This is a genomic window from Mycobacteroides saopaulense (assembly GCF_001456355.1).
GTDB lineage: Bacteria > Actinomycetota > Actinomycetes > Mycobacteriales > Mycobacteriaceae > Mycobacterium > Mycobacterium saopaulense.
The window spans coordinates 1,244,838-1,301,407 of record NZ_CP010271.1; the positions used below are offsets into that span (position 1 = coordinate 1,244,838).

Genomic DNA, 56,570 nt, shown 5'->3' on the forward strand with positions numbered 1-56,570 from the left:
GGGGGCAGCAGGGCGATGGCCGACACGACGGCCGGGTCCTTCAAGTTCACCGCGCAGTCGTCCGTGGTCGACGGAGGCGGTTTGGGCTTGGTGGTCGATCCCGGTAGCACGGGAGACGGTGACGGGGACGCGATGGTGTTGGTGGGGGTCTTGGACACCGTGCTGTCGCCGCCGGTGCACGCGCAGGCGAGCATCAGCACAGTCGCCGAGGCCGACAGTGTTCTCGCCAGAACCATCCTTCGCACGGCCCAGCACACTACCGATATTTATGCGCTGCGCCATGGAGGCGGGAGTCCTGCCTATATGCGCCTACACTTCATACCGTCATGACCTCTACAGATGCTTCGCCGAACAACACAGCGCCGGACACGGACGAGTCGCCCGTGCAAACAGCCGACACCACGGTCACCTTCGCCGACCTGCAGATCGCCCCGGCGGTGCTGCGTGCGGTGTCCGATGTCGGGTACGAGACGCCCTCGGCGATCCAGGCTGCCACCATCCCACCGCTGCTGGCGGGCTCGGATGTGGTGGGTCTCGCTCAGACCGGAACCGGAAAGACCGCGGCGTTCGCCATCCCGGTGCTGTCGAAAATCGATCTGACCTCTAAGAACACCCAGGCGTTGGTGCTGGCTCCGACGCGCGAGCTGGCCCTGCAGGTAGCCGAGGCGTTCGGTCGGTACGGGGCACACATGCCCAAACTGAACGTGCTGCCGATCTACGGCGGCCAGTCCTACGTGGTGCAGCTGGCCGGCCTCAAGCGCGGCGCGCAGGTGGTGGTCGGCACGCCGGGGCGCGTCATCGACCACCTGGAGCGCGGGACCCTCGACCTGTCACACCTGGATTACCTGGTTCTGGACGAGGCCGACGAGATGCTCACCATGGGGTTCGCCGAGGATGTCGAGCGCATCCTGGCCGACACCCCCGAGTACAAGCAGGTCGCGCTGTTCTCGGCCACCATGCCCACCACCATCCGGCGGCTCACCAAGAAGTATCTGCACGATCCCGTCGAGATCGCCGTGGAGGCCAAAACCAAGACGGCCGAGAATATTTCGCAGCGATTCATCCAGGTCGCCGGTCCACGCAAGATGGACGCGCTGACCCGGATCCTGGAGGTCGAGCCCTTCGAGGCGATGATCGTGTTCGTCAGGACCAAGCAGGCCACCGAGGAGGTGGCCGAAAAACTCAAGGCGCGAGGGTTCGCGGCGGCCGCCATCAACGGCGACATCAATCAGTCGGTGCGTGAGCGCACGGTCAACGCCCTCAAGTCCGGCACCATCGACATCCTGGTGGCCACGGACGTGGCGGCACGCGGTCTGGATGTGGAACGCATCTCCCATGTGCTCAATTACGACATCCCGCACGACACCGAGTCCTACGTGCACCGCATCGGCCGGACGGGTCGCGCGGGACGGTCGGGTACCGCGGTGTTGTTCGTTTCTCCGCGTGAACGGCATCTGCTCAAGGCCATCGAGAAGGCCACCGGAGCCAAGCTCGCCGAGGAGCCGCTGCCGTCGGTCGAGGACGTCAACGCCCAGCGTGTGACGAAGTTCCGTGATGCGATCACCGCGGCGCTGTCGGCGCCCGAGATCGACGTGTTCCGCGGGATCGTCGCGGACTACGAACGCGAGAATGACGTGCCCATGGCCGATATCGCGGCCGCGCTGGCGGTGCAGTCGCGTGACGGCGAACAGTTCTTGTTGCAGCCCGATCCGCCGCGTGAACCGCGTCAGGAGCGCGGTGAGCGTCCTGAGCGGGGGCCCCGCGAGGCGCGACCCCGGACCCCTGGGTTGGCGACGTATCGCATCGCCGTCGGCAAGCGGCACAAGGTGGGACCGGGTGCCATCGTGGGAGCGATCGCCAACGAGGGCGGCTTGCACCGCAGTGATTTCGGGCACATCACCATCCGCCCCGATCACTCGCTTGTCGAGTTGCCCGCCAAGCTGTCGCCCAAGACGCTCAAGGCGCTGGAGAGCACGCGAATTTCGGGTGTACTCATCGAGCTGCGCCCCGCGGGCAGGCCCGATGGTGCGCGCCCCGAGCGCAAGTACCCGGACCGCAAGCGTCCCCATAAGGCAAACACCGAGTACAAACATACGGACCACAAACGTTCGGAGGCGAAGCGTCCCAAGCGGTCCCCGAAGAAGCCATGACGGCTGTCTCCCCAGCTGAAAGTGCCCCTGTCGTACACGCTTCCGGGCGGGTGGCTGCGCTCACCGGAGTGAGGGCGGTCGCCGCGACCCTGGTGGTGGCCACCCATGCGGCCTACAGCACGGGGAACTACGTGGTGGACGGGGTTTCTCCCTGGAAGGCCTATCTCCACTTGTTGCAGTCCCGCCTGGAGATCGGCGTGCCGATCTTCTTCGTGCTGTCCGGGTTTCTGCTGTTCCTGCCGTGGGTGCGGGCGGCCGCCGACGGCACCGCCTCACCCTCGGTGAAACGTTATGCCTGGCATAGGTTTCGGCGCATCATGCCTGCCTACTGGATTCTGGTCGCCATCGCGTACATCTGGTATCACATCCGTGACCAGTACCCGAACCCCGGACACACCTGGTTGGGGCTGCTACGTAACCTCACGCTCACCCAGATCTACACCTCCAATTACGGATATCGCTACATCCACCAGGGCATGACCCAGATCTGGAGCCTTGCCGTGGAAGCGGCGTTCTACGTGGCGCTGCCGGTGCTGGCGTGGCTGCTCGTCCAGAAACTGTGTGGTGGGCAGTGGCATCCGGTGCGGCTGCTGGTCGGCCTGGGTGGCCTGGCGTTGGTGACCCCGGTGTGGATGACGTTGGTGTACACCATCAGCGCTTTTCCGGACGGCGCGAAGCTGTGGCTTCCCGCCTACCTGTCGTGGTTCGTGGGCGGCATGATTCTGTCGGTGTTGGCCGTCATGGGTGTGCGCTGCTACGCGTTGGTGACGGTGCCGCTGGCGACCATCTGCTACTTGATCGTGTCGACGCGGATTGCGGGAGACCCCACGACCTCACCGTGGGCGCTGCCGCAGGCACTGACAAAGTCGATTTTCTATGTGGTGATCGCGACGCTGCTGGTAGCTCCCGCCGGACTGGGTGACACCGGTTGGTATGTCCGGTTTCTGTCTTCGCGGCCCATGGTGTGGTTGGGCGAGATCTCCTACGAGCTGTTCCTCATCCACATGATCCTGATGGAGATCGTGATGGTCGATCTGCTGCACTACCACGTCTACACGGGGTCGGTGGTGATCGTGTTCCTAGTGACGATGGTGGTCAGTGTGCCGGCCTCGTGGCTGATCCACCGGACTGTGCAGGTGCTGCTGGCGTGGGGCTCACGTCTGCGGAAATCATGGGCGCCACGAACTCGGTGATCAGCGTCCGCTCATCCTCGGGATTGTCCTCGGGGTAAGACAGGAGCGAGATGATCACCCGGACATACCATTTGGCCCGCAGCTGAGTGAGCGCGGTGACGTCGTCCGCGGCCACGAACGCCGACACCATGGCGTTGAGGACCTCTGAATGCAGCGCGAGTGAGCCACCGACGTACTCCCCGGGCCGGAACCACGCCGACAACGCGGGATTGTCGCGGACCAGTCTGAGGCTGGTGAGCACGGCGCTCACCAGACGCTCCGCAGGATCGTCGATGCCGGCGACCGCCGCGGTGACCTGTCCGGTGATGGTTCTGGCCTCGCGGTGCACATAGGCGATATGCAGCGCCTCGCGATTCTCGAAGTACCGGTACAGGGTTGCCCGGGAACAGCCGGCGGCCTTGGCGATTTCATTCATGCCGACGGCGGCGACACCGTCACGCACGAACAGCTCGGCGGCCGCGTCGAGGATCTTCTCCGCGGCTACCGATGTCCGAGCGTCGGCCAACCAACTCATGCTGGTTCACGCTCTTCGCGCTGGCGCCTCATCGCAAGATCATCCCACGCTGATGGGCACCGTCAGGGGCCTTCGCACATACGAGCCGTCCGCCCAGGTGACCCCGTCGAGGTCGACCTCGAAATTCGGTATGCGGGTGAGCAGTTCCTCAAGTGCGACCCGCGATTGCATGCGTGCCGCTGCGGCTCCCAGGCAGTGGTGATTGCCATGGCTGAAGGTGAGAATGTTGCGCGGTTGCCGAAGGACATCCAATTCGCCTGCGTCATCTCCGTATTCGCGCTCGTCCCGGTTCGCGCTGCCGTACATCAATAGTGCACGGCGGCCGGCGGGGATGGTGGTGTCGCCGATGGTCACGTCTCGGGTCGCGGTGCGCGCCAATCCCTGCACGGGAGAGGTGAGGCGCAAGAATTCCTCCACGGCGCCGGTGAGCAGTGATGGATCGTCAAGGAGCCGCTGTCGCTGATCGGGGTTGGAGTGGAGCAGTTGAACTGCACCGCCCAGCAACCCGGTACTGGTGTCATTGCCGCCCGCGACCATGGTGAATGCGAAGCCGAGAATCTGGAGTGTCCCGCTGATGTCGCCGTCGGCGCCGACTCCGGCGGCGACCAGATGGGAAATGGTGTCGTCCTCCGGTTCCACGCGCCGGCGCTCGATGAGCTGGGTGAAATACATCATCAGTTCGCCGATGGTTTGGGCGATATCGGCGCTCACGCTCGTAAGGTCGATGGCGCCACCGGATGCGGAGGCGACGATGCTGTCGGTCCACGTGTCGAACTGGGCCCGATCCTGCTCTGGCACACCCAGATAATGCGCGACCACCATCGACGGCAAGGGCTTGAACAGTTCGATCACGATGTCGCCTTCGCCGCGTTCCTTGAGGCGTTCAAGACGCTCTACGACGAACTCACGCACCTTCGGTTCGACGGCGGTGACTTGCCGTGGTGTGAAGCCTCTGGACACCAGCTTGCGGAAGTCGATATGGCTCGGCGGATCCTGCATCACGAAGGGCGGGTTATCGGCCATGCCGGTTTTTTCCAAGTCACCGTAGGTGACGGTGAGGCCCTTCGCCGAGGAGAACGTCTCCCAGTCGCGGGCGGCGGCGTACACATCGGCGTGCCGGGTCAGCACGTAGTAGTCGTCGTGAGGTGCCCCCTCCGGCACCACATGGTGCACCGGGTCGTGGTCCCGAAGTGCCGTGTACATCGGCCATGGATTGATCCAGTTGTCCGAGGCGCCGGGGATGTAGCGGGGCACAACAGGAGTGTGAGACACATCAACTGACATGTCTTATGTGTAAGGCATGTCAGTTGATGTGTCAATATCTGGTGCTAAGCCGACGGAATCAGATCAGCGTGCCCGGGTTCAGGATGCCGTCGGGGTCGAGAGCCAGCTTGATCCGCCGATTCACCTCGAGCACCTCAGGTCCGACCTGATCACCCAGCCATGGCTTCTTGAGACGCCCCACCCCATGCTCGCCGGTGATGGTGCCGCCGAGAGAGATCGCCAGATCCATGATTTCGCCGAACGCCGTGTGGGCGCGCTGCGATTCATCGGGGTTGTTGGGGTCATGCACGATGAGCGGATGGGTATTGCCGTCGCCCGCGTGCGCGATTACCGAGATCAGCAAGCGGTGCCGTACGGCAATGGCTTCGACTCCTTCCACCAGCTGGGCCAGCTGCGGCAGTGCAACGCCCACGTCTTCGAGCAGCAGTGGGCCCTTTGCCTCCACTGCGGGGATCGCGAACCTTCGTGCCGCGACGAACGCCTCACCCTCCTCCTGGTTATCGGTGGAAAAGACTTCGGCGGCATGGTGATCGGTGAAGATGCGAGAGATGAGCTCGGCGTCCTCCGCGGAGGTTGAGCCGCGTTCGTCCGACCGGGCCACCAGCATGGCGGCGGCCTTGCGGTCCAACCCCATCCGAAGCTTGTCCTCCACGGCGTTGATCGCCACCGAGTCCATGAACTCCAGCATCGAGGGCCGGATCTGCGCGGTGATCGCGAGGACGGCATTGGTCGCATCGTGCACCGATGAGAAGCTCGCCACCACGGTGCACGGAGGCGGCTGCGCGGGGAGCAGCCGCAGGGTGACTTCGGTGATCACGCCCAGGGTGCCCTCGCTGCCGATGAAGAGCTTGGTAAGACTCAGTCCGGCAACATCTTTGAGACGCGGTCCACCCAGCCTGAGGATGGTGCCGTCGGCCAGGACTACGTGCATTCCCAGCACGTAGTCGGTGGTCACGCCGTATTTGACACAGCACAACCCGCCGGCATTGGTGGCGATGTTGCCGCCGATGCTGCAGATCTCGAAGGACGACGGGTCTGGTGGGTACCAGAGGCCGTGTTCGGACGCGGCTGCCTTCACCTCCGCGTTGAGGACGCCGGGCTGAGTGATCGCGACGCGCGTGGCGGTGTCGATAGTGATGGCGCGCATCCGTTCGGTCGACAGCACGATGGCGCCGTCCTGGGCGGTGGATCCACCGGACAGGCCGGTGCCCGCGCCACGGGGCACCACGGGAATGCGATGTGCACTGGCCCATGTGAGGGCGGTGGACACCTCTTCGGTGCTGTTGGGCCGCACCACCGCCAGTGGTGTTCCGGCGTCCGGATCGAAGGCCCGGTCTTGTCGATACGAGGCGGTGATGTCGGGGTCGGTGATGACCGCGCCGTCGCCGAGGGCGGCGACCAATTCAGAAAGCACCGCGAGGGCGTCCTGGCTCATATCATTCGTGCCGTCGCACCGGCGTCGATCGGCAGTACGGTCCCGGTGATGTGCGAGCTGGCCTCGTGGACCAGGAACAACACCGCGCGGGTGACTTCTTCGGGCTTGAGGAAGGGGGCGTACTGCAGGTGCAGGGAGGCGAAGACGGATTCGACGTCCTTGAGTGTCGGCTTCTCCAGGTCGGGGCGCATGGTGCCGAAAACGAAATCGTTTTGGGTCATGGGCGTTTCGATGTTGCCCGGAGCAACGGCGTTCACGGTGATGCCGTAGCCGACGAGGTCGTGGGCGGCACATTTGGTCAATCCGATGACGCCCCACTTCGACGAGACATAAGAGGCTTGAGCGAAGTTCGCGCTGTGTCCGAGCATCGACGACACGGTGACGATGCGGCCGTAGTTCCGCTTGATCATGCCCGGTGCCACTGCCGAAATGGTGTTGAAGGTCCCGGTGAGGTTGGTGCCGATGACCTCGTCCCACTGCGCGGACTCGACCTCGGGCAGCATTGCGATGGTGCTGATGCCGGCGTTGGTGATGGCGATGTCGATTCCGCCGAGCAAGTCCTCGGTTTCGGCGACAAACGATTCCAGTGCGGCCCTGTCCTTCACGTCCACCTTGGCCGAGATGCATCGGCGGCCGGTCTTTTCGACCAGGGCGACTGTCTCGGCGAGGTCATCCTCGGTCGCCAGCGGATATCCCACGACGTCGCTGTTCTCGCAGCGATCGCAGATCGCGACGTCGGCGCCCGCCTCGGCCAGCGCCAGGGCGTGTGAACGGCCCATGCCGCGCGCGCCGCCGGTGATCAGTGCAGTTTTTCCCTCGAAGTCAGCCACGGAGCCGACCCTACCGATTTGGATCCTCGTGAGGCTGAGGATCGTCCCGGTCCAACTCACGCAGCACGGGCATCCGGGTGCTCGCGATCGCGATCAGGAGCATGGGCACACCGATGATCGTCAACGTCACGGCGACGCCGAACTTATCGGCGATGGGACCGGCAAGCATAAAGCCAAGGGGTCCGGCGCAGTATGCGGTGGATGTCATGACGCCGACTACCCGGCCGCGCAGGTGCTCGGGGGAGCGGGTCTGCATGACGTAGTTGGCGATGGGTGCCACCGGTCCGTAGATGAAGCCCAGGCATGCGGCCAGCACCAGCAGCACCCCGATGGGCGGCAGCAGCGACATACCGAGTGTGGTGATGCCGGCTGTGAAGCTGGCGCACAGCATGATGGTGCGGCGCTTGACGTAACGAACCATGGTGGCGTAGCCGAGGGCGCCGAGTAGCCCACCGACGGAGATCGCCATGAGCATCCAGCCCAGCTGTTGCGGGGCTCCGGTGTCGCTGAAATGCTTAGGCAGCAACACACTTTCGATCGGCAAGTACAGCGCAGTGATGGCCATGTCGACCAGTGCCAGGGTCCGCAGGATCTTGACGTTCCAGACGAATTTCAGCCCCTCGAGCACGCCGCTGACGACACCGGTGGGCCTGGTTTCGGCCGCGGGCTTCCCGGCGCCGTCGACCGTGAGGAAAGTGATGGCCCCGATCGAGATGAGGAACGTCGTCGCGGTGGCCCACATGGTGTTGACGCCGCCGACGGTGGCGATCAAGAGTCCGCCCAGACCGGGTCCCACGATGTATGCGACGTTGAAGGTGGCCTCGTAGACGCTGTTCATCCGGTCGAGTGACCAGCCCGCAGCCTTCGCGGCGGCCGGGAGCATCGATTCTCGGGCGGTGATGCCGGCCGGGTCGAAGACGGCGCCGAGTGCAGCGAGGGCAGCGAGCAGGGGGACGCTGAGTCCGGTGGTCATCGCGAGAATCGGTATGGCAGAGACCGATAGCAGCGAGAGGACATCGGAGATGATCGACATCTTGCGGCGGCCGAAGAAGTCGACCGCGGTTCCCGAGATCAATGTCGAGAACACCAGCGGGAGCGTGCCGGCGGCGGCGACCACCGCGGCATCCGCCGCGGAGCCGGTCCGCTGCAGTACGAGCCAGGGCAGTGCGACGATCGACACGCCGTTGCCGATGGCGGCGACGACGGATGCGAAGAGCAGCAGGAGAACCGGCCGGCGATTCACCTGATCGATTGTCGGCGAATCCGCCGTCGGAGTGGACATGTCGCCCGAAAACGTAGCAGCGGGTTACGTGAGCGGGCGACTGATTTTTCGGCTAGGTGGCCTGCACCGCTTCTCGGATGATGCAGGCGGTCGCCTCCAGGTTGGGGTCGCGACGGACGACGAATCCCTTTGCGAAGGCAAGCTTGTCCCCGCCGCGGCGGGGGACCACATGGAGGTGCGCGTGCATGACGGTTTGGAATGCGACACGGCCATCGTTGAGCGCCAAGTTAGTGCCGTCGCTGTGCAGTTCCGAATCGCGCATGGCGTTGGCGATGCGCTGGCCCACCGTCATGATGGCCGCGGCGTCATCGGGCTTCAGGTCCGTGAGATCCTGCGCGTGGGCCTTCGGAATGACCAGTGTGTGTCCGCGGGTGATGGGGCGGATGTCGAGGAAGGCGAGCGTTGTCTCGTCCTCGTAGACGCGGAAGGACGGTGACTCGCCGGCGACGATGGCGCAGAAGACACAGGGCATGTGGACACCGTAATCGCAGATAAGGTCTTGCCTACTTGTCGGTGGGGGTCGTTAGTATTCGAACATGGGTTCGATCGAGGTGTTGGAGGCGGCGGTTGATGCCTTCTGCGCGGGGTCTTTTGACGAACTCACCGCCGCCGAGGCGTTGGCGGTTTTGGCGCGTTTGGAGGTGGGGCAGCGGCGGTTAGCTTCGCGGGGGCTGGGTTTGATCCCCGCCGTGACCGGGCAAGCATCGCCGGTGCAGTTAGGTGGCACCTCGTATGCGGACGTGGTCTCCCGGCGGCTGCATATCAGCAAGGGTGCGGCGCGACGGCGGATCACCGATGCCGAACTGTTGGCGCCGCGCCGGGCGTTGACCGGCGAGGTGTTGGCGCCGGTATTGCCGAACGTGGCTGGCGCCCTTGAACGCGGTGATGCCGGCGAGGAACACGTGCGGATCATCCGGCAGTTCTTCGACCGGCTCCCGGCAGTGGTCGATACCCCCACTCGCGAGGCGGCCGAGGCACAACTTGCCGTCATGGCCACCCAGTTTCGGCCTGAGCAACTACGCACCGGCGCCGAACGCTTGATGGCGCTATTGAACCCCGACGGGCAGTTTTCTGATGCCGATCGGGCCCGGCGCCGCGGAATAGTGATCGGGCAGCAAGGCTTTGACGGCATGTCGGCGATCTCGGGACTACTCGACCCACAGACGCGTGCCTATCTGGATGCCGTGTTCTCGAAACTGGCCGCACCCGGCATGTGCAACCCGACCGATCACACCCCACTCGTGGACGGCGAACCGGCAGACGATGCCGCTGAGCGCGATACCCGCACCGTGGCGCAGCGCCACCATGACGCCCTACGCGCCGCCCTGCGCGCCACCCTGGCCTGCGCAGAGCTGGGCTCACACCACGGACTACCGGTCACCGTCATCGTCACCACCACATTGACCGAATTGGAGGACACCGCAGGCATCGCCACCACCGACCAGCGAATCGTGCTGCACGCCAAAGACCGCGGCTGCACTCACCCCGGCTACCCAGTACCCGGATATCTGTGCGAAGTCCACCACATCGACGAATGGACCCACGACGGCCCCACCGACATCGACAACCTCACCTTCGCCTGCGGACCACACCACCGCCTCCTCAACCAAGGCTGGGTTACTTGAAAACATAAGGACGGCACCAGCGAATGGATACCCCCACCACAACAAGAGATGGGCGAGGTGCCCGCGGAGATCTGCCGACAATCGGACGCGTACCTTTCGCCGCATTGAGTTCCGCACGGGGCAAATAGTTTTCGGGCGGCACGGGGGTAGCGCGGTGTCTTTGCCGCTCGCGAGACTGCCGCCAATGGGTACCCTCGGGGTGGTGTCTGACTTAGCAATCCAACTGTCCGAGTCCGGCCGGGATTGGCTGATCCATAAGCCGGTCGACATCGCGATCTACCTGATCCTGGGGCTCGCGGTGAGATTCCTGTTTCACCGGGCTATCGATCGCCTGGTCCAAGGCGCGAAGCGGACCGACCAGGCGGAGAGTCGCCGCCGGTCCTTCTTCCTGCGCCGTACACCGGATCCGGTGGAGACCGAGGACGGCCTTGGCGAGAGAGAGCGACGATCCTCGGCCGTGCGCACGCTGCGGGGGCGCGCTCAGGACCCGGCCCGTGACGCGCGCAGGCGTAAGCGTAGGGCTCAGCGGGCGCAGACCCTCGGCTCCGTCCTCAAGTCCCCTGTCTCTTTTCTCGTGCTTGTCTGGGTGGCCCTGCAGTCGCTCGCAATCCTGGGAGTGAACGTAGCGCCCTTCATCGCCTCCGCAGGAATAGTCGGGGTGGCGCTCGGTTTCGGTGCGCAGAACCTGGTGCGGGACTTCATCACGGGCATCTTCATGTTGTTTGAAGACCAATATGGCGTGGGCGACGTAGTCGACGTCGGAGATGCGGTCGGCACCGTCGAGAGCGTCGGTCTGCGGATCACCACAGTGCGTGACCTGCAAGGCACGCTCTGGTATGTGCGCAACGGGGGGATAGCCAGGGTCGGCAACTTCAGCCAGGATTATGCGGTCGCGTTTCTACAGATCCCGGTGGCCTATAGCGCCGATGTTGATCTGGCCTGCCGGGTGGCGCTGGAGGCCGCGCAAGAGACGGTGGCTGACGACGCACTGCGCAACGAGATCATCGGAGCACCCGAGATGCTAGGAGTGGACGGCATCACCGCGGATGCCATCAGCCTGCGGTTGACGGTGGCGGTTCGTGCCAACGCGCAGTGGGCCGTCGAGCGCGAGTTGCGGCGCCGCATCATCATCGCGTTCGACGAGAACGGCATCCGCCCGCTCTACCTGGATGGACTGTCGTGTCCGGCCGACGAGCTTCTCGAGAAGTCGAGCCGGTGATCGCCGCTGATGCGCAGTACGCTGGTGAGATGGCTGGTAAGGAAATCGACAAGCAGCGAGCAAATGCCGCACTGGCGGTGATCCGTCAGCATCCCGGGATGGCGCTGTTCCTGGCCGCGCCGGTACTGGCTGCCCTCGGAGCCGTATGGTGGCTCGCCGGTTTGGGATGGGCGCTGGTTCTCGCGGTGGTCATCGTGCTTGCCGGCGGTGCCGCAATCGTCATGCGTCGGAGCTGACGCCTCTTTTCGATGCTCCCTGGTTGTTCGCTGTAGGCGAACACCCTTCGCTTTTTAACCATGTAATTTTGTAATCATGAAGCGAGATCAACAATCCGACGCCTCCGACGCCGCGGATTGGTTCGCCGGGCGCCTGCCCGACGGCTGGTTCAGTGGCGATCCTGAAGTCGTCGTCGACCGTGAAGAGATCACCGTCATCGGCCGGCTGTCCGCCGACGACGCAGACAAGGACAGCGAGGCGCGTGCGGCAGGCCGAGCCTCTCGCTTCCGGGAAGAGACGCGCTCCCACCGGATGCACATCGCCGACGAGGCGCAGGCCCGGTACGGGCGCAAGGTTTCCTGGGGAGTGGACGTCGGCACTGCCGAATCCTCCGAGCGAATCTTGTTCACGCACATCGCTGTTCCGGTGATGACCCGGCTGCGTCAGCCGGAGCGCCAGGTGCTGGACACCTTGGTCGAGGCCGGCGTGGCCCGATCACGCTCGGACGCACTGGCGTGGGCAGTCCGGCTGGTCGGCGAACACACGGAGGACTGGCTGGAGCAGCTACGCGCCGCGATGGCCGAAGTTCGCGATCTACGGACGCAGGGGCCTCGGCTCTAGGTCTGCGTCATCGCGAAGTAGGCGCCGCGACGGGCCAGCAGCTCGGCATGAGTGCCGCTCTCGACGACGCTGCCGCCGTCCATCACCACGATGCGGTCCGCATCGCGAATGGTGGAAAGCCGGTGGGCGATAATGAAACTCGTCCGGTCCCGGCGCAGCTCGGCCATGGCTCGCTGAATTCGTAGCTCGGTGCGGGTGTCCACCGAACTTGTCGCCTCGTCGAGTATCAGCAGCTGCGGGCGTGCCAGGAAAGCGCGTGCGATGGTGATCAACTGCTTTTCGCCGGCGCTGATGTTCCCGCCGTCGTCGGCGATCCTGGTGTCGTATCCGTCGGGAAGCGTGCGCACGAATCGGTCGACATACGCCGCGCGTGCTGCCTCCCGAACCTGCTCTTCGGATGCCCCGGGCCTTCCGTAGGCGATGTTCTCGGCGATGGTGCCGCCGAACAGCCACGTGTCCTGGAGCACCATTCCTATCCGGGATCGCAGATCGCGCCGGCTCATCGTCGAGATATCAACGCCGTCAAGCAGTATTCGTCCGGAGTCGACGTCGTAGAAGCGCATCAACAGATTTACCAGGGTGGTCTTTCCCGCACCGGTCGGACCGACGATCGCCACCGTGTGTCCCGGCTCGACGCTGAGTGACAGGCCCTCGATCACCGGCGCCTCGGGGGAGTACCCGAAGTGGATGTCCTCGAAGTCGACGCGCGCGGACCCATCGGGCACAGTCGCCGGCGATACCGGATCCGGCGTTTCCTCATCGGCATCCAGCAGCTCGAAAACCCTTTCGGCGCTGGCGAGCCCGGATTGCAGGGTGTTGTACATCGCGGCCACCTGCGTCAGCGGCTGGTTGAACTGCCGCACGTATTGGGTGAATGCCTGGATGCCGCCCAACGTCAGGTCGCCCGAGGCAACTTTGAGGCCGCCCACCACTGCCACCGCCACGTAGCTCAGATTTCCGATGAATGCCGTCGCCGGTGAGACCAGGCCCGAGAAGAACTGGGCGCCAAATGCGCTGCCGTAGACCTTGGCATTTCGGTCCGCGAAGATCGCTTCTGCCTCCGCCCGATGCCCGTACGTCTTGACGATGGTGAAACCGCTGTAGGTCTCTTCGATGTGCGCGTTCAGCTTCCCCGTGTTGGCCCACTGCGCCACGAACAGTCTTTGTGACCGACGGGCGATCGCGCGCGTCACCCACAGTGACAGGGGCACTGTCGTGAGTGTGATCACCGCCAGCAGGGGCGAGATGCTGAGCATCATCGCGAGTACGGCCGCCAGGGTCAGCATCGAGCTCAGTAGTTGGTTGATGCTCATCTGCAGGGACGTCTGGATATTGTCCACGTCGTTGGTTACGCGGCTGAGAATCTCCCCGCGCTGACGGGAGTCGAAGTATGACAACGGAAGTCGATGCAGTTTGTCTTCCACGTCCGTGCGCAGGGTCACCACGGTGCGCTGCACCGTCACGTTGAGAAGTCGCGCCTGCACCCATGCCAGCAGCCCGGCGGCCAGGTACAGGCCCAGCGCCAAAGCCAATGTCATGCCGATTGCCCGGAAGTCGACACCAACCCCGGGAGTGACGTTCATGCCCGAAAGCATCTGGGCGAACTGCCCGTCCCCGCGAGCGTGAGCGGCATCGACGGCCTGCTGCTTGCTCAGCCCGGCAGGAAGCTCCCGGCCGATCACTCCGTTGAACAACAGGTCGGTGGCGTGGCCGAGAATCCGTGGCCCGATCACCCCGATCGCAATGCCGGTCATCGACAGGATGATGACCATTGCGGTCAGGAAACGTTGTGGGGCAAGACGCCTGACCACGCGCACCGCCGTGCCACGGAAATCCCGGGAGCGCTCCGCAGGCCCTTGCTGCACTCCCCGAAAGCCAATCGCCCGCGTCATGCCGAGAACACCGCCTGTGAATCGCAGATCTCCCGGTACATCCCGCAGCATTCCGCGAGTTCGGCATGGGTGCCCGCCGCGGCCACGCGGCCGTCCTCCAGCACCACGATCTGGTCGGCATCGATCACCGTCGAGATCCGTTGGGCCACGACAATCACCGTGGCGTCCGCGGCCACCTCGCGCAGGGCCTCCCGTAGCCGGGCATCGGTGTGCACGTCGAGCGCCGAGAAGGCGTCATCGAACAGGTAGATGCTCGGGCGCCGAATCGCCGCGCGCGCAATGGCAAGACGCTGACGCTGGCCACCCGAAAAGTTGATACCACCCTGAGACACCGGCATCAGTAATCCTGCGGCATGCGCCTGGACGAAATCCGCCGCCTGCGCCACCCGTAGCGCCTCCCACATCTCGTCCTCGGTGGCGTCGGACTTGCCGTAGCGCAGGTTGCTTTCCACAGTGCCGGAGAACAGGTACCCCCGCTGCGGAACCAACCCCATGACCGTCCACAGGTCCTCGGGGTCGTATCGCCGTACGTCGTTGCCGCCCACCCGTACCGAGCCGGCTGTCACGTCGTGCAAGCGGGGGATCAAGTTCAACAGCGTGCTCTTGCCGCATCCGGTGGCTCCGACCACGGCGGTGACGGTCCCGGGCCGGGCGGTGAACGAGATCCCCTCCAACACAGCACGTTCAGCACCGGGGTAGCGGAATCCGGCGTCGGCGAACTCCACGGTTGGCCCCGTCGGCTCGACGCGGACGGGATCGGGTGGTGCGGTGATGGATCCCTGGGTCTCGAACACCTCGGTGATGCGTTCTGCACAGGCCGAGGCGCGCGGCACCATGACGGCCAACATCGTGAGCATCATCATCGACATGAGGATCTGTAGAAAGTAGGACAGAAAGGCGATCAGTGATCCCACCTGCATCTGTCCCTGGTCGATGCGCAGCCCGCCGAACCAGATCAGCGCGACACTGGAGGTGTTGATGACCAGCGAGGTGGTGGGCAGCATGAGGGCCTGCCAGCGGCCTGCGGCCAGCGCTGCCTCCGATACTTCGGTAACGGCCACTCCGAAGCGGATGCGTTCCACGGCTTCCCGGGTGAAAGCGCGAATGACCCGGATACCCGACAGCTGTTCGCGCATCACCCGGTTGATGCCGTCGATGAGTCGTTGCATGCGGCGGAAGATCGGCAACATCGATCGGACGATGTACCAATTCACCGCTGCGAGCGCAGGCATGCTGACCATCAGCAGCCAGGACAACCCCGCGTTCTGGTGGACCGCCATGGCGATTCCGCCGATGCACATGATGGGCGCCGTCACCAGCATGGTGCAGGTCACTTGAACCAGCAGTTGTAGCTGTTGCACGTCGTTGGTGGTGCGCGTCAACAATGTCGGTGCCCCGAATCGGGCCGACTCTTCGGCGGAGAACCCGGTGATGTGATGAAACAGTGCCGACCGCATGTCGCGACCGAAGCCCATTCCGGTTCTGGAACCGAAGTACACCGCACCGATCGAGCAGACGATCTGCAGCAGCGTCACGGCGAGCATCACCGTGCCCAGCCGCATGATGGTGTCGGTATCGCCTTGTGCCACTCCGTCGTCGATGATCGCCGCGTTCACCGTCGGCAGGTAAAGCGAAGCCAGCGTGCTGATGATCTGCAGCGTGACCACCGTCGCGACGAGGTCGCGGTACGGGCGGACGTACCGCCGTAGGAGGGCCGGCAACTGACCCTGAGGCATGGGCACCACTGTCGCACACGCAGTCCGCAACAAAGCCGCAGCTCAGTGGTTGACTCCCGTTTGTGCCGCTACAGTGCACATGTGAGGTTGGGCTTGGATTCGCGCAACGTGTTGAGCAAGTGTGCCGTCGTACTGGCGATGGTCGCGCTCGTGTTGGCTGGCTGTTCGGGTGGTGACAAGTCCGATCAACCGGGCGGCACCGCACCGAACGCGACGGCACCGGAGCAGACGAAGTCCAAAGGCGTCGAAGGTCCGATGTTCACCGAATGCGGTGGCGTCAGTGATCAGGCGATGATGCAGATGACCAAGGTCGTGGGGCTGGTGGGCACCGCGAAGAACTCCGTCGGTTGTGTCTGGCTTCGCGGTGGAAGCATCGTGGGGCCGCACTTCTCCTTCAACTGGTATCGGGGCAGTCCGATCGGCCGTGAACGGGCGACGGAAGAACGGACGCGGCCGAGTGTCGAGGACATCGAGATTGCCGGGTACAAGGGATTCATCGCCACCAACGGGTACCCGGGTACCGTGACGACGCTGTGCGAGATCGGTATGGACTTCGGAAACGACTTCATCGAGTGGTCCATCAACTTCGAGCCCGGATCGGGCACTCCCGACTCCTGTGACGTGGCCAAACAGCTGACTGAGACGTCCATCAAGGCGGCCAAGAAATGACGCATCGGAAAACGAAGTCGCTGCTCGCGGCGGCATGTATCGCACTCGTCGCATTCGGCTCCGCCGGCTGCGGGGGCACGGTCGACGGCGAGGCCGTGATGCCCGGCAAGGGAGATCTCGGTGACGGAACACCCGCCGAGCAGAAGTACCCCAACCTGCTCAAGGAATGCGACGTCCTCACCACGGATGTGCTGGCCAAGGCCGTCGACGCGGACCCACGGGACATTCAGAGCACGTTCGTGGGGGCGCTGTGCCGCTGGCAGGCGATGAGCAAGAGCGGCGGCCTGGTCGATATCACCCGGTTCTGGTTCGAGACCGGCAGCCTTGAGGCCGAAAAGGCCACAGCGAACAGTCTGAAGTACAGCGTCCAGGAGCGGGCGATCCAGGGCATCCCGTCGATCGTGATGAAGCCACCGGACCAGCCGGGTGCGTGTGGAGTTGCCAGCGATGCCGCAGGTGTTGTTGGATGGTGGGTCAACCCGCAGGGCCAAGGCGGAGACTCATGCACTCAGGCAATCAAATTGATGGAGATGACGCTGTCGGTGAACATCTGACGCGTCGCGTTCGCTCGTCCCGTATCGCCGGGGCACTCCTGTGTGCAGTGCTGTCCGCAGGAATTCTGCTCACCGCGGGCTGCGCTGGACACCATGGTGAACTACACGGACATGACGTGGCGTCCGAGCATGATGTCCGGGTCGGCCCCGCCTATTCCGAGTGTGGCAGTCTCACCACTCCCGATGTCGCCGCAGTGGTGCACCGGACCGACCTCAAGCTGATCGCGAAGACCCCTGCGGGATGCACCTGGTCGCCGAACGGGTACTGGAGCGTGCTGCCCAACGTCACCCTCTCCTGGTATCGCGGTAGCCCGATCGGTCGCGAACGTGAGGGCGAGGAACGCACGCGTGACGAGGTGAGGGACTTTTCTGCCGGGGGCAAGAGCGGTTTCATCAGTTCGACCTACGGGATGTGCGTCACCGCGCTGGAGTACGGCGACGATCAGTTCTTCGAACTGGCGGTCACCCTGCTCGGCGCGGGTCACGGCACGTCATCGGATGCGTGTCACTGCGCGATGAAGCTCTCCACCCAGGTGGCGGAGAAGGTCTGAGACGAGTCGCTAGCGCGGCACGTGAAATGTGGTGAGTGACGCACCGCCCAGTTCGAGTGCCGACCACGGCGCGCGAGTGGTCAGTACCGCGATAGCCGACGTCGGAAACTTCGTGGAGATGCGGTTCGCGGCCTCGGCGCTGCTGGTGCCGGTGTCGGCCAGTGCCAGCGCCAACTGCGATGTGGTGGGCTCGTGTCCCACGACGAGCACGGTGATCGCGGAGTTCGGTACCGCGTTGATCTCGCCGAGGGTGATCCCAGGTGTCGAGTCGTAGAGCTTGTCGCTGAACCTGACGAGTTGACTGTGTACGCCGGTTTGCGTGAGCGTCGCGCGGGTCCGGGTGGCGGTCGAGCACAGCACCGCGTCGATTCGATTGAAGTTGTCTTGTAGCCACGTGCCGGCCTGGGTGGCCTGCCGGGTGCCGCGCAGGTTCAGCGGGCGCTCGTGGTCGTCGACCCCGGGAGGATAGGCCGACTTCGCGTGGCGCATCAGGATCAGGCTGCGCTTGGCGTCATCCGACATGACTCGTACCGTAGCGGGGCTACAGGACGAGTGTCGGGCAAATGCCAGACCTGTGGATGGACCGCGGGGCCGGGCGTTGCTTCCCGGAGGTTGTCGGTCAACGGCCATAGACTCCGCTTGTGAAGTTCCTGCACACCGCCGACTGGCAACTCGGCATGACACGGCATTTCCTTGCCGGTGAGGCGCAGCCCCGGTACTCGGCCGCACGTCGGGAGGCGATCGCCTCTCTGGGTGAGGTTGCTGTGGCGCAGGGTTGCGACTTCATGGTGGTGTGTGGAGACGTCTTCGAGTCCAATCAGCTGGCGCCGCGCGTCATCAGCCAGGCACTGGAGGTCATGCGGGGCGTCGGTGTGGACATTTACCTACTTCCTGGCAACCATGATCCGCTGGATGCCGCCTCCGTGTACACCAGTGAATTGTTCCTGGCGGAAAAGCCCGCGAACGTCCATGTGCTTGACACCGCCGGTGTGCACCAGGTGGCCGCCGGCGTCGAGCTGGTGGCGGTCCCCTGGAGATCGAAGGCCCCTACGCATGATCTGGTGGCCGAGCAGCTGGAAGGTCTGCCCGCCGACGGGACCCGGCGCGTCGTGGTGGCACACGGCGGCGTCGACGTCCTCGATCCCGATCCGACGAAACCGGCGCTGATCGCGCTGAAGGCCGTCGAGGATGCCCTGGACCGGGGCGCTGTCCATTACGTGGCCCTGGGAGACAAGCATTCGCGTACCCAGGTGGGTGCCAGTGGGCGGGTCTGGTACTCGGGGGCGCCCGAGGTCACCAACTACGACGATGTCGAATCCGATCCGGGCCACGCCCTCGTGGTGGACCTGGACCAGTCGGGTGCCGTGCGGGTGGATGCGCACCATGTGGGACGGTGGCGGTTCGTCACGCTGCGGCGCTCGGTGGACAACGCGCGCGATATCGCCGATCTGGGTTTGAACCTCGAGCTGCTGCCCGATAAGGAGCGCACGGTGGTGCGCCTGGCACTGACCGGCACGCTCAGCGTGACCGACAACGCCGTGCTCGAGGAGTGCCTGGACAAGTACGCCCGGCTTTTCGCGAGCGTGCGGACGTGGGAGCGGCACACCGATATCGCGGTGGTGCCCGCCGACGGAGAGTTCAGCGACCTTGGTGTCGGCGGTTTCGCCGAATCGGCGATCGCCGAGCTGAAGGAGATGGCGGCCGCCGGGGGAGCAGCGTCCGCTGACGCGCAGGGCGCGTTGTCGCTGCTGTTGCGCCTCACATCCGGCGCTCGACAGGCCAGTGCGACATCGGGCCACGCCGTGAGACGAGGGTCGGCGGCGTGAAGCTGCACCGGCTCTCGGTCACCAACTACCGCGGGATCGCGCATCGCGACATCACTTTTCCCGATCGTGGCGTTGTAGTGGTCAGTGGTGCGAACGAGGTCGGCAAGACCTCCATGATCGAGGCGCTGGACCTGCTGATCGAATCCAAGGACCGCTCCACCAAGAAGGACGTCAAGCAGGTCAAGCCCACCTTTGCCGACGTCGGCTCCGAGATCGAGGCCGAAATCAGTTGCGGACCGTATAGGTTCGTGTATCGCAAGCGGTTCCACAAGCGCGCCGAGACCCACCTGACGGTCATCGAACCGCGACGCGAACAACTCTCCGGCGACGAGGCGCATCAGCGTGTGCTGGACATGCTCGATCAGTCCATCGACATGAATCTCTGGAAGGCGCAACGGGTCCTGCAGTCGGCGGGGGCAGGGGTGCTCGACCTGTCATCGAGCGATGCGCTCACCCGTGCTCTGGATTTGGCTGCCGGGCAATCGGTTGCGCTCTCGGGCAGCGAGCCGGATCTGGTGGAGCGGATCGACGCCGAGTACGCCCTGTACTTCACCGGGACCGGGCGCCCGACCGGTGAATGGGCCAAGGCCGCCGCGCGTCTGACCGCTGCCGAGGATGCTCTGGCCGTCGCCACCGCGGCCGTGGCCGAGGTCGATCAGCAGGTCCGCGAGCATGATGCGCTCACCCGGGAGCTGGCCGCCATCATCACCGATCGCGCCGAGGTCGGCCGCCGACTGGCTCCGTTGGAGCACGCGGCCCAAGCGATTTCGATGCTTGTGCAGCAGCGTGACAACGCCGTCGTCGTGGCCGAGGCCGCGCAGGCGGCGGCGGTCGCGGCCCAGACAAAACGTGATGAACGGGCTCAGCTGGTCGCCGATATCCAGGCCCGGCGGGCTTCCATCGACGGGCTCGCGGATCAGGTTTCCGCCACTGCCGAAGCGCATGCCACCGCACAACAGGTATCCGAGGCGGCCGTGGCCGCGGCCGCCCGCACCACAGAAGCGGTCGACGGCGCCCGCGCCCAGCTCGAGGCGGCGCGCGGCACGTTGGAGCGCGTGTTGGCCCGGGACGAGGTCGACGGTTTGGCGGCCAGGGTGTCGCGCATCGACCTCACGACCCGACAGCTGGCATCAGTGGGCTCGGAACACTCGGCCTTGGCGATCACCGCACAGCGCCTGAGCGCGATCGAGACCGCGGCGCGTGCTGTCGGGATGGCGGAGGTAGCGCTGGAAACCGCGTCGGCGCAGGTCGAGGTCGGAGCGCTCGCCGATGTGGAGATCACCGTCAACGGTGAGCAGGTGCGGGTAGGGGCGGGGCAGCAGTGGACGGGCGCCGCCACGGACACCATCGAGATCACCGCCCCCGGCGTGGCGGTCGCTCGAATTATTCCGGGGGCCAACGCCTCTCAGCTGCGTGAGAACCTCGAGAGCGCCCGCGAGACGTTGACCGGCGCACTGGCCGATGCCGGTGTCGTCGATCTAGGACAGGCCCAGAAGCAGTATGAACGGCGTACCGAACTGAATGCCGAACGTGACCGGTTGACCGCACTGCTCGATGGCCTCATGGGCGTGGACAACCTCGAAGCATTGCGCGAGAAGCTGACCAGGTTGCGCGAGTTGGCCCCAGAGGCCACCGGCCTGTGGGACGCGATCGATCCGGCGCAAGCACGCGCCGAGGTCGCCCGATTGGTGGGCGAGGTGGAGCGCTTGCAGGCCGAGGAGCTCACCCACCGTCAGGCGGTCCAGGTGGCTGCTCAGCGGCTCACCGAGAAGGCCGCCGAAGCAATGGCATTGCGGGAGAAGCGGGCAGCGCGCGCCGAGGAGTTGACCGCCGCCGAGCTGCGTCTTACTCATGCGCGGTCTTCGGCCTCCGACGAGTTGCTGGCCGAGCGTCACGACCAGGCGGTGCAGGCGGCCGATCTGACCACGCGCCGTGTCACCGACCTCGTGGAGCAGTTGGCGGCGCTGGACGCCGATCGGGTGCGTGCCGAGCTCGATGAAGTCTCGGCGCAGGCACAGGCTCTGGATCAGCGACACGAGGCGCTGCGTCATCAGCTGCGCGATATCTCAGTGCGGCTGGAGGTGTTCGGCAGGCAGGGGCGCAAGGATCAACTGGACGCAGCCGCCTCCGAGCGGGAATATGCGGCAACGGAATTCGCGCGGATCGGCGCGAAGGCGCGGGCCGTCGACACACTCCGATCGGTGATGATGCGTCATCGGGACGGCATGCGATTGCGATATGTCGATCCCTTCCGTGCGGAGCTGGAACGCCTGGGCCGCATGGTCTTCGGCCCCACCTTCGAGGTGGACGTCGACACAGACCTGACCATCCGCAGCAGGACTCTGGAGGGCAGGACGGTGCCCTACGAGTCGCTCTCGGGTGGCGCCAAGGAGCAGCTGGGCATCGTGGCCCGGTTGGCCAGTGCGGCGTTGGTGGCACCTCAGGACGCGGTGCCCGTCATCATCGACGACGCGTTGGGGTTCACCGACAACGACAGGCTGGAACGCATGGGGGAGGTGTTCGGGGCGGTGGGCACCGAGGCCCAGGTGATCGTGCTGACCTGCAGCCCCGATCGATACCGTTCGGTGACCGCGGCACAGCGGATCAGCTTGTCGGCCTGAGCGACTCGGCAGGCCCCTGCCAGTCCGTCAGAAGTAGGCGTTCGCGGGAACCGGCGTGCCGTGCAGCAGGTTCTGGCCGATCACGCGGGCCTTGTAGTGCACCGGATTGTGCAGGCTGATGGTGCGGATATTGCGCCAATGCCGATCCAGGTTGCGGCTCCGGCTGGAGGCGCTGGCTCCGCCCAGGTCCAGCAGTTTGGTGGCGGCATCGAGGGCGACGGCGTCGATGTGCACCTTGGCCTTGGCGACCGCCAGCTGAGCGTCCTCGGCCAGCTGGGCATCGGGGATTCCGTCGCGTACGGATTCGGTGGCGAGGCCAATGACATCGGCGGCGGCGAGAACGGCCGCCTCCGCGGCGAACGCTGTCGCGCTCAACTCGCCGAGGGTGCGTTGCAGCAGAGGGTCGTCGACCGGCCGCTCGGTCAGAGCGTGGCTGAAGTTGCGGTGACGGGATCGCAGCAGCGCAGCACCGTCGTCCACGACCGACCGCAGCACGCCCGCCACGATCGCCAGAATGTAAAGCTGCAGCGACGCATATTGCGTGGTGGGGACGGGGGCCGCGTCATATGGTGTGTCGGAGAGGATTTCATCGGCGCCGACGTCCACTTGGGTGAATATCGTGGTGCCAGTGCCGGTGCGTCGCTGACCGAAGCCATCCCAGTCGTCGACCAGCCGCACCCCTTCGCGGTCACCGGGAACGATCACCGATGCTACCGAGTCACGGTCGGTGGTGGCGGTAACCGTCAGGTAGTCCGCGAACAGTGTTCCGGTGCTGTAGAACTTCTCGCCGTTCAATCGATAGCCGTCGCCCACCGGCAGCAGCCGTGTGTTGAACACCAGACTCCCGACGGCCAACGTGCCCTTCTCGCTGAACGCGTTGGCGAAGAGATTGCCCTCGTTCACCTTGGTCAGCCAGGCGGCCGAGGTGGGATCGGAGAGTGTGCGCAGTCGCTCCTCGACGAACCAGAAATGAGTGCGGAAGATATGCGCGACGATCGGGTCCGCCTGGGCGAGGTCAATGATGACGGAAAAGAGTTGTCGTACAGAAAGTCCCGCACCACCGAGCTCGACGGGGATGCGCAGTCGGCCGAGCCCCGCCTGCTTGAGCAGCTGGACCTGGTCGAAGGGATTCTCGTCATCCAGATCGCGATCCCGGGCGCCAGCGGCGACCTGGGTGAGTAGATTCCGGTAGGTCTCGGTGCCGGGCAGGGCGCGAATGTCCGGGACTGACGGGGCGGAAGTCATGTCTTCGTTCTACGCAGCATGCCCCTCGGCGGCATCGCTTTGAATCACCCAGAACCGAAGCGGCAATATGGGTCACGATGATTCGCATGGTTCAGTCCTGGTCTGCGTGCTTTCGCTGGCTCACTCTCCTGTGCGCCCTCGCGATCGCCTGCCTGCTGCTGTTCACCCCAGGTGGCACCGTTCCGTCCGGCCCTCCGGGGGCGGACAAGGTGGTGCACATTCTGATTTTCGCGATGCTGGCCGCGTCCTCGCGCTTCGCAAGGATTGGCGAGAAACCGACGCTGGCTTGGGTTCTGGTATTCGCGGCGTGTTCAGAGGTCATTCAGGCACTGTGGGTTCCGCATCGTGATGGCAGTCTGTTGGACCTGGTGGCCGATGCGGTCGGCCTGCTCACGGGGATGTTTTTGTGGCGGACGATTCGTGCGAAGTCTTGCCGGGCTCGGCCATGACGACCGTGACGGTGCGGGTGTGAGCCAGCCCGCTGGTGACCAGGTCTAACTGTCGCAGCGCACGATTCAGGGCGGTGTGCGCGTCGGCGTCGGTCGGGTGGTCGGTGTCTACCAACATGCCGATCGTGTTGAGAATCGACCCGGCGATGAGATCTGCCGCGATCTCGAGGTCTTCGGTGGTGTGATGGTTTGTCGCCGGATTACGTGCGAGTTCGACCACCACGTCGTTGGTGAGCATGCGCATTTCGTTGTTGATGGCACGCCGGATTTGAGGTGAGCCACCGTGACGTTCACGAACCAGAAACCGGAAGTTGTTCGCATGCTCGCTGACTCGATCGACCATGAGGCCGAGAATCTTGGCGGGATTGTCACTGCCCGCCTCGCGTCGGGCCTGACGGAAGGTGTCACGTAGCGCGCGAACACTCTCCTCGGCCAGGACGGTGCCCAGATCCTCCATTGATTCGAAGTGCCGATAGAACGCGGTCGGTACCAGGCCCGCGGATTTGGCCACCTCGCGCAGGCTCACGGCGGCGAAACCGCGCACCTTGAGTAGATCCAGGGTGCCGTCGAGCAATGCGCGGCGGGTGTGCAGTTTCTTCTCGGCACGACTGTGTCGCATGCTTCTCAGTGTACGTACGTACTCTTACTGTTTGACCTTGTTTCGTTCTAAACCGCGTTGATGTCTGGTATTGACAGGTTCATCTACGTTGCGCACACTAAATCCAGTGCACGATTGTTCACTATTTGGTTACTGAATCCGGAAGGACAGTGCAGCATGGTGGGACCTGTTGAACGCAACGTCAACGTCGTCCAGGAAGTCGTGGAGTCGGTGGGGTCTCGTACCGGCCGGATAATTCGCATCATCACGCGGACCGTGGGGGAAGTGGCGCGCGAGATCAGCGGTGTTGTGGCCGACGGTTTCGAAATCGCAGAGGCCAACAAGAGGGCGCGTGCTGATCACAACCGATGGGATGCCCAAGACCTGGCCGAGGATGTCGAAGACGAGGATCTTGCCGACGTCGACGAGGGCCCCGAGGCTGATGACGACGACAATAACGACGACGAGATCGAGGCCGTGGTGGAAGAGGTGACTTCCGGATCAGAGGTTGACGAGGCGCACGACGCCTCTCAGCAGGAAAGGGTCTGATCATGTCGGCTCCAGCGTTGCAGCCGGAACCCCTTTCCGCACCAACCGCGCCGGAGGCCGGCGGATGTCCGGTCAACCACGACCTGTACCCGGGTGGCCCCACTTTCCTGCGGTGGCACAACACCCGCGTCGGCTATCTCAAGTCATGGCGGTTGGCCCTCGGCGCGGTCTGGTCCACCTATCGGCACACCATCTCCGAGTACCTTGCGGATCTTCCGGGACAAGACGATGTCATCGTCGCCCGCGCACCTATGCGCAAGGCGGTGATCGTTCGCAACCCCGAACTGGCCCGCCATGTGCTGATCGCCAATCAGGACAACTACATCAAGAGCGCCGAATATGACCTGTTGGCAGTCGGTTTCGGTCGCGGGCTGGTCACAGATTTGAACGAAGGGCTGTGGAACCGGAACCGCCGGCTGGTGCAGCCCATCTTTGCCAAACGTCAGGTCGACTTGTTCGCGCCACAAATGGCCGAGGCCAGCGCGCGCACCCTGACTCGCTGGGATGCCCTGCACGAGCAAGGCAAGCCGGTGGATGTGACCGCCGAGATGAACTACCTGACCATGGATATCGTCGCGCAGACGATGTTCGGCATCGACCTGTCCGGCGACATGGCCGAGCGCATGCGGATCAACTTCGCGCGGCTGCTCAAATTGTTCGGCGTCGGCTTCATCGTGGGGGCGGCACCGCCGCTGCGTTGGGTGGTGGACAAGCTTGCCACGCATGGGCCAGATGAATTGTCTTCGCACACCCCGCGATTGGCCATCAGGGTGCTGCGCGTCGGGGCATCGGTAGTTGCCTGGCGCACTATGAAGGGGCTGCGCTGGGTGGAGCGCACCATTGATCAGCTCATCGCCGACCACCGCAGCGGCCGGATCACGCGCCAGGACAATCTGCTGGCTTTGTTGATGGCCGCCGAAGATCCGGAAACGGGCGCCAAGTACACGGATCTGGAGATCCGGGACGAGCTGATGACCTTCCTGGGCGCCGGATTCGAGACCACCGCCGCCGCCCTTGCGTGGACCTGGTATCTGTTGTCCCGCAACCCCGATGCGCGCGCCAAGCTCGGTGAAGAGGTCGATCGCGTGCTGGATGGGCGTCTTCCGACGGCCGCGGATGTCGACAATCTCCCGTGGACCGCCGCGGTGCTCAACGAGGCCATGCGGGTGTACCCGCCAATCCTAGGTCTGGCTCGCGCGGCGAAGGCCGATGATGTGCTGGGGGACTACCCGATTCCCGCAGGGACGACGGTCATGGTGCTCATCGACAGCATCCATCACAACGAGCGGGTGTGGGAGGATGCCAGGACCTTCGACCCCTCTCGATTCCTCAAGGAGAACCTGCAACCCGAGCAACGCAAGGCGCACATGCCCTTTGGTGCCGGCAAGCGGATGTGCATAGCCTCGGGCTTTGCGAACCTGGAGGCCATCATCGGGATCGCCGCGCTGGCGCAGAAGTATGAGTTGGATCTGCTGCCTGGGCAGAACCCGCGCCGCGAGGTGACATTCACCGGCGGTCCTGAGGGGGAGATTCTCATGCGGCTGCGTAAACGGCATCCGTGAGCTGTGACCTGTTGGCGCGCGATGGTGCGGTTTTCGATCGTGATGCCGTAGAACTGGCGGCGTGGTTCCACGACGCGAGGCGGAGTTGCGCAGGCTTGGCTGACGGTGTCAGCGCCGCCGCACTGTGATGAGCCCGTTGTCCTTGGGGCAGGAGGCAACCCCGCGCGAGTGCCACTTTTCGTTGGGTGCCGTCGTGTTTTCAATGACGAAGTGCCGCAACACGGTCCGCAGCACGATGTCCATCTCCATGTTGGCGAAGGCCGCTCCGACGCAGCGCCGGGTACCGCCACCATAGGGAACCCACGAGTTGCCGGGTTTGGCGCTTGTGAAGCGTTCGGGGTCGAATCGTTCCGGGTTGGGGAATGCGTCCGGGTCGTCGTGCATGAGGTTGATGCTCACCACCACGGAGTGGCCACGTGGGATGCGGTAGGGCCCGATGTCCACGTAAGGGGCCAGCACATGCCGGCCCGCGAAGTCGATGACAGGCCGACTGCGTTGTACCTCAAGGATTGTCGCCTGACGGTATTCGCCGCTCTCGGTCTGAGCTTCCTCGCTCAGGCGCGAGAGCACCTGGGGGTGCCGGGTGATCCGCTCGAAGGCCCACGCCAGGGTGGTGGCGGTGGTCTCGTGGCCGGCCGCCAGCAGGGTGAGCAGTTCGTCGGAGACATCGCTGCGCGACATGGTGGTGCCGTCGTCGTAGGTGGAACGCAGGAGCAGGGCCAGGATGTCTGTGCGGTCTTCGAAATCCGGTGCGGCGAGGGCCTTGTCGATGAGTAGCGCGATCACCTCGTCGTAGCGTGCGCGGTAGGTCTTCAGTCGGCCCCACGGGCTGAAACGTCCATAGTCGCGTTTGGGCTGTGGCACCCGGGTTGTCAGCGAGGCCAGCACTACCCACGGCGGGATCAGCGTGCGCAGCTCGTCCAGCTCAGCGCCGTCGGCGCCGAAGACCGCGCGCAGGATCGCGTTGAGCGTGATCCGCATCATCGGTTCCATGGTCTCGAACTCCTGGCCTTCCGGCCAGGATGCGCACTCGCGCAGCGTCTCTTCTTCGATGATCTGCTCGTACTGAACCATGGCCTTGCCGTGGAATTTCGGTGCGAGCAACTTGCGGCGATGCCGGTGTTCGTTGCGTTCCAGCGCGAAGACCGATCCGGGTCCGAGCTGCTGGCTCAGATTGGGCTGGATATTGCCCAGAATTTCGGTGCTGGTGGTGAATACCTGCCGGGCCAGGTCCGGGTCCGCCACCACGACCGTGTACCCGAACTTGGGGATGTTGATCGTGTAGATCTTCCCGTACCTCTTCGCCAGCCGGGTGGTGGTCCAGCGGCGCGAGGCCACGAAGGCGATGCCCTGGGCCAGTTTGGGAAGCGCCACGACCGGGGGAGCGATGGGCTCGGGAGTGCCGGCTGCCCGGTCGATGGTTGAGGTCTGTGTCACGTCACCCTCCACGGCGTTGTGGTGTTAGTAGACATGTGTCTGATAACACAGCCTACATCTGTCAGGTCGGTCACACCAGGGGAAACCGCGAGAGATTTGACCGGCGGGTCGACTTGACAGGGGTAACTCTGGCACCATGTATCTCGTCCGTCTCAGAAGTCACGCGGGTCTTGGAGGACGCATTGATCACTCGATGGACGACCGCCGTGGTCGTCAGTGCCGTCCTCATGCTGTGTGCCCCTGCCACCACGAGCGCCGAGCCCATGGCGATGGGCAAGGATTTCTCGAAGCCGGCAGTCGTCATCCTCGGGTACGGCCTCAAGCCTGACGGTTCGATGCGCGACAAGCTCTATCAACGCGTGGCGACCGGTAGGGCTATCGCCAACATGTTTCCGAATTCGTTCATCATCGTGACCGGTGGCAACCCCCAGAACGGTGTGTCCGAGGCCGAGCAGATGCGCAATATGCTTGTCGGCCTTGGGTATCCGTCCGACCGGATCATCGTGGAGCCGCGGGCCAACAGCACGGTGCAGAACGCGCAGTTCTCGGTGCCGCTCGCCAAGCAGGCCGGTGCCTCGGGAATCATCCTGGTGACCAACTCGACCCACCAGCAGCGCGCCGACCGGAACTTCGCCGACGCGGGCGGCAACGTGCTGGCCACCGCGAGCTTCCCCGATGGGGACATGCCCACCAACATCGGTCAGTTCATGCGCGACGTCATCAGTCCGTTCCGCTGACGACTGTTCGCAACTGCGAGACGACCACGGTTCGCCTGGAGGGAATGAACCCGGCAGAATTGTCGGTTGACCCACCAAGGCGCTCATCGGTGTGCGCCGCCGCGTGCGTTCGGCCCGTGGCATCCCACCGCATACCGCACAGGAGCCCACTTCATGACCGCCGTTGTCGACTCACGCGCGCAGCCCGCGCCCCCGGTGTCGCCGCGCGCACGCCGCGGCGCGATTCTTGCGCTGGCCATCGGTGGATTCGGGATCGGTACAACTGAATTCGTCGCGATGGGGCTGTTGCCCAATATCGCCCATGGCCTGCACGTCACCGAACCGCAAGCTGGGCACGTCATCAGTGCCTACGCGCTGGGTGTGGTTGTCGGAGCACCGGTCATCGCGGCGCTCACCGCCCGTGCCTCGCGTCGGACGCTGCTCATTGCGCTGATGATTGCGTTCACCATCGGCAATGCGGCCACCGTCTTCGCACCGGGCTACGTGGCGCTCATCGCGTCCAGATTCGTCGCCGGATTGCCGCACGGCGCCTACTTCGGCGTGGCGGCCCTGGTCGCTGCCCACCTGGCCGGGCCGGGCCAGCGTGCCAAGGCGGTGGGGCAGACCATGCTGGGCCTATCGGTGGCCAATGTCCTGGGGGTCCCGGTGGCCACCTGGCTGGGCAATACCGTGGGCTGGCGTTCTGCTTTCGCGGTCGTCGCGGTGATCGGTCTGATCACCGTTGCGGCACTGCTGCGCTACCTGCCGGGGCTGACGGATATGACGATTACCAATCCCCTGACCGAGCTCGGAGCGCTGCGCCGGGTGCAGGTGTGGTTCACCCTGCTCATCGGCATCGTGGGATTCGGCGGCATGTTCGCGTTCTACACCTACATCAGCACCACGCTCACCAGCGTCTCAGGACTGTCCAGGGCGCTTGTCCCGCTCGCGCTGGCGGTCTACGGAATCGGCATGGTCACCGGAAATGTGCTGGGCGGCTGGATGGCAGACCGCAGCGTGGTTCGGGCCATCGCCATCGGGCTGGTGCTGGTGGCCGTGATGCTGGTGATCTTCGCGGTGGTATCCAGAAACCCCTGGGCCGCATTGGTGTTGGTATTCGCGGTTGGGGTCTCCGGTACGTCCCTGGTGCCGGCGCTCCAAACCCGGCTCATGGACGTCGCCGATGACGCGCAGACGCTGGCCGCCGCGCTGAATCACTCGGCCCTCAACATCGCCAATGCCGGTGGGGCCTGGCTGGGTGGTTTGGTCATCACCGCCGGATATGGCTATCGCGCGCCGTCTGTCGTCGGTGCGGTGCTCGCGGTGGCGGGCCTGGGTGTGCTGGGGCTGTCGCTGCTGTACGCGCGGTGGAAGCCCACGCCCTGCGTCAACTGATTGCCGCCGTCTGACGCACGAAAGCATTTCTCGTGGAATAGCCTTTTCGTATGGCTGGGAGCGGCGAAGCAAGGCCTGCGGGCAAGGACTCCTTCTGGGTGAGATGGCGCGGGCGCGTGATCGGGGGCATCGCACTGCTGCTTGCGCTGGTGGCCGTGTACTTCGCGTTGTCCGCCTTCATCCCGCGCTGGTGGGCGCAACGCATCGCCGACATGTCCGGCCACGGCAGTTTCACAAAGGGGATCGGCAGCGGGCTCACGCTCGGGCTGCTGTGCACCGGAATTCCCCTGTTGCTGGCGATGTGGGCCTTTTTGATGCGAGGGCGGCGCGGTGGGACGTTCTTCGCCGGGGTATTGACGTTGCTTGCGGTCATCATCGCGGTGCCCAACCTGATGACCCTGACGATTGTGCTCGGGACCAGCAATTCCGCCCACGCCGGCGAGCGGGTACTCGATGTCGAGGCGCCTGGATTCCGGGGAGCCACGGCGATCGGGGCGGTTGTCGCGTTGTTGATTGTCCTGCTCGTCACGTTCTTCGTCGTCCGCAACTGGCGCCGACGTGTCAAGACGGAGAAGCAGCTCACCCGTGAGGCCGCAGCCGCCGCGGCCGAAAGTCCTACTACCGAATAATTATAATTGTGTGCCCTCGGCAGGAATCGAACCTGCGGCCTTCTGCTCCGGAGGCAGACGCTCTATCCCCTGAGCTACGAGGGCATCAGGGCCCTGACAGCGTAGCGCATGATGGCGCACACCCCGACCACCGTTTCGGTCGCGGGTAAAGGATTCGGGGCCTGGATACCCCAGCCCATAGGATGATCGCCGTGACTCCCGCCGACCTTGCCGACCTGCTACGTTCCACCGCTACCACGGTGCTGGACGAGCGAGGCCTGGACACGTCGGCCCTGCCCGCCGATGTGACCGTCGAACGGCCCCGCAATCCGGAGCATGGCGACTACGCCACCAACGTGGCCTTGCAGGTCGCCAAGAAGGTGGGTGTCGCCCCGCGTGACCTGGCCACCTGGCTGGTGGAGGCGCTCGTCTCCAACGATGCGATCGCGGCCGCCGAGATCGCCGGACCCGGGTTCGTCAACCTGCGGATCGCCGCCGACGCGCAGGGCACCATCGTCGCGAACATCCTGGATGCGGGCGACACCTACGGCAACTCCGAGTCGCAGGGCACCCACACCATCAACCTGGAATTCGTCTCGGCCAACCCGACGGGACCGATCCACATCGGCGGCACCCGCTGGGCCGCAGTCGGCGATGCCCTGGGCCGTCTGCTGACTCGCCAGGGCGCCAAGGTCACCCGCGAGTACTACTTCAACGATCACGGCGCGCAGATCGACCGGTTCGTCCGTTCGCTGATCGCCTCGGCCGAAGGCCGGGAAGCTCCCGAGGACGGGTACGCGGGCGACTACATCGCCGATATCGCCAAGCAGGTTCTCACCCAGCGCCCCGATGCGCTCGAGTTGGCGGACGCCGAGAGGTCCGAGGTGTTCCGGGAGATTGGCGTGGACTTGATGTTCACCCATATCAAGAAGTCGTTGCACGAGTTCGGAACGGACTTCGACGTTTTCACCCACGAAGACTCGATGCACACCTCGGGCCGGGTGCAGGAGGCCATCGCGCAGCTGCGCAAGACCGGCAACATCTACGAGAAGGATGGCGCGTCTTGGTTGCGTGCGAGCAACTTCGGCGACGACAAGGACCGCGTGGTCATCAAGAGCGACGGCAACCCCGCCTACATCGCCGGTGACATCGCCTACTACCTCGACAAGCGCGAGCGTGGCTTCGACCTGTGCATCTACATGCTGGGCGCCGATCACCACGGGTACATCGCGCGGCTGAAAGCCGTTGCGGCTGCCCTGGGTTACGACGCAGACAGCGTCGAGGTGCTGATCGGCCAAATGGTCAACCTGGTGCGCGACGGCCAACCGGTCCGGATGTCCAAGCGTGCCGGGACGGTCATCACCCTCGATGATCTGGTCGACGCGATCGGAGTCGACGCGGCGCGTTATGCCTTGATCCGATCCTCGGTGGACACTTCGATCGACATCGACCTGGAGCTGTGGGCCTCCGCGTCGAGCGAGAACCCCGTCTACTACGTCCAATACGCGCACGCACGGCTCTGCGCGCTGTCTCGCAACGCCGCCGACCTGGGCCTTCAGCACTCGACCGATCATCTTGAGCTGCTCACCCACGAGAAGGAGGGTGCGCTGATCCGCGGACTCGGCGAGTTCGGCCGAATCCTGCAGAACGCCGCGGTGCTGCGTGAACCGCACCGTGTCGCACGCTATTTGGAAGACATTGCCGGCGACTATCACCGGTTCTACGATTCGTGCCGGGTGCTCCCGCAAGGGGATGAGGCTCCTGGACCGCTACACCAGGCGCGGCTCGCGCTGTGCCTGGCCACTCGCCAAGTCATCGCCAACGGCCTGGACATTCTCGGCGTGAGCGCACCGGAGCGGATGTGAGCGCACACCCGGCAGGCCCCCGCCACGCAGAAGGGGAACAGCACACCGTCATGACCAGTGCACCACCGGCCAATCCGACTGAATTGGCGCCGAATGTATGGCCCCGTAACGCCTCTCGCGGTGCGAACGGCGAGGTTACCCTCGCGGGCCTTACCGTCTCGGAGCTGGCCGAGCGGTATGGCACTCCGCTGTTCGTCATCGACGAGGACGACTTCCGGTCACGCTGCCAGGACATGGCCACGGCCTTTGGTGGCGCCGCCCGCGTGCACTACGCCTCGAAGGCGTTCCTGTGCACCGAGATCGCGCGCTGGATCAAGGACGAGGGGCTGGGCCTGGACGTCTGTTCGGCGGGGGAGTTGGCCATCGCGCTGCGGGCCGAGTTCCCGCCGGAGCGAATCGCACTGCACGGCAACAACAAATCCGAGACCGAACTTGCGCAGGCGGTTCAGGCCGGTGTCGGGCACATCGTCGTCGACTCGATGATCGAGATCGACCGGCTCGACGCCATCGCGGGCAAAGCCGGGGTGGTGCAGGACGTGTTGGTGCGCGTCACCGTCGGTGTCGAGGCACACACCCACGAGTTCATCTCCACCGCACACGAGGACCAGAAGTTCGGGCTGTCGCTCGCAGGCGGGCAGGCACTGGAGGCCGTGCGGCGCGTCTTCGCCACCGACAACCTGCGACTGGTCGGGCTGCACAGCCACATCGGCTCGCAGATCTTCGATGTCGATGGATTCGAGGTCGCCGCACACCGGGTCATCGGACTGCTGCGCGACGTGGTGGCCGAGTTCGGAACCGAGAAGACCGCGCAGCTCAACATCATCGACCTGGGTGGCGGCCTGGGCATCAGCTATGTGCCCTCCGACGACCCGCCCCCCATCGAGGATCTGGCCGCCAAGCTCGGCGTCATCGTGCGCACCGAGTCGGCGCTGGTGGGTCTGCCCGAGCCGCGTCTGGTGATCGAGCCGGGCCGGGCCATCGCCGGTCCCGGCACCGTCACCCTGTATCGGGTGGGTACCACCAAAGACGTGATTCTCTCGAACGGGCAGCGCCGCTACGTGAGCGTCGACGGCGGAATGAGCGACAACATCCGCACCTCGCTGTATCAGGCCGAGTATCACCCGCAGCTGGTTTCGCGTGACAGCGATGTCGCTCCGGTGCTGTCTCGGGTGGTCGGAAAGCATTGTGAAAGCGGCGATATCGTGGTCAGGGACGCGTGGCTGCCGGAGGATGTGGCTCCCGGCGACCTGCTGGCCGTCGCCGCGACCGGTGCGTACTGCTACTCGATGTCCAGCCGGTACAACCTGCTTACCCGTCCGGCGGTCATCGCCGTCAAGGATGGCAAGGCGCGACTGATCCTGCGGCGCGAGACCGTCGAGGATTTGGTGAGTTTGGAGGAGGAAAGGTGAGCGACTCCGGTCGTCCAATAGGCGTAGCGATCCTGGGCCTGGGCAACGTCGGTAGTGAAGTTGCGCGCATCATCGAAAGCAGCGCAAGTGATCTCGCTGCCCGTATCGGCGCCCCGCTGGAGATTCGGGGCATCGGCGTGCGCCGCGTCGCCGACGACCGCGGCGTACCGGTGGATCTCCTGACCGACGATATCGACACCCTGGTCGCGCGCGATGACGTCGACATCGTCGTCGAGCTGATGGGCCCGGTCGAACCGGCACGGCGCGGCATTCTGGCCGCGCTCAACGCGGGTAAGTCGGTGGTCACCGCCAACAAGGCACTCCTGGCGCAATCGGCCGGAGAACTCGCCGAGGCCGCCGAAAAGGCAAAGGTCGACCTTTATTTCGAGGCCGCCGTGGCCGGCGCCATTCCGGTGATCCGCCCGTTGACGCAGTCACTGGCCGGTGACTCCGTGATCCGGGTATCCGGAATCGTGAACGGCACTACCAACTACATCCTGTCCGCCATGGACAACACCGGGGCCGGTTATGCCACGGCGCTGGCCGAAGCCGGGGAACTCGGATACGCAGAGGCTGATCCGACCGCCGATGTCGAGGGCTATGACGCCGCGGCGAAGGCGGCCATCCTGGCATCCATCGCCTTCCACACCCGGGTCAGCGCCGAGGACGTGTACCGCGAGGGCATCACCAACATCGGTGCCGAGGACTTCGAGTCCGCGCGAGCCCTGCAGTGCACCATCAAGCTGCTGTCCATCTGCGAGCGTCTCGCCGATGCCGAGGGACGCCAACGTGTTTCGGCACGTGTCTACCCGGCGCTGGTGCCGCTCACCCATCCATTGGCGAGCGTCAGCGGCGCGTTCAACGCCGTCTTCGTGGAGGCCGAGGCTGCCGGACAGCTCATGTTCTACGGTCAGGGAGCCGGTGGCGCCCCTACCGCGTCCGCGGTACTAGGAGATCTGGTGATGGCAGCGCGCAACCGTGTCCAGGGCGGTCGTGGGCCGCTGGAGTCCAGGTATGCCCAGCTGCCGATCGCGCCGATCGGCCTGATCCCCACGCGTTACTACGTGCGCATGCGGGTGGCCGACAAGCCGGGTGTGCTCGCCACCGTCGCCACCGAGTTCGCCAAGCGTGAGGTGAGCATCGCCACGGTTCGGCAGGAGGGCGAGGTGGACGATACGGGTGCCCGGTTGGTGGTGCTCACACATAAGGCAACCGACGCCGCACTTTCGGAAACCGTTGCCGCCCTAGCCGATCTTGATGTGGTGTTGGGTGTCGCGAGCGTCATCCGGCTGGAAGGAACACAAGAGTGACCGTTCACACCCCTTGGCCCGGCCTCATCGCCGCATACCGGGATCGCCTCCCGATCGGCGAGAACTGGCAGCCCGTGACGCTGCGCGAAGGCGGCACGCCGCTGCTGCCCGCGGCGCGCCTGTCCGAGCTCACCGGCTGCACGGTGCACTTGAAGGTCGAAGGCCTCAACCCCACCGGCTCCTTCAAGGACCGCGGCATGACCATGGCCGTGACCGATGCCCTGGCCCGCGGTCAGCGCGCGGTGCTGTGCGCCTCGACCGGAAACACCTCGGCCTCGGCCGCGGCGTATGCGGCCAAGGCCGGCATCACCTGTGCGGTGTTGATCCCCCAGGGCAAGATCGCCATGGGCAAGCTGGCCCAGGCCGTCATTCACGGCGCGCGGATCATCCAGGTGGACGGCAACTTTGACGATTGTCTGGAGTTGGCGCGCAAGACCACGGCTGACTATCCGACCATCGCGCTGGTGAACTCCGTCAACCCGGTGCGCATCGAGGGTCAGAAGACCGCAGCCTTCGAGATCATGGACGCCCTGGGTACCGCCCCCGATATTCATGCGCTGCCGGTCGGTAACGCGGGGAACATCACCGCGTACTGGCGCGGCTACACCGAGTACCACCGTGACGGTCTTTCGGATCGGCTGCCCAAGATGCTGGGCGCTCAGGCCGCCGGTGCCGCGCCGTTGGTGAACGGGGCCCCCGTCGCCAATCCGGAGACCATCGCCACCGCCATCCGAATCGGATCTCCGGCATCGTGGTCGGGCGCCGTTGCCGCGCAACAAGAATCGGGCGGAAAATTCCTGGCGGTCACCGACGAGGAGATCCTCAATGCCTATCGGCTGGTTGCCTCCAGCGAGGGCGTTTTCGTGGAGCCCGCCTCGGCGGCCAGCATCGCGGGTCTGTTGAAATCCGTCGCCGACGGTTGGGTTCCGAAGGGTTCCACCGTGGTGTGCACCGTGACGGGCAACGGCCTCAAGGACCCCGACAACGCGCTGAGTGGAATGCCCGAGGTGACCCCCATCCCGGTGCAGGCGAGTGCGGTCGCCGAGGCGCTGGAACTCGCGTGACCGATCTGCTGCCCGCGGGGCTGTCGGCCACCGTGGTGGTGCCCGCATCGAGTGCGAACCTGGGTCCGGGCTTCGACAGCCTCGGCATCGCGCTGTCCCTGTATGACGAGATCGAGGTCAACACAACCGAATCGGGCCTCAAGGTGGCCGTCGAAGGTCAGGGCGCCGGTGAGGTTCCACTTGACGGCAGCCATCTCGTGGTGCGTGCGATCGAGCGCGGGCTGGCGGCCGGAGGCGCTGCCGCTCCAGGTCTGATCGTCCAGTGTCACAACAAGATTCCGCATTCACGCGGGTTGGGATCATCGGCGGCTGCCGCAGTGGCGGGCCTGGGCGTTGCGAACGGACTGCTCGCCAAGGCCGGGCGCCCGGTGCTCGCCGACGATGTGCTGGTGCAGCTGGCCTCGGAGTTCGAGGGGCATCCCGACAATGCGGCAGCCAGTGTGCTCGGGGGAGCGGTGGTGTCCTGGTCGCAGACCTCGGGTGCGGCCCCGGTCTACGCGGCCACCCGCCTCGACGTGCACCCCGATATCAGGATTGTCGCCGCCATTCCGGAGGAACAGTCGTCCACCGCGCACACTAGAATTTTGCTTCCTGAATCAGTTACGCATGTAGACGCGCGATTCAATATTAGCCGAGCGGCTCTGCTGACCGTCGCCCTGACCGCGCGTCCGGATCTGCTGATGACGGCTACCGAGGATCGGTTGCATCAGTCGCAGCGTGCGCCGGCCATGCCGGCCTCGGCGCAGGTCCTCGGATATCTGCGCGCCCAAGGGGTTGCCGCGGTTCTTTCCGGCGCCGGACCTGCGGTGTTGGCGCTGACCACGGGTGATCTACCCGATTCGGCGGTGAAATACGCTGAAGATCAAGGTTTCTCACTTGTGGCGATGACGGTGTCGGGGGGCGTCTCCGTTCGATAGTCGACGTTATGGCTGGTGAGCCGGGGGACTCGCCGGGGGGTGCTGGTTGCTTGATGCCGACCTGGGGGTTATCCTCGGTATCAGTCCCAGCAATTGCAGCTTCTGCGCACCTGCGCCGAGAACGAGGACGATCACAAATTCTTCCTGGTGTTTCAGTCGTCGCCGACAGGCGGCGATATTGGGCAAGGTCGATGGTGAGCTGCCATTTCTCCGGACCTCGCGCGGCCCTATCTGTGTGGGCCCGCAGCATGAACTTCGCGGCCAGCAACCTAACTGGCCGAAGTGAGACCCCTCGCCCCATGTTCGGCGGGGGAAGGAAAGGAAATCCGTGACCGATACGGACCTCATCGCGACCGAAGCCGCCCCGGTAACTCCGGAGGCGCCGACCGCAGCCTCATCCGATCGCCCTGCCAAGGAGCGTCGGGGTGACGGACTGGGTGCGCTGTCGACGATGGTGTTGCCGGAGTTGCGTGCGCTGGCCAGCCAGGTAGGCGTCAAGGGCACCTCCGGAATGCGTAAGGGCGACTTGATCGCCGCCATCCGCGAGCATCAGGGCGCGCTGGGCGCGCCCAAGAACAACAATCAGGCGACGCAGGCCCAGCAGCCGCAGGCCTCCTCGGCGCCGGCAGAAGCCGCCCAGAAAGAATCGGCCCAGAAGGAATCGGCCCAGAAGGAGCCCGCGCAGACCGAGTCGGCTCAGACCGCGCTCGATCTGCCCACCGAGGCGCCCAAGTCTGCGCCGTCGTCGGACTCGGCCCAGGACTCGGAGGGCAGGGACGCCGAGAACGGCGGCGCGCCCCGCGAGGGCCGTGGTGAACGGCGTCGCAATCAGAACCAGCACAGCCAGAACGCCGAGGGTGAGCGCAAGCAGCAGAACGGCGCCCGCGACAACCGCGACAACGGCGACAACACCGAGAACTCGGGTCGCGATGGCGGCTCGGGAGGCCAGAACTCGGACAACCAGGACAACCAGAACCAGGGCAACCGCGGCGACGACGGCGAGGGCCGCAGTCGTCGTGGCCGTCGTACTCGTGAACGCCGTCGTGGTCGCGATCGCAACAACAGCGGCAACGAGGGTGGCGAGACCGAGCTGCGCGAGGACGACGTCGTCCAGCCGGTGGCCGGAATTCTCGACGTGCTGGACAACTACGCGTTCGTCCGCACGTCCGGCTACCTGGCCGGCCCCAACGACGTCTACGTGTCGATGAACCTCGTGCGCAAGAACGGGCTGCGTCGCGGTGACGCGATCACCGGCGCCGTGCGGGTGCCCCGCGATCCGGACGCCGGGAACCAGAACCAGCGGCAGAAGTTCAACCCGCTGGTGCGCCTGGACTCCGTCAACGGCGGCCCGGTCGAGGACGCCCGGAAGCGCCCCGAGTTCGGCAAGCTGACCCCGCTGTACCCGAACCAGCGCCTGCGGTTGGAGACCACCACCGAGAAGCTGACCACGCGCGTGATCGACCTGATCATGCCCATCGGTAAGGGGCAGCGCGCCCTGATCGTGTCCCCGCCCAAGGCGGGTAAGACCATGATCCTGCAGAACATCGCCAACGCGATTTCGGTGAACAACCCGGAGTGCCACCTCATGGTGGTGCTTATCGACGAACGGCCCGAAGAGGTCACCGACATGCAGCGCTCGGTCAAGGGTGAGGTCATCGCCTCGACCTTCGATCGGCCGCCGTCAGATCACACCGCCGTGGCCGAGCTGGCCATCGAACGGGCCAAGCGTCTGGTGGAGCAGGGCAAGGATGTGGTGGTGCTGCTCGATTCGATCACCCGTCTGGGCCGTGCGTACAACAACGCCTCCCCGGCATCGGGCCGCATTCTGTCCGGTGGTGTCGACTCGACCGCGCTGTATCCGCCCAAGCGCTTCCTGGGCGCCGCACGCAACATCGAGCACGGCGGTTCGCTGACGATCATCGCCACGGCGATGGTCGAGACCGGCTCCACCGGTGACACGGTCATCTTCGAGGAGTTCAAGGGCACCGGTAACGCCGAGCTCAAGCTCGACCGCAAGATCGCCGAACGACGGGTGTTCCCGGCCGTCGACGTCAACCCGTCCAGCACGCGTAAGGACGAACTGCTGCTGTCCTCGGACGAGTTCGCCATCGTGCACAAGCTGCGCCGACTGCTCTCGGGCCTGGATTCACATCAGGCCATCGATCTGCTGATGAGTCAGCTGCGTAAGACCAAGAACAACTACGAGTTCCTGGTTCAGGTTTCCAAGAACACCCCGGGTGCCGCAAACGTCGAGGAGCCGCAGTACAGCTAATGCGGAGAGATCACCGGTACGGATCGGTGATCTCTCGTAGCCTCGTCAGGCTGTCGACCATCTGGTCGTAGGCCTTGGCGCCCAGGTGTTTTCGCCATTGCGCATGCACCTGGGCGACCACCGCGTTTGCGGCATCTGCCAACTCCTTGCCGCGTGCCGTCAGTGTCACCCGGCGGGCTCTGCCGTCGGATGGGTCCGGCACGCGAGTCACGTACCCGCCTCGCTGTAGCTGGTCCACGAGAGCACCGGCGGTCTGTTTTGTCACGTCCGCCTGCTCGGCGAGATCGGTGAGGCGAGAGCCGTGCTCATGATCTAGCCGTGCCATCAGCCGCGCCTGTGCCTGGGTGATATCGGCCCCGGTGGCAGCGACGGCCTCCATGGTCTGGCGCTCGGCCGCCCGTAGCGCCACGAACATCAACAACGCTGGATTCGGTGCCATCACCCCATTGACTTTAGTCAGATTTCCTGACTATTTTGGTCGGTATCGCTGACCAAAGGGAGGCAATGTGGACGACGACGTCATGTGGGGGCACATCGATGCGGGACGCGCCGGTGTCGCGGACATGCTCAGCTCCCTGTCTCCGGAGCAATGGTCGACACCGTCGCTCTGCGATGGCTGGACCGTGCGCGACGTGGCGGTGCACCTCACGCAGGCTCATATGGGGTTGGGGCAGTTCCTGTCCGTCGCGGTTCGGTCGGGATTCCGGTTCAACACGATGATTCGCCGCGCGGCGCAGGATGAGGCCATGGGGCCCGAGCAGATCGTCGGCGCCCTGCGGGCGATGGTCGGATCACGGCGCAAAGCCCCCGGTGCGTTCCCGCTTCTCGATGTCATCGTCCATACCCAGGACATCGCCGTCCCCCTCGGGATTGATCGGCCCATGCCGCCGGATGCCGCCGTCGACTCCGCGCAGCGGCTGTGGGGCATGCGTTTTCCGTTGCACCTTGCGCGTGCGTCGCGCGGCCTTTCCTTCCGGGCCACCGACTGTGAGTTCACGATCGGTCAGGGACCTGAGGTGAGCGGACCCATGCGCGACATCGTGTTGGTGCTGTCCGGCCGACAAGCCGGACTCGCCGGCTTGTCGGGTGCCGCGGACAGAATTCGACTGGGTGCGTAGCTAGCCGACGGCGACCAACGGGATCCACATGCCGAAGAGCCAGAACCCCCAGGTCCGGAATCCGTCATCCCACACCGGCTGCACCCGGTACCCCCAGTAGTCGAAGGCCTGCGGGGGCGGTCCCCAGCGGTCGGGGAGCGGCCCGCGCCATTCGGCGCGCGGCGGCGGCGCCCAGCCCCACGGCGGGCGCTGGTCGTAGTGCCATGGGTTGTCTCGCCATTCGCGGCGGTCGTCTTGCCAGTCCCGGTCGCGGTCTCGCCGGTTGTCGTGGCCGCGCCAGTTGCCGTTATTGCGCCAACCGTCATGGTCGCCCCAGTCGTCATCGTCGTCATGCGGACGATTCGGATGATCCTGGAGGTAACCGTGCTGACCTGCCGGCTGTGCGTAGGCCGGAACGGCGCCCATTCCCAGCGCGCCGGCCGTCAATGCTCCGACGATGATGCCCTGGGATACAAGACTTTTCAGATTCATGTGCGACTCCTGTCCGATTATCTCGGCGGTTCGCCCCGACTCAACCGAAGGTATAGATCTTCAACAGCGGTACCGCGTTCGTTATGCCGCGGCTGCCGTCTTGGATATCGGCTGGATGTCAACACCCGTTACATGCCCGAGGTCGGGCGCGGATCAAGGCTGCGGGATGGCAGGAATCTGAGGAATCGGCGGAGCCTGCGGAACGGGGGGTACGCCCGTTCCCTGAGGAATCGGCGGAGCCTGGGGGATGGGCGGTGGCGGCGGGGGCGTGATGGGGTCGGCATTGGCCACACCCTGTGCGCCCGCGAACGTGGCCAGCCCCATCGCCGCGGCAGATGCGGCTGTCACGATCAATCTCTTGATGTTCATGCTCTTGATGTTCATGCGGGTCCTTTCCGAATCGGATTTCCTAATCGGCATTCCGGATCGGCACTGATTCGCAATTCACGCGCCACCATCCAAGGTACGCGTCCCGGGCGGGTATTGCGGGGGCCGGACGCGGTGGCATCCGGTGTCCCCGCATGGAAACGGCACGTCAGACTTGGTATCCAGGCGCCGGGAACCAGAATGCCCGCTGCTTGAATCCGGGGTCCTCGTTGGTGTCACCCCAGTGGTCGAACGGCGCGGGTGGTGGGCCGTCGGGCGGCGGCGCACCCCAGTCCTGCGGCGTGAGAGCCGTGTCGCCGGGTTGGAATACCACGCAGGTCGCCGCCGTTTAGGTTATGCGTAACTGAGCTGGCATAATGGCATCTCAGCCTTTTGAAGGGTTCCGGTTCACGCCCACAAAGCGACCCGGCGGCCACAACAAGCAGAGGAAAAGCAATGAAATCGGGTATCCACCCCACCTACGTCGAGACCAACGTGGTCTGCGGCTGCGGTAACACCTTCACCACCCGCAGCACCAAGGACAGCGGCCACATCGTGGTCGAGGTCTGCTCGCAGTGCCACCCGTTCTACACCGGCAAGCAGAAGATCCTGGACAGCGGCGGCCGCGTCGCCCGGTTCGAAGCCCGGTACGGCAAGCGCAAGGCCGCAGCCGACAAATAGCTTCCTTGCCGACGCCCGGATCTGCCGTATGTGCAGTCCGGGCGTCGGTCTTTTTGTATGACGACTGTGCACGACGACTGCGCGTATGAACATTGGGAGGAGGGTGCATGAGCGAGACGTCACTGATCGACGCGATGCTGGCCGAGCACGCCGAGCTGGAGAAGCAACTGGCCGACCCGGCGCTGCACGCCGATGCGGGCGCCGCACGTAAGGCCGGTCGCCGGTTCGCGATGCTGTCGCCGATCGTCGCCACCCACCGCAAGCTCGTCAGCGCCCGTGACGATTTGGCCACTGCCCGTGAGCTGTCCGCGGACGATCCCTCCTTCGCCGACGAGGTGACGGAGTTGGAGTCGTCGATCGCCGAGCTGGAAACCCAGCTTTCGGACATGCTGGCTCCGCGCGATCCCCACGACGGCGATGACATCCTGCTGGAAGTGAAATCCGGCGAGGGCGGCGAGGAATCGGCGCTGTTCGCGGCCGATCTGGCCCGCATGTACATCCGCTACGCCGAGCGGCATGGCTGGAAGGTCACGGTTCTCGACGAGACCGAGTCCGATCTCGGTGGGTACAAGGACGCCACCCTTGCGATCGCCAGCAAGGGCGATAGCGCCGACGGCGTCTGGTCACGGCTGAAGTTCGAGGGTGGAGTGCACCGCGTCCAGCGTGTTCCCGTCACCGAATCTCAAGGGCGCGTGCATACCTCGGCCGCCGGTGTGTTGGTCTACCCCGAACCCGAAGAGGTCGAGGAAATTCAGATCGACGAATCGGATCTGCGCATCGACGTGTACCGCTCCTCCGGCAAGGGCGGACAGGGCGTCAACACCACCGACTCGGCGGTCCGTATCACGCACCTGCCGACCGGTATTGTCGTGACCTGCCAGAACGAGCGTTCCCAGCTGCAAAACAAGGCGCGTGCCATGCAGGTTCTGGCGGCACGGCTGCAGGCGCTCGCCGAGGAGCAGGCGCAGGCCGATGCCTCGGCCGGTCGCGCCAGCCAGATCCGCACCGTGGACCGCAGCGAGCGGATTCGTACCTACAATTTCCCGGAGAACCGCATTACCGATCACCGCGTCGGGTTCAAGGCGCACAACCTGGACCAGGTGCTCGACGGTGACTTGGATGCGCTGTTCGACGCGTTGGCCGTCGCCGACCGGAAGGCCCGTCTGCAGGAGGCCTGATGTTGCGTCAGCTGATCGCGGAGGCGGTTGAGTCACTTTCCCGGGCAGGGGTTTCCAGCCCGCAGGTGGATGCAGAAGAGCTTGCGGCGCACCTGCTCGGGATCCCGCGGTCGCGGCTGCGCTTCGCCGAGGTACCCGCGGAATTCTCTGAGGGTTACCGCGATCTGGTTGCTCGGCGGGTGCGACGGATTCCCTTGCAGCACTTGATTGGAAGTGCCGCGTTCGGCCCCATCGAGGTGCGCGTTGGTCCTGGCGTGTTCATTCCGCGTCCCGAGACGGAATCTCTTTATGTTTGGGCGGCAGGTGAATTGGCTCCTGGCGTGACGGTCGTCGAGCTGTGTGCAGGGACGGCGGCACTCGCTATCGCCTTGTCGCGTGACGAGCCCACCGCCCGTGTCATCGCCGTCGAACTCGACGAGGGCGCGCTGAGCTACACGCGGCAGAACGCCGCGGGCACCATGGTCGAGGTGATCCAGGCCGACGTGACCGCGCCGTCGCTGCTGGCCGAGTTTGACGGCACGGTCGATCTGATCGTCACCAACCCGCCCTACATCCCCGACGGTGTCGAACTGGAGCCCGAAGTGGCGCAGCATGATCCGCCGCTTGCGCTCTTCGCGGGGGTCGATGGGCTCGCCGTCATCGCGCCCATCGTGACCGCCGCCGGCCGCTTGCTGGCGCCGGGAGGGGTCATCGGTGTGGAACACGATGACACCAATGGCGGCCAGACGTGCGAGTTGTTCACGGCCAGTGGCCTGTTCGACGAGGTTGTACAGCGATACGACCTGGCGGGGCGGCCGAGATTCGTCACCGCTCGCCGGAAATCCTCGGCGTCATAGACTGGGCTGGTGACCGTCGTCTACGACTGCCAAGACGCTGCGACCCGCCAGGAGGGTATCGACGCGGCGGCGAGCGCGCTCAAGGCCGGTGAACTGGTCGTCATGCCTACCGACACTGTTTACGGATTGGGTTGTGACGCATTTGATTCCAATGCCGTCACGGCGTTGCTGGCCGCCAAGGGGCGCGGCCGGGACATGCCCGTCGGCGTGCTCGTCGGATCGTGGCACACCATCGACGGACTGGTGTTCGCGGTTCCGTCGGCAGCCCGCGAGCTCATCGAGGCATTCTGGCCGGGGCCGCTGAGCATCATCGTGCGGCATGCGCCGTCGCTGTCCTGGGACCTTGGGGACGCTCAGGGCAGTGTCATGTTGCGCATGCCCTTGCATCCGGTGGCCATCGACCTGCTGCGTGCAGTCGGTCCGATGGCCGTCTCCAGCGCCAACGTGTCGGGGCAACCCCCGGCGCTCACGGCCGCACAGGCCCGCGATCAATTGGACGACAAGGTCGCGGTGTACCTGGACGGCGGCACGGCCGAGCTGGGCGCGGCATCGACCATCGTCGACCTCACCGGGCCGGTGCCGCTGATCGTGCGCGAGGGGCCGATCACCCGGGAGCAGATCGTCGATGTGATCGGCGGCGACGTCGGGCCGGGCGAGTCGGGGGAGCCCACAGGATCTTGAAGTACGGTCGGATGCGTGAGTGAGCTGCTGGCCCTTGCCGATCGCGGTGCGGGCGTACCTCTGCGTGAGCTTGCCCTGGTCGGGCTGACGGCGGCCATCACGACGTTCTTCTGCACCGGCGGCGTGCGGATGTTCGCGACCCGGGTGGGTGCGGTGGCCTATCCGCGCGAACGTGATGTGCACCTGCAGCCGACTCCCCGAATGGGTGGTCTCGGGATGTATCTGGGTGTTTGTGCAGCGATCTTCCTGGCCTCGCAACTACCCGCCCTGACAAGGGGTTTCGTCTACTCCTCGGGTATGCCCGCCGTCGTCGTGGCGGGAGGCATCATCATGGTGGTCGGTCTTATCGACGACAAATGGGGCCTGGACGCGCTGACCAAGTTCGCCGGTCAGGTCACCGCCGCCAGCGTGTTGGTCACGATGGGTGTCGCGTGGAGCATGATCTACATCCCGTTCGGCGGGGTGGGGACGATCGTGCTGGACCAGATGTCGTCGATCCTGGTGACGCTCGCGTTGACGGTGTCGATCGTCAACGCGATGAATTTCGTCGACGGTCTCGATGGTCTGGCCGCGGGCCTGGGGCTCATCACCGCCGCTGCCATCTGCGTCTTCTCGGTAGGACTGCTGCGCAGCCACGGGGGCGACGTCTTGTACTACCCACCCGCGGTGATCTCGGTGGTACTGGCCGGGGCCTGCCTGGGCTTCCTTCCGCACAACTTCCACCGGGCCCGCATCTTCATGGGGGACTCGGGCTCCATGCTCATCGGTCTGATGCTGGCCGCGGCGTCGACAACGGCGGCGGGCCCCATCTCGCAGAGCTCGTACGGCGCCAAGGACATGTTCGTCCTGCTGTCACCGTTCCTGTTGGTGATCGCGGTGATGCTGGTGCCGGCGCTGGACGCGTTGTTGGCGATCATCCGTCGTACCCGTGCCGGGCGCAGCCCGTTCAGTCCCGACAAGATGCATCTGCACCACCGGCTGCTGCAGATCGGTCATTCGCATCGCAAGGCGGTGCTGATCATCTACCTATGGGTCGCGATCATCGCGTTCGGTGCGGCCAGCACCATCTTCTTCGAGCCCCGCTATGCCGGAGCGGTCGTGGTGGGAGCGATCGGTATTGCCATTGTCGCAACGGTCATCCCCTTGCTGCGCCGCGAAGAAGCCAATCGGGTCTTGGAGACCGAATCGGACCCGACTCCGTCGGCGTAACGGGCCGTGTACGACGAAAAGTAGTAGGGGTGCAGAACCGTCTCTACCATGTGATACGGTTCTGCCATACCCGAAAACTCACGGGTGCCGGCCACACCGGATCGGCGGAGATTTTGGAAGGTCTTTCCAGGCATTCCGGGCTCCACCGGACGGATCAACTGACCGACAGGGAGCTGCCCTTTGAGGTGAGTTCAGCGAGCCCTCAGACCTCCTATAAGGTCTGGAACCGACGAACGCAGTTTTTGTTCCGCCACCCCGACAAAGATGTGAGGTGACACCCCAGGTGACAACGCCCGACGCCCCGCTGGTTCTTCCGGCATTGGCGTTTCGTCCGTTGCGTTTGGCGGTTTTGTGTGGCGTTCTCGGTGCTCTGGCTCTGCTGGCCGCCGCTCTGCTGGGGCAATGGCAGCTCGGCGCCTTCTTCGTCTTCGGGCTTGGACTCGGCCTGGTGAACGCTCTCCTCGTTCGCCAATCCGCGGAAGTGATTACCGCACAAGACAATCCAAGCAAGCAGAAAATGGCCATCAATTCCGCGGCGCGGTTGATGATCATTACCGTTATCGCCCTGGTGATCGCCTTCGTTTTCCGCCCCGCTGGTCTTGGGGTGTTCTTCGGAGTCGCGTTGTTCCAGGTGCTGCTGGTGTTGACCACCGCCGTGCCGGTGTGGAAAGGGATCCGTTCAGTGAGCAGTGAGCAGGGCGCGGCATGATTACGACATTCCAGGCTGAAGCCGCCATCGAGGTTGGCCATCACAAGCACGCACACTGGGGCTTCCTCGGTGAGGTCAACGTCGACACCATTGTCGCCACCGCGCTCGCCGCGGTCGTGGTGATTGCACTGGCGCTGTTCCTGCGGGCCAAGGTCACCTCGACCGGTGTGCCGAACGGTGTGCAGCTGTTCTTCGAGGCGGTCACCGTCCAGTTCCGCAATCAGGTCGAGTCGGCCATCGGAATGCGGATCGCGCCGTTCGTGCTGCCGCTGGCGGTGACGATCTTCGTCTTCATCCTCGTGTCCAACTGGATCTCGGTGCTGCCCGTGCAGTACACCGACGAGTCGGGCAAGACGGCCGAACTGCTGGCCCCGCCGGCCTCGGACATCAACTACGTGCTGGCCTTGGCGCTGTTCGTCTTCGTCTGCTACCACATCGCCGGCTTCGCGCGCCGCGGCCTCATCGGTCACCCGATCAAGCTGCTCAAGGGCCACACCTGGGTCACCGCGTTCATCAATCCGATCGAGGAGTTGGCCAAGCCGATCTCGCTGTCGCTGCGACTGTTCGGCAACATGTTCGCCGGCGGCATCATGGTCGCGCTGATCGCGATGTTCCCGGCATGGATCATGTGGGCGCCCAACGCCATCTGGAAATCGTTCGACCTGTTCGTCGGCCTGATCCAGGCCTTCATCTTCGCGCTGCTGACAGTCCTGTACTTCAGCCAGTCGATGGAACTGGACGACGAGCACCACTAATTACTACAGACCACATTGAATAGACCCTGGTAGCACAGCTACCACTTAATAAGGAGGAAGAAAATGGCGGACCCGACAATTGTTGCTGGTGCCCTCATTGGCGGTGGGTTGATCATGGCCGGCGGCGCGATCGGTGCCGGTATCGGTGACGGTATCGCCGGTAACGCCCTGATCTCGGGTGTGGCCCGTCAGCCCGAGGCGCAGAGCCGGCTGTTCACCCCGTTCTTCATCACCGTCGGTCTGGTTGAGGCTGCATACTTCATCAACCTGGCCTTCATGGCGCTGTTCGTCTTCGCGACTCCCGGCGCCAGCTAATCGGCATGGGTGAATTGCACAGTGTCGCTTCTGCCATAACGGCAGTCGCGGCGGAAGCCGCCGAAGAGGGTGGGAAGCAGAACAACTTCCTCATCCCCAACGGCACCTTCTTTGTCGTCCTGGCGATCTTCCTGATCGTCCTGGCGGTCATCGGAACCTTCGTGGTGCCGCCGATCCAGAAGGTGCTCAAGGCACGCGAGGACACGGTCGCCAAGACGGCCGAGGACAACCGGAACGCCGCTGAGCAATTCACCGCCGCCGAGGCTGACTACAAGGACGAGCTGGCCAAGGCGCGCGGTGCCGCAACCGCAGTGCGCGACGAGGCCAGAGCCGAGGGACGCGGAATTCTCGAGGACATGCGTCAGCGGGCCAACACCGAAGCGACTGCCGTGAATGCGAAGGCTGCCGAGGAGTTGGCCCGTCAGGGTGAGGCAACATCCGGAGAGCTGTCGGCAAGCGTCGAGAGCCTGTCCCGGACGCTCGCCGAACGCGTTCTCGGCGTGAGCCTTTCGGAACCAGCGAACGCAGGGCGAGGCTAAACAAAGATGTCGACATTTATCGGACAGCTCATCGGTTTCGCTGTCATCGTGTTCCTGGTGGTCAAGTTCGTGGTGCCGCCGGTACGCACCTTGATGGCCAAGCAGCAGGAGGCGGTGCGTCAGCAGCTCGCCGACAGCAAGGCTGCGGCGGACAAGCTGGTCGAGGCCGAGGGTGCACACGCCAAGGCCATCGCGGATGCCAAGGCCGATGCCGCCCACATCGCGGAAGAAGCCAAGGCCGATGCGGTGCAGATCTCGAAGCAGTTGCGCGAGCAGGCCGATGCCGAGGTCGAGCGGATCAAGGTGCACGGGCAGGAGCAGATCGTGCTCCAGCGCCAGCAGCTGATCCGTCAGCTCCGCGGCGACCTGGGAGCCGAATCAGTCCGTCGCGCCGGTGATTTGGTGCGCGCGCACGTAGGCGACGCGGCGGCTCAGTCCGCCACCGTCGACCGGTTCCTGGACGAGCTGTCCCAGATGGCCGGCAGCGTCAACACCGAACGTCGGCCGCTGGCCGCCGGTGGTGCTGGTCTGCACGCCGCCAGCCGCGAATCGCTCGCCGAGCAGGTGAAGGCTTTCCAGGCCAATGCCGTCTCGCTCGACAGCCTCACGCTCAACGCACTCGCCGATGATCTGACTGCGGTCGCCGAGCTCCTCATCAAGGAGCTGGTGCTGCGCAAGCATCTCTCCGAGCCGGTCGATGCCAGCGAGCAGGCCGCCAAGGTCGCCTTGGTCGACTCGGTGTTCTCCTCGAAGATCGGACGCCCGGCACTTGAGGTCGTGCGTGCCGCCGCGACCGCACGCTGGTCCGCCTCCGGCGACCTGATCACCGCGATCGAGCACATCGCCCGTCTGGCTCTGCTGGAGCGCGCCGAGCGCGACGGCCAGATCGATGATGTGGAAGACCAGCTGTTCCGCGTCAGCCGCATCCTGGACGGGGAGCCGCAGCTGAGCGCGCTGCTGGGCAACACCACCTCGCCTGCCGCCGATCGTGTGGCACTGCTGAAGAACGTGCTGGGCGGTCGGTCCAACCTGATCGTGACAAGCCTGCTCGCGCAGACCGTGCGTCTGCTGCGTGGCAAGCGCGCCGATGTCGCCGTGCTCGAGGTCGCCGAACTTGCGGTTGCCCGGCGCGACGAGTCGGTGGCACACGTGAAGTCGGCCGCCCCGATCAGCGATGCACAGAGCACCCGGCTTGCCCAGGTGCTCGGGCAGATTTACGGCCGCACCATCGCGGTGCAGCTGGATGTGGATCCGGAATTGCTGGGCGGACTCGTCGTCAACATCGGTGACGAAGAGATCGACGGCAGCCTGTCCAGCCGGCTCTCGGCCGCCGCGCTGCATCTGCCCAACTGACCACTATTTAGACCTACCCCGATAGACGAGCAGGAAGACGAAAAGCCATGACAGAGTTGACGATCTCCTCGGCGGATATCTCCGGCGCGATCGAGCAGTACGTCGCGACGTTCTCTGCCGACCCCACCCGTGAAGAAATCGGCATCGTCTCCGACACCGGTGACGGCATCGCCCACGTCGAGGGTCTGCCCTCGGTCATGACCCAGGAACTCCTCGAGTTCCCCGGCGGGGTGCTGGGTGTGGCGTTGAACCTTGACGAGCGCAGCGTCGGCACCGTTATCCTCGGTGACTTCCACGGCATCGAAGAGGGCCAGCAGGTCAAGCGCACCGGCGAGGTGCTGTCCGTACCGGTGGGCGACGCCTTCCTGGGCCGCGTCATCAACCCGCTGGGCCAGCCGATCGACGGCCGCGGCGACATCGAGGCCGAGACCAACCGCGCCCTCGAGCTGCAGGCCGCCTCGGTGGTGCAGCGTCAAAGTGTTTCCGAGCCTCTGCAGACCGGCATCAAGGCCATCGACTCGCAGACCCCGATCGGCCGCGGACAGCGCCAGCTGATCATCGGCGACCGCAAGACGGGTAAGACCGCTGTCTGCGTCGACACCATCCTGAACCAGAAGCAGGCCTGGGAGACCGGTGACCCGGCGCAGCAGGTGCGTTGCATCTACGTCGCCGTCGGTCAGAAGGGCTCGACCGTCGCCGCGGTGCGCCGCACCCTGGACGAGGCCGGCGCCCTGGAGTACACGACCATCATCGCCGCCCCGGCCTCCGACGCGGCCGGCTTCAAGTGGCTTGCGCCGTACACCGGTTCGGCTCTCGGCCAGCACTGGATGTACCAGGGCAAGCACGTCCTCATCGTGTTCGACGACCTGACCAAGCAGGCCGAGGCCTACCGTGCCATCTCGCTGCTGCTGCGTCGCCCGCCGGGCCGCGAGGCATACCCGGGTGACGTCTTCTACCTGCACTCGCGTCTGCTGGAGCGTTGCGCGAAGCTCTCTGACGAGCTCGGTGCCGGTTCGCTGACGGGTCTGCCGATCATCGAGACCAAGGCCAACGACATCTCGGCCTACATCCCCACCAACGTCATCTCGATCACCGACGGACAGTGCTTCCTGCAGACCGACCTGTTCAACCAGGGTGTGCGCCCGGCCATCAACGTCGGTGTGTCGGTGTCCCGCGTGGGTGGTGCCGCACAGATCAAGGCCATGAAGGAGGTGGCCGGCTCGCTGCGTCTGGAGCTCTCGCAGTACCGCGAGCTGGAGGCCTTCGCGGCCTTCGCCTCCGATCTGGATGCCACCTCGAAGGCTCAGCTGGAGCGCGGTGCTCGTCTGGTCGAGCTGCTCAAGCAGCCGCAGAACTCGCCGTACCCGGTCGAGGAGCAGGTTGTCGCGATTTACCTGGGCACCGGTGGACACCTGGACTCGGTGCCGGTCGGCGACGTGATCCGCTTCGAGCAGGAGTTCCTTGACCACGTGCGCGGCTCACACGCCGATATCTTGGCCGACATCAAGGAGACCAAGAAGTTCTCCGAGGACACCGAGACCAAGCTGACCGACGCCGTGAACGACTTCAAGAAGAGCTTTGCCGCCACCGACGGCAGCTCGGTCGAGGTCAACGGGAACGACTCGGCGGCGGCTCCTTTGGACGCGTCCGAGGTCGGTCAGGAGACCGTCCAGGTCCGCAAGCCGGCTCCGGCGAAAAAGTAGAGCAGTAAGGCCTCCAGGAAATGGCTGCACAAATCCGAGAATTGCGTCGGCGGATCAAATCCGCCGGGTCGATCAAGAAGATCACCAAGGCGCAAGAGCTGATCGCGACATCGCGCATCTCCAAGGCGCAGGCTCGCGTGGTGGCTGCCCGGCCGTACGCGACCGAGATCACCAACGTGCTCACCGCGCTCGCCGATGACGCGGCGCTGGACCACCCGCTGTTGGTGGAACGGGCCGAGCCCAAGCGTGCCGGCGTGCTCATCGTGTCCTCGGACCGCGGACTCTGCGGTGGCTACAACGCCAACGTGCTCCGCGTCGCCGAGGAGCTCTTCGCGCTGCTGCGCGAGCAGGGCAAGACCCCGGTGATCTACGTGATCGGCCGTAAGGCACTGAACTTCTACAAGTTCCGGGGCCGCAAGGTCACCGAATCTTGGACGGGGTTCTCCGAGCGGCCTGAGTACGCACATGCCCAGCAGATCGCGGGCGTGCTCGTCGACGCGTTCCTGTCGGGTGCCGATGACGACGGCGACGACCCGGGCGCTGACGGAATTCTGGGTGTGGACGAGCTTCATATCGTCTACACCGAATTCAAGTCGATGCTGACCCAGTCGGCCGTGGCCAAGCGGATCGCCCCGATGGAGGTCGAGTACATCGGCGAGGCCGCGGGCCCCACCACTCAGTATTCGTTCGAGCCTGACGCCACGACGCTTTTCGCGTCGCTGCTGCCTCGTTACCTGGCCACCCGGGTGTACGCGGCGCTGTTGGAGGCGGCAGCCTCGGAGTCGGCGTCCCGCCGGCGCGCCATGAAGGCCGCCACGGACAATGCCGATGAGCTCATCAAGGGACTCACCCTGGAAGCCAACCGTGCTCGCCAGGCCCAGATCACCCAGGAAATCAGTGAAATCGTTGGCGGCGTGGACGCGCTTGCCTCGGCCGCCGCAAGCGAACATTAGGAAGAGACGAGTAGATGACCGCACCAACTGCTAACAAGACCGTCGGGCGAGTTGTTCGCGTTACCGGCCCGGTCGTTGACGTGGAGTTCCCGCGCGACGCCGTGCCGCCGCTCTTCTCCGCCCTCAACGCCGAGATCACCTACGAGGCGATGGCCAAGACGCTGACCCTCGAGGTGGCACAGCACCTGGGTGACAACCTGGTGCGCACCGTGTCCATGCAGCCGACCGATGGCCTGGTTCGTGGTGTGGACGTCGTCAACACCGGAAACACCATCGCGGTGCCCGTCGGTGACGGCGTCAAGGGCCATGTGTTCAACGCCCTGGGCAACTGCCTCGATGAGCCGGGCTACGGCAGCGACTTCGAGAAGTGGTCGATCCACCGCAAGCCGCCGGCCTTCGATCAGCTCGAGCCGCGCACCGAGATGCTCGAGACCGGGCTGAAGGTCGTCGACCTGCTGACCCCGTACGTGCGTGGTGGCAAGATCGCGCTGTTCGGTGGTGCCGGTGTGGGTAAGACCGTTCTGATCCAGGAGATGATCAACCGCATCGCCCGGAACTTCGGTGGCACCTCGGTGTTCGCCGGCGTGGGTGAGCGCACCCGTGAAGGTAACGACCTGTGGGTCGAGCTCGCCGACGCCAACGTGCTCAAGGACACCGCCTTGGTGTTCGGTCAGATGGACGAGCCGCCCGGCACCCGTATGCGCGTTGCCCTCTCGGCCCTGACCATGGCCGAGTACTTCCGCGACGAGCAGGGCCAGGACGTGCTGCTGTTCATCGACAACATCTTCCGGTTCACCCAGGCCGGTTCCGAGGTGTCGACCCTGCTGGGCCGCATGCCTTCGGCGGTGGGTTACCAGCCGACGCTGGCCGACGAGATGGGTGAGCTGCAGGAGCGCATCACCTCGACCCGTGGTCGGTCCATCACCTCGATGCAGGCCGTGTACGTGCCCGCCGACGACTACACCGACCCCGCGCCCGCGACCACGTTCGCGCACCTGGATGCCACCACCGAGCTTTCTCGTGCGGTGTTCTCCAAGGGCATCTTCCCGGCCGTGGACCCGCTGGCCTCGTCGTCGACGATTCTGCTGCCGTCCGTGGTGGGCGACGAGCACTACCGCGTCGCGCAGGAAGTCATCCGCATCCTGCAGCGCTACCAGGATCTGCAGGACATCATCGCCATCCTCGGTATCGACGAGCTGTCCGAAGAGGACAAGCAGCTGGTGGGTCGCGCGCGTCGTATCGAGCGCTTCCTGAGCCAGAACATGATGGCTGCCGAGCAGTTCACCGGTCAGCCCGGCTCGACGGTGCCGCTCAAGGAGACCATCGAGGCGTTCGACAAGCTCACCAAGGGCGAGTTCGACCACCTGCCCGAGCAGGCGTTCTTCCTCATCGGTGGCCTGGACGATCTTGCCAAGAAGGCCGAAAGCCTCGGCGCCAAGCTGTAGTTCGTCACTAGCTATCTGAAGGAGGTGCACGCCAATGTCCGAGATTGACGTCGAGATTGTCGCCGTCGAGCGCGAGATCTGGTCGGGTAAAGCCACATTCGTCTTCACCCGCACGACCTCCGGTGAAATCGGTATCCTGCCGCACCACATTCCGTTGGTGGCGCAGCTGGTGGACGATGCAGCGGTGAAGATCGAACGCGAGGGTGATGACGACCTGTGGTGGGCGATCGACGGGGGATTCCTGTCGATCACCGACACCAAGGTGAGCATCCTGGTGGAGTCCGCGCAAGCACGTGTGGACATCGATGAGTCCAAGGCCAAGACCGACTCCGGCTCCGACGATCCACGGGTCGCGGCGCAGGGACGCGCTCGACTGCGTGCTCTCGGCCAGACGGTTTAGCACTACATCACTTCGTATAAGCACTAAGGAAGCCGCTTTTGAGCGTGACGGCGATGATCGAGATATCGGTCATCGCCGTCCTTGCTTTGGCGGTGGCCGCGTTGAGCTTTCGCCTGCTGAAGTTGCGGCACGGCGGGACCGCGGCACTGTTGCGTGATATCCCGGAGGCAGGGGAGGGCCGCTGGCGCCATGGCGTCATGCGCTATCGCGAATCTCAAGCGGAGTTCTATCGGCTCTCCAGCGTGCGGCTCTGGCCCGATCGGCAGTTGTCGCGACGGGACCTGGAGATCATCGACCGCAGGATTCCGCGCGGTGACGAGTACGACATCATGACGGCCGAGATCGTGGTGCTGCAGCTGCGCGATGGTGCTCGCGAATACGAAATGGCGCTGGATCGCGGCGCATTGACCGCGTTCATGTCGTGGGTGGAGTCGCGTCCCTCACCGCGTGCCGAACGGCGGACCCGCTAACCGGTTCCGCAGAGCTGCTAGGCGGGTTGTGCCGGTCCGCCGGGCTTCCAGAGCGTGTCCTTTCCGCCGTTGGCGACCCGGGACAGGATGAACAACAGATCCGAGAGCCGATTCAGATACTTGGCGGTCAGCACGTTGGTGCTGTCCGGATAGGTCTCGATGGCCGCCCAGGCCGAACGCTCCGCCCGTCGCGCAACCGTCCGTGCCACGTGCAATAACGCGGAGAGCGGGGTACCGCCGGGCAGCACAAAGGAATTCAGCTTGGGTAGGTCCGCGTTGTACTCGTCACACCAGGCCTCCAGCCTGTCGATGTAAGGCTGTGTGATCCGCAGTGGTGGGTACTGGGGATCGGGTACCACGGGGGTCGACAGATCTGCGCCGGCGTCGAACAGGTCGTTCTGGATCTGCAGGAGCAGGGCGCTGATCGGCTGGTTGGGGTTCCCGAGCACCACAGCAGCGCCGATGGCGGCATTGGCCTCGTCACAATCCGCGTAGGCAATGAGCCGTGGGTCGTTCTTCGGAACGCGCGAGAAGTCACTCAACCCCGTGGTTCCGTCGTCTCCGGTCCGGGTATAGATGCGAGTGAGATGCACGCCACTGGATGTACTTGGCCCAGCAGACTCATCGGTCATGCATCGTGACGTTACCCGGCTACGCTGTCGGGCGTGAGCGAGCATTTCTTGGTGACCGGCGGCGCCCGGCTGACAGGCAACGTGGCAGTGACCGGCGCCAAGAACAGTGTGCTCAAACTGATGGCGGCCGCACTTCTGGCCGAGGGAACCAGCACCATCACCAACTGCCCGGACATCCTGGACGTACCGCTGATGGCGGAGGTACTGCGCGGGTTGGGTGCGACGGTGGAGCTAGAAGGCGATGTCGTCAGGATCACGTCACCGGATGAACCCAAGTACGACGCCGATTTCGCGGCGGTCCGGCAGTTCCGGGCCTCGGTCTGCGTCCTTGGGCCTCTCGTCGGCCGGTGCCGGCGGGCCAAGGTGGCGCTACCGGGCGGAGATGCCATCGGATCGCGCCCCCTGGACATGCATCAGGCGGGCCTGCGACAGCTCGGCGCGGAGTGCACCATCGAGCACGGATGTGTGGTCGCCGAGGCAAAAGCGTTGCACGGGGCTGACATTCAGCTGGAATTCCCGTCAGTAGGCGCTACCGAGAACATCTTGATGGCGGCGGTGCTCGCCGATGGCGTCACCACCATCCACAACGCGGCGCGTGAACCTGACGTGGTGGATCTGTGCACCATGTTGGTGCAGATGGGTGCCGAGATCGAAGGTGCCGGAACCTCGACACTGACGGTGACCGGCGTGCCCAAGCTGCACCCCACTGAGCATCGCGTTATCGGGGACCGAATCGTCGCTGCCACTTGGGGTCTCGCGGCCGCTATGACGCGTGGCGATGTCACGGTCACCGGAGTGGATCCGGAGCATCTGCAGTTGGTGTTACACAAGCTGCATGATGCCGGTGCCACAGTGACCCAGAACGACAACGGATTTCGTGTGGTTCAGTACGAGCGTCCCAAAGCGATAAATGTGGCGACTCTGCCGTTCCCGGGATTCCCAACTGACTTGCAGCCCATGGCAATTGGGTTGGCGGCGATAGCCGACGGCACCTCCATGATCACCGAGAACGTCTTCGAGGCCCGGTTCCGCTTTGTCGAGGAGATGATGCGACTGGGGGCCGACGCGCGGACCGACGGGCACCACGCGGTGGTCAGGGGCATCCGTCAACTGTCCAGTGCGCCGGTGTGGTCATCCGACAT

At 64.9% G+C, this 56,570-nt stretch carries 57 protein-coding genes, 1 tRNA gene and 1 pseudogene (2 of these 59 cut by a window edge); 40 read left to right on the top strand and 19 right to left on the bottom strand.

All coding sequences use genetic code 11. From position 1 onward, the window contains the following. Positions 1-236, bottom strand: partial view of an LppP/LprE family lipoprotein gene (locus MYCSP_RS06270; protein ID WP_083013801.1) — the beginning only. The gene continues 319 nt to the left of window position 1, outside the view; only the first 236 of its 555 coding nucleotides appear in the window; it begins with the start codon at positions 234-236; its stop codon lies off the left edge, out of view. Between the two features lie 90 nt (positions 237-326). Here MYCSP_RS06270 and MYCSP_RS06275 point away from each other — a divergent pair, with 90 nt between their 5' ends. Continuing rightward, positions 327-2,150, top strand: coding sequence for a DEAD/DEAH box helicase (locus tag MYCSP_RS06275; RefSeq protein WP_083013800.1), 1,824 nt, complete (start codon positions 327-329; stop codon positions 2,148-2,150). Next, on the top strand, positions 2,147-3,343 hold the full coding sequence (locus MYCSP_RS06280) for an acyltransferase family protein (protein WP_088413412.1): 1,197 nt from the start codon (positions 2,147-2,149) through the stop codon (positions 3,341-3,343). Before MYCSP_RS06275 ends, MYCSP_RS06280 begins: the two co-directional genes overlap by 4 nt. Here MYCSP_RS06280 and MYCSP_RS06285 read toward each other — a convergent pair. The 6 genes from MYCSP_RS06285 to MYCSP_RS06310 are packed head-to-tail and all read right to left on the bottom strand — an operon-like array spanning position 3,246 to position 9,160. Then, on the bottom strand, positions 3,246-3,857 hold the full coding sequence (locus MYCSP_RS06285) for a TetR/AcrR family transcriptional regulator (protein ID WP_083013798.1): 612 nt from the start codon (positions 3,855-3,857) through the stop codon (positions 3,246-3,248). The genes MYCSP_RS06280 and MYCSP_RS06285 overlap by 98 nt on opposite strands. A 39-nt stretch (positions 3,858-3,896) precedes the next feature. Next, the gene (locus MYCSP_RS06290; RefSeq protein WP_088413413.1) at positions 3,897-5,141 is read right to left on the bottom strand and encodes a cytochrome P450; all 1,245 of its coding nucleotides are present in this window, start codon (positions 5,139-5,141) and stop codon (positions 3,897-3,899) included. Positions 5,142-5,199: 58 nt separating this feature from the next. Beyond that, on the bottom strand, positions 5,200-6,576 hold the full coding sequence (locus tag MYCSP_RS06295) for an FAD-binding oxidoreductase (RefSeq protein WP_088413414.1): 1,377 nt from the start codon (positions 6,574-6,576) through the stop codon (positions 5,200-5,202). Continuing rightward, entirely contained in the window at positions 6,573-7,406 is an 834-nt protein-coding gene (locus MYCSP_RS06300; protein ID WP_083013795.1) for a mycofactocin-coupled SDR family oxidoreductase, read from the bottom strand. The genes MYCSP_RS06295 and MYCSP_RS06300 overlap by 4 nt, the downstream gene beginning before the upstream one ends. 10 nt (positions 7,407-7,416) lie before the next feature. Beyond that, positions 7,417-8,688: an MFS transporter gene (locus MYCSP_RS06305; RefSeq protein WP_083013794.1), complete on the bottom strand. Its 1,272-nt coding sequence runs from the start codon at positions 8,686-8,688 to the stop codon at positions 7,417-7,419. 52 nt (positions 8,689-8,740) lie between these two features. Continuing rightward, positions 8,741-9,160, bottom strand: a complete 420-nt coding sequence (locus MYCSP_RS06310; RefSeq protein WP_070913377.1) for an HIT family protein — start codon at positions 9,158-9,160, stop codon at positions 8,741-8,743. A gap of 64 nt (positions 9,161-9,224) precedes the next feature. Here MYCSP_RS06310 and MYCSP_RS06315 point away from each other — a divergent pair. The 4 genes and pseudogenes from MYCSP_RS06315 to MYCSP_RS06330 all read left to right on the top strand — a co-directional run. Next, positions 9,225-10,310, top strand: a pseudogene (locus tag MYCSP_RS06315) (DUF222 domain-containing protein); the annotation flags it as partial. Positions 10,311-10,497: 187 nt separating this feature from the next. Beyond that, positions 10,498-11,532, top strand: a complete 1,035-nt coding sequence (locus MYCSP_RS06320; RefSeq protein WP_162266210.1) for a mechanosensitive ion channel family protein — start codon at positions 10,498-10,500, stop codon at positions 11,530-11,532. 29 nt (positions 11,533-11,561) lie between these two features. Beyond that, a complete protein-coding gene (locus MYCSP_RS06325; protein ID WP_070911515.1) occupies positions 11,562-11,768 on the top strand; it encodes a hypothetical protein in 207 nt (68 codons plus the stop codon). Between the two features lie 76 nt (positions 11,769-11,844). Continuing rightward, positions 11,845-12,369, top strand: a complete 525-nt coding sequence (locus MYCSP_RS06330; protein ID WP_083013898.1) for a hypothetical protein — start codon at positions 11,845-11,847, stop codon at positions 12,367-12,369. Here MYCSP_RS06330 and MYCSP_RS06335 read toward each other — a convergent pair. Together MYCSP_RS06335 and MYCSP_RS06340 are read right to left on the bottom strand one after the other, a co-directional pair. Beyond that, on the bottom strand, positions 12,366-14,261 hold the full coding sequence (locus MYCSP_RS06335; protein WP_088413416.1) for an ABC transporter ATP-binding protein: 1,896 nt from the start codon (positions 14,259-14,261) through the stop codon (positions 12,366-12,368). The genes MYCSP_RS06330 and MYCSP_RS06335 overlap by 4 nt on opposite strands. Continuing rightward, complete coding sequence (locus MYCSP_RS06340) at positions 14,258-15,982, bottom strand: ABC transporter ATP-binding protein (protein WP_209435438.1); 1,725 nt, start codon at positions 15,980-15,982, stop codon at positions 14,258-14,260. Before MYCSP_RS06340 ends, MYCSP_RS06335 begins: the two co-directional genes overlap by 4 nt. A 153-nt stretch (positions 15,983-16,135) precedes the next feature. Here MYCSP_RS06340 and MYCSP_RS06345 point away from each other — a divergent pair, with 153 nt between their 5' ends. The 3 genes from MYCSP_RS06345 to MYCSP_RS06355 are packed head-to-tail and all read left to right on the top strand — an operon-like array spanning position 16,136 to position 17,771. Next, positions 16,136-16,666 carry a DUF3558 domain-containing protein gene (locus MYCSP_RS06345; protein WP_407661688.1) on the top strand — a complete coding sequence of 177 codons (531 nt, stop codon included), beginning with the start codon at positions 16,136-16,138 and terminating at the stop codon, positions 16,664-16,666. Beyond that, entirely contained in the window at positions 16,663-17,220 is a 558-nt protein-coding gene (locus MYCSP_RS06350; RefSeq protein WP_070911410.1) for a DUF3558 domain-containing protein, read from the top strand. Before MYCSP_RS06345 ends, MYCSP_RS06350 begins: the two co-directional genes overlap by 4 nt. Positions 17,221-17,267: 47 nt before the next feature. After that, complete coding sequence (locus MYCSP_RS06355) at positions 17,268-17,771, top strand: DUF3558 family protein (RefSeq protein WP_070911409.1); 504 nt, start codon at positions 17,268-17,270, stop codon at positions 17,769-17,771. A 9-nt stretch (positions 17,772-17,780) separates the two neighbouring features. On the opposite strand, the gene MYCSP_RS06360 is transcribed toward MYCSP_RS06355, so the two are convergent. Next, entirely contained in the window at positions 17,781-18,293 is a 513-nt protein-coding gene (locus MYCSP_RS06360) for a SixA phosphatase family protein (RefSeq protein WP_070911408.1), read from the bottom strand. 119 nt (positions 18,294-18,412) lie between these two features. On the opposite strand from MYCSP_RS06360, the gene MYCSP_RS06365 reads away from it, so the two are divergent. Continuing rightward, positions 18,413-19,597, top strand: coding sequence for a metallophosphoesterase family protein (locus tag MYCSP_RS06365; protein ID WP_088413419.1), 1,185 nt, complete (start codon positions 18,413-18,415; stop codon positions 19,595-19,597). Then, complete coding sequence (locus MYCSP_RS06370; protein ID WP_088413420.1) at positions 19,594-22,218, top strand: AAA family ATPase; 2,625 nt, start codon at positions 19,594-19,596, stop codon at positions 22,216-22,218. Before MYCSP_RS06365 ends, MYCSP_RS06370 begins: the two co-directional genes overlap by 4 nt. Positions 22,219-22,245: 27 nt before the next feature. On the opposite strand, the gene MYCSP_RS06375 is transcribed toward MYCSP_RS06370, so the two are convergent. Further along, a complete protein-coding gene (locus MYCSP_RS06375) occupies positions 22,246-23,463 on the bottom strand; it encodes an acyl-CoA dehydrogenase family protein (protein WP_088413421.1) in 1,218 nt (405 codons plus the stop codon). Between the two features lie 86 nt (positions 23,464-23,549). On the opposite strand from MYCSP_RS06375, the gene MYCSP_RS23590 reads away from it, so the two are divergent. Then, a complete protein-coding gene (locus MYCSP_RS23590; protein ID WP_268793822.1) occupies positions 23,550-23,912 on the top strand; it encodes a VanZ family protein in 363 nt (120 codons plus the stop codon). Here MYCSP_RS23590 and MYCSP_RS06385 read toward each other — a convergent pair. Next, positions 23,854-24,531 carry a TetR family transcriptional regulator gene (locus MYCSP_RS06385; RefSeq protein WP_070911404.1) on the bottom strand — a complete coding sequence of 226 codons (678 nt, stop codon included), beginning with the start codon at positions 24,529-24,531 and terminating at the stop codon, positions 23,854-23,856. The two genes, MYCSP_RS23590 and MYCSP_RS06385, sit on opposite strands and share 59 nt — an antisense overlap. Before the next feature lie 156 nt (positions 24,532-24,687). Between MYCSP_RS06385 and MYCSP_RS06390 the strand changes: the two genes are divergently transcribed. Together MYCSP_RS06390 and MYCSP_RS06395 are read left to right on the top strand one after the other, a co-directional pair. Then, positions 24,688-25,059, top strand: coding sequence for a hypothetical protein (locus MYCSP_RS06390; RefSeq protein WP_070911403.1), 372 nt, complete (start codon positions 24,688-24,690; stop codon positions 25,057-25,059). Between the two features lie 2 nt (positions 25,060-25,061). Beyond that, complete coding sequence (locus tag MYCSP_RS06395; protein ID WP_083013905.1) at positions 25,062-26,621, top strand: cytochrome P450; 1,560 nt, start codon at positions 25,062-25,064, stop codon at positions 26,619-26,621. A gap of 108 nt (positions 26,622-26,729) precedes the next feature. On the opposite strand, the gene MYCSP_RS06400 is transcribed toward MYCSP_RS06395, so the two are convergent. Continuing rightward, the gene (locus MYCSP_RS06400; protein ID WP_083013906.1) at positions 26,730-28,070 is read right to left on the bottom strand and encodes a cytochrome P450; all 1,341 of its coding nucleotides are present in this window, start codon (positions 28,068-28,070) and stop codon (positions 26,730-26,732) included. 158 nt (positions 28,071-28,228) lie between these two features. Between MYCSP_RS06400 and MYCSP_RS06405 the strand changes: the two genes are divergently transcribed. The 3 genes from MYCSP_RS06405 (at position 28,229) to MYCSP_RS06415 (ending at position 30,798) form a co-directional block, all read left to right on the top strand. After that, a complete protein-coding gene (locus MYCSP_RS06405; protein WP_083013907.1) occupies positions 28,229-28,795 on the top strand; it encodes a YdcF family protein in 567 nt (188 codons plus the stop codon). Between the two features lie 153 nt (positions 28,796-28,948). Next, positions 28,949-30,169, top strand: coding sequence for an MFS transporter (locus tag MYCSP_RS06410; RefSeq protein WP_083013908.1), 1,221 nt, complete (start codon positions 28,949-28,951; stop codon positions 30,167-30,169). Positions 30,170-30,219: 50 nt separating this feature from the next. After that, entirely contained in the window at positions 30,220-30,798 is a 579-nt protein-coding gene (locus tag MYCSP_RS06415) for a permease (RefSeq protein ID WP_083013909.1), read from the top strand. Between the two features lie 11 nt (positions 30,799-30,809). Here the strand turns inward: MYCSP_RS06415 and MYCSP_RS06420 are convergent. Continuing rightward, a tRNA-Arg gene (locus MYCSP_RS06420) sits at positions 30,810-30,882 on the bottom strand. A gap of 107 nt (positions 30,883-30,989) precedes the next feature. On the opposite strand from MYCSP_RS06420, the gene argS reads away from it, so the two are divergent. From argS to rho, 6 genes are all read left to right on the top strand, one after another. Beyond that, positions 30,990-32,642 (top strand): arginine--tRNA ligase, encoded by a 1,653-nt coding sequence (argS, locus tag MYCSP_RS06425; protein ID WP_083013996.1) that lies wholly within the window; start codon positions 30,990-30,992, stop codon positions 32,640-32,642. Then, positions 32,639-34,051, top strand: coding sequence for a diaminopimelate decarboxylase (gene lysA, locus MYCSP_RS06430; protein WP_070911399.1), 1,413 nt, complete (start codon positions 32,639-32,641; stop codon positions 34,049-34,051). Before argS ends, lysA begins: the two co-directional genes overlap by 4 nt. Next, positions 34,048-35,361, top strand: a complete 1,314-nt coding sequence (locus MYCSP_RS06435) for a homoserine dehydrogenase (protein WP_088413422.1) — start codon at positions 34,048-34,050, stop codon at positions 35,359-35,361. Before lysA ends, MYCSP_RS06435 begins: the two co-directional genes overlap by 4 nt. Further along, entirely contained in the window at positions 35,358-36,425 is a 1,068-nt protein-coding gene (gene thrC, locus MYCSP_RS06440; protein WP_070911397.1) for a threonine synthase, read from the top strand. Before MYCSP_RS06435 ends, thrC begins: the two co-directional genes overlap by 4 nt. Beyond that, complete coding sequence (thrB, locus tag MYCSP_RS06445) at positions 36,422-37,342, top strand: homoserine kinase (RefSeq protein ID WP_088413423.1); 921 nt, start codon at positions 36,422-36,424, stop codon at positions 37,340-37,342. Before thrC ends, thrB begins: the two co-directional genes overlap by 4 nt. Positions 37,343-37,670: 328 nt before the next feature. Further along, positions 37,671-39,614 (top strand): transcription termination factor Rho, encoded by a 1,944-nt coding sequence (rho, locus tag MYCSP_RS06450; protein ID WP_088413424.1) that lies wholly within the window; start codon positions 37,671-37,673, stop codon positions 39,612-39,614. 10 nt (positions 39,615-39,624) lie between these two features. Here rho and MYCSP_RS06455 read toward each other — a convergent pair whose 3' ends face one another. Next, positions 39,625-40,053 (bottom strand): MarR family winged helix-turn-helix transcriptional regulator, encoded by a 429-nt coding sequence (locus tag MYCSP_RS06455; RefSeq protein WP_088413425.1) that lies wholly within the window; start codon positions 40,051-40,053, stop codon positions 39,625-39,627. A 67-nt stretch (positions 40,054-40,120) separates the two neighbouring features. On the opposite strand from MYCSP_RS06455, the gene MYCSP_RS06460 reads away from it, so the two are divergent. Next, complete coding sequence (locus MYCSP_RS06460) at positions 40,121-40,732, top strand: maleylpyruvate isomerase family mycothiol-dependent enzyme (protein WP_070911394.1); 612 nt, start codon at positions 40,121-40,123, stop codon at positions 40,730-40,732. On the opposite strand, the gene MYCSP_RS06465 is transcribed toward MYCSP_RS06460, so the two are convergent. From MYCSP_RS06465 to MYCSP_RS23055, 3 genes are all read right to left on the bottom strand, one after another. After that, the gene (locus tag MYCSP_RS06465; RefSeq protein ID WP_070911393.1) at positions 40,733-41,203 is read right to left on the bottom strand and encodes a hypothetical protein; all 471 of its coding nucleotides are present in this window, start codon (positions 41,201-41,203) and stop codon (positions 40,733-40,735) included. It lies immediately after the preceding gene. 153 nt (positions 41,204-41,356) lie between these two features. Continuing rightward, positions 41,357-41,587, bottom strand: coding sequence for a hypothetical protein (locus tag MYCSP_RS06475; protein ID WP_083013913.1), 231 nt, complete (start codon positions 41,585-41,587; stop codon positions 41,357-41,359). A gap of 151 nt (positions 41,588-41,738) precedes the next feature. Beyond that, positions 41,739-41,903 carry a hypothetical protein gene (locus tag MYCSP_RS23055; RefSeq protein ID WP_157886158.1) on the bottom strand — a complete coding sequence of 55 codons (165 nt, stop codon included), beginning with the start codon at positions 41,901-41,903 and terminating at the stop codon, positions 41,739-41,741. A 122-nt stretch (positions 41,904-42,025) separates the two neighbouring features. On the opposite strand from MYCSP_RS23055, the gene rpmE reads away from it, so the two are divergent. From rpmE to MYCSP_RS06550, 15 genes are all read left to right on the top strand, one after another. After that, positions 42,026-42,250, top strand: coding sequence for a 50S ribosomal protein L31 (rpmE, locus tag MYCSP_RS06480; protein ID WP_030094891.1), 225 nt, complete (start codon positions 42,026-42,028; stop codon positions 42,248-42,250). A 107-nt stretch (positions 42,251-42,357) separates the two neighbouring features. Then, a complete protein-coding gene (prfA, locus tag MYCSP_RS06485; protein ID WP_083013914.1) occupies positions 42,358-43,428 on the top strand; it encodes a peptide chain release factor 1 in 1,071 nt (356 codons plus the stop codon). Then, complete coding sequence (gene prmC / locus MYCSP_RS06490) at positions 43,428-44,264, top strand: peptide chain release factor N(5)-glutamine methyltransferase (RefSeq protein WP_083013915.1); 837 nt, start codon at positions 43,428-43,430, stop codon at positions 44,262-44,264. Before prfA ends, prmC begins: the two co-directional genes overlap by 1 nt. A 9-nt stretch (positions 44,265-44,273) precedes the next feature. Continuing rightward, entirely contained in the window at positions 44,274-44,945 is a 672-nt protein-coding gene (locus MYCSP_RS06495; RefSeq protein WP_088413426.1) for an L-threonylcarbamoyladenylate synthase, read from the top strand. Positions 44,946-44,960: 15 nt separating this feature from the next. Further along, positions 44,961-46,154, top strand: coding sequence for a glycosyltransferase family 4 protein (locus MYCSP_RS06500; RefSeq protein WP_083013917.1), 1,194 nt, complete (start codon positions 44,961-44,963; stop codon positions 46,152-46,154). Positions 46,155-46,437: 283 nt separating this feature from the next. Next, a complete protein-coding gene (locus tag MYCSP_RS06505; RefSeq protein ID WP_070911509.1) occupies positions 46,438-46,863 on the top strand; it encodes an ATP synthase subunit I in 426 nt (141 codons plus the stop codon). Beyond that, positions 46,860-47,618, top strand: a complete 759-nt coding sequence (gene atpB / locus MYCSP_RS06510; protein WP_070911387.1) for a F0F1 ATP synthase subunit A — start codon at positions 46,860-46,862, stop codon at positions 47,616-47,618. Before MYCSP_RS06505 ends, atpB begins: the two co-directional genes overlap by 4 nt. A 63-nt stretch (positions 47,619-47,681) precedes the next feature. Next, positions 47,682-47,933: a F0F1 ATP synthase subunit C gene (locus MYCSP_RS06515; RefSeq protein ID WP_030094898.1), complete on the top strand. Its 252-nt coding sequence runs from the start codon at positions 47,682-47,684 to the stop codon at positions 47,931-47,933. Positions 47,934-47,938: 5 nt separating this feature from the next. Further along, positions 47,939-48,472: a F0F1 ATP synthase subunit B gene (locus tag MYCSP_RS06520; protein WP_083013918.1), complete on the top strand. Its 534-nt coding sequence runs from the start codon at positions 47,939-47,941 to the stop codon at positions 48,470-48,472. Between the two features lie 6 nt (positions 48,473-48,478). Next, positions 48,479-49,825: a F0F1 ATP synthase subunit B/delta gene (locus MYCSP_RS06525; protein WP_083013919.1), complete on the top strand. Its 1,347-nt coding sequence runs from the start codon at positions 48,479-48,481 to the stop codon at positions 49,823-49,825. 47 nt (positions 49,826-49,872) lie between these two features. Next, the gene (gene atpA / locus MYCSP_RS06530; RefSeq protein ID WP_083013920.1) at positions 49,873-51,528 is read left to right on the top strand and encodes a F0F1 ATP synthase subunit alpha; all 1,656 of its coding nucleotides are present in this window, start codon (positions 49,873-49,875) and stop codon (positions 51,526-51,528) included. A gap of 20 nt (positions 51,529-51,548) precedes the next feature. Continuing rightward, positions 51,549-52,481, top strand: coding sequence for a F0F1 ATP synthase subunit gamma (locus MYCSP_RS06535; RefSeq protein ID WP_070911383.1), 933 nt, complete (start codon positions 51,549-51,551; stop codon positions 52,479-52,481). Between the two features lie 14 nt (positions 52,482-52,495). Next, complete coding sequence (atpD, locus tag MYCSP_RS06540) at positions 52,496-53,926, top strand: F0F1 ATP synthase subunit beta (protein ID WP_070911382.1); 1,431 nt, start codon at positions 52,496-52,498, stop codon at positions 53,924-53,926. Between the two features lie 34 nt (positions 53,927-53,960). After that, a complete protein-coding gene (locus MYCSP_RS06545; RefSeq protein ID WP_083013922.1) occupies positions 53,961-54,326 on the top strand; it encodes a F0F1 ATP synthase subunit epsilon in 366 nt (121 codons plus the stop codon). Between the two features lie 53 nt (positions 54,327-54,379). Next, positions 54,380-54,796: a DUF2550 domain-containing protein gene (locus tag MYCSP_RS06550; protein WP_070911508.1), complete on the top strand. Its 417-nt coding sequence runs from the start codon at positions 54,380-54,382 to the stop codon at positions 54,794-54,796. A gap of 17 nt (positions 54,797-54,813) precedes the next feature. On the opposite strand, the gene MYCSP_RS06555 is transcribed toward MYCSP_RS06550, so the two are convergent. Continuing rightward, positions 54,814-55,389: a cob(I)yrinic acid a,c-diamide adenosyltransferase gene (locus MYCSP_RS06555; RefSeq protein ID WP_070911380.1), complete on the bottom strand. Its 576-nt coding sequence runs from the start codon at positions 55,387-55,389 to the stop codon at positions 54,814-54,816. 72 nt (positions 55,390-55,461) lie between these two features. On the opposite strand from MYCSP_RS06555, the gene murA reads away from it, so the two are divergent. Beyond that, on the top strand, positions 55,462-56,570 hold the 5' portion of the coding sequence (gene murA, locus MYCSP_RS06560; RefSeq protein WP_088413427.1) for a UDP-N-acetylglucosamine 1-carboxyvinyltransferase. Its footprint extends 145 nt past the window's final position; only the first 1,109 of its 1,254 coding nucleotides appear in the window; its start codon is at positions 55,462-55,464; the stop codon falls past the right edge of the window.

Bases quoted from the DNA above. Each gene is read 5' to 3' on its own strand.
- atpB (WP_070911387.1), top strand. From the start codon at position 46,860: ATGATTACGACATTCCAGGCTGAAGCCGCCATCGAGGTTGGCCATCAC.
- MYCSP_RS06330 (WP_083013898.1), top strand. From the start codon at position 11,845: ATGAAGCGAGATCAACAATCCGACGCCTCCGACGCCGCGGATTGGTTC.
- atpD (WP_070911382.1), top strand. From the start codon at position 52,496: ATGACCGCACCAACTGCTAACAAGACCGTCGGGCGAGTTGTTCGCGTT.
- MYCSP_RS06345 (WP_407661688.1), top strand. From the start codon at position 16,136: ATGGTCGCGCTCGTGTTGGCTGGCTGTTCGGGTGGTGACAAGTCCGAT.
- MYCSP_RS06385 (WP_070911404.1), bottom strand. From the start codon at position 24,531: ATGCGACACAGTCGTGCCGAGAAGAAACTGCACACCCGCCGCGCATTG.
- MYCSP_RS06295 (WP_088413414.1), bottom strand. From the start codon at position 6,576: ATGAGCCAGGACGCCCTCGCGGTGCTTTCTGAATTGGTCGCCGCCCTC.
- MYCSP_RS06410 (WP_083013908.1), top strand. From the start codon at position 28,949: ATGACCGCCGTTGTCGACTCACGCGCGCAGCCCGCGCCCCCGGTGTCG.
- MYCSP_RS23590 (WP_268793822.1), top strand. From the start codon at position 23,550: ATGGTTCAGTCCTGGTCTGCGTGCTTTCGCTGGCTCACTCTCCTGTGC.
- MYCSP_RS06520 (WP_083013918.1), top strand. From the start codon at position 47,939: ATGGGTGAATTGCACAGTGTCGCTTCTGCCATAACGGCAGTCGCGGCG.
- MYCSP_RS06290 (WP_088413413.1), bottom strand. From the start codon at position 5,141: ATGTCAGTTGATGTGTCTCACACTCCTGTTGTGCCCCGCTACATCCCC.
- MYCSP_RS06390 (WP_070911403.1), top strand. From the start codon at position 24,688: ATGGTGGGACCTGTTGAACGCAACGTCAACGTCGTCCAGGAAGTCGTG.
- MYCSP_RS06525 (WP_083013919.1), top strand. From the start codon at position 48,479: ATGTCGACATTTATCGGACAGCTCATCGGTTTCGCTGTCATCGTGTTC.
- MYCSP_RS06325 (WP_070911515.1), top strand. From the start codon at position 11,562: ATGGCTGGTAAGGAAATCGACAAGCAGCGAGCAAATGCCGCACTGGCG.
- MYCSP_RS06335 (WP_088413416.1), bottom strand. From the start codon at position 14,261: ATGACGCGGGCGATTGGCTTTCGGGGAGTGCAGCAAGGGCCTGCGGAG.
- MYCSP_RS06515 (WP_030094898.1), top strand. From the start codon at position 47,682: ATGGCGGACCCGACAATTGTTGCTGGTGCCCTCATTGGCGGTGGGTTG.
- MYCSP_RS06395 (WP_083013905.1), top strand. From the start codon at position 25,062: ATGTCGGCTCCAGCGTTGCAGCCGGAACCCCTTTCCGCACCAACCGCG.
- MYCSP_RS06415 (WP_083013909.1), top strand. From the start codon at position 30,220: ATGGCTGGGAGCGGCGAAGCAAGGCCTGCGGGCAAGGACTCCTTCTGG.
- MYCSP_RS06465 (WP_070911393.1), bottom strand. From the start codon at position 41,203: ATGAATCTGAAAAGTCTTGTATCCCAGGGCATCATCGTCGGAGCATTG.
- MYCSP_RS06310 (WP_070913377.1), bottom strand. From the start codon at position 9,160: ATGCCCTGTGTCTTCTGCGCCATCGTCGCCGGCGAGTCACCGTCCTTC.
- MYCSP_RS06305 (WP_083013794.1), bottom strand. From the start codon at position 8,688: ATGTCCACTCCGACGGCGGATTCGCCGACAATCGATCAGGTGAATCGC.
- MYCSP_RS06360 (WP_070911408.1), bottom strand. From the start codon at position 18,293: ATGTCGGATGACGCCAAGCGCAGCCTGATCCTGATGCGCCACGCGAAG.
- MYCSP_RS06320 (WP_162266210.1), top strand. From the start codon at position 10,498: ATGGGTACCCTCGGGGTGGTGTCTGACTTAGCAATCCAACTGTCCGAG.
- MYCSP_RS06275 (WP_083013800.1), top strand. From the start codon at position 327: ATGACCTCTACAGATGCTTCGCCGAACAACACAGCGCCGGACACGGAC.
- prmC (WP_083013915.1), top strand. From the start codon at position 43,428: ATGTTGCGTCAGCTGATCGCGGAGGCGGTTGAGTCACTTTCCCGGGCA.
- rpmE (WP_030094891.1), top strand. From the start codon at position 42,026: ATGAAATCGGGTATCCACCCCACCTACGTCGAGACCAACGTGGTCTGC.
- MYCSP_RS06455 (WP_088413425.1), bottom strand. From the start codon at position 40,053: ATGGCACCGAATCCAGCGTTGTTGATGTTCGTGGCGCTACGGGCGGCC.
- MYCSP_RS06280 (WP_088413412.1), top strand. From the start codon at position 2,147: ATGACGGCTGTCTCCCCAGCTGAAAGTGCCCCTGTCGTACACGCTTCC.
- MYCSP_RS06535 (WP_070911383.1), top strand. From the start codon at position 51,549: ATGGCTGCACAAATCCGAGAATTGCGTCGGCGGATCAAATCCGCCGGG.
- MYCSP_RS06375 (WP_088413421.1), bottom strand. From the start codon at position 23,463: ATGACTTCCGCCCCGTCAGTCCCGGACATTCGCGCCCTGCCCGGCACC.
- prfA (WP_083013914.1), top strand. From the start codon at position 42,358: ATGAGCGAGACGTCACTGATCGACGCGATGCTGGCCGAGCACGCCGAG.
- atpA (WP_083013920.1), top strand. From the start codon at position 49,873: ATGACAGAGTTGACGATCTCCTCGGCGGATATCTCCGGCGCGATCGAG.
- MYCSP_RS06350 (WP_070911410.1), top strand. From the start codon at position 16,663: ATGACGCATCGGAAAACGAAGTCGCTGCTCGCGGCGGCATGTATCGCA.
- MYCSP_RS06545 (WP_083013922.1), top strand. From the start codon at position 53,961: ATGTCCGAGATTGACGTCGAGATTGTCGCCGTCGAGCGCGAGATCTGG.
- MYCSP_RS06285 (WP_083013798.1), bottom strand. From the start codon at position 3,857: ATGAGTTGGTTGGCCGACGCTCGGACATCGGTAGCCGCGGAGAAGATC.
- MYCSP_RS06475 (WP_083013913.1), bottom strand. From the start codon at position 41,587: ATGAACATCAAGAGCATGAACATCAAGAGATTGATCGTGACAGCCGCA.
- MYCSP_RS06550 (WP_070911508.1), top strand. From the start codon at position 54,380: ATGATCGAGATATCGGTCATCGCCGTCCTTGCTTTGGCGGTGGCCGCG.